Raw genomic sequence first — 57671 nt, 5'->3', positions numbered from 1 at the left:
ATGATCGAGGCGGTCGCCGCGCCGCGCATGCGGAATGCCGTTGGCTTCATACTCCTCGCGTTGCCATCCCACGCCAACCCCGAGATCCAGACGGCCTTCGGAAAGAACATCGAGTGTCGCGGCCGTCTTCGCCAGAGTAGCCGGAGTACGGAGTCCCGCGAGCAGGATGCCGGTCATGAGTCGAGTATGCGAGGTGATACCTGCCAGGACCGAGAGCAGAGTGAGCGGCTCGAGCCAATGGCCGTCCGGGCCGGTTGGTTGTTTCCCGCCCTGCATACCACCAGCTTTCGGGTCACCGTAGGCTTCCAGATTTTCGCCGAATACCACATGGTCAGCAAAGACCAGCCGATCCAGTCCCGCCGCATCGGCTCCACGAGCCAGGTCGAGCAACCAGCGCCAGCCGCCGGGGCCCGGGTCCTCGGGCGCAAAGTTGCGCGGCTGCATGGACAGGGACGGACGTGCGGTTGGTGGCGTATCAGCAGGGTTCATTGCCGAAGTTGTATCTCTTTTGGTCGAGGATTCCAGAAGAACCCCGAATCGACTATAGGGGTACCTTGTCTCTTTTGAATCCAACGAGTCTGGGCGCGCTATCCCTGCGCAATCGAATCGTGATGGCGCCCATGACCCGTTCGCGTGCTGATATTTCCGGCAACCCGAATGACCTCATGGTGACCTATTACCGTCAGCGTGCCTCGGCCGGGATGATCGTCAGTGAGGGCATCTACCCCAGTTTTGGCGGGCAGGGATACGCAAGGACGCCGGGCTTGGTGACGCCCGCGCATGTTGCCGGATGGCAGCAGGTCACCGATGCCGTTCATGGCGAGGGCGGGTTAATGGTCGCGCAGTTGATGCATTGCGGCCGGATCGGGCATGCCGCCAATAAGCACGGCAGAACCGTAGCGCCATCGGCGATACGCGCACAGGGAAAGATCTATACCGAGGCGCACGGCCTCCAGCCCTTTGATGAGCCACATCCATTATCCGAAAAAGAGGTTCTGGATGTGATTGCGGATTATGGTCGTGCGGCTGCTCTGGCGATGGATGCCGGCTTCGATGGTGTCGAATTGCACGGGACAAGTGGGTATCTGCCCGTACAATTTCTCTGCGCAGGCCCCAACAGCCGTGAGGACGCTTGGGGTGGTTCGCTTGAGAATCGGATCCGGTTCCCCCTCGAGGTCCTCCGAGCGATGTCCGAGGCCGCCGGTGCGGACCGAGTCGGACTGCGGATCTGCCCAGGGAATCCGTTCAATGACCTGCACGACGACGATCCCGAGACAACTTTTGCCGGTCTTCTTGAAGCGCTGGGGGGTATCGGCCTGGCGTATCTCCACATCATGCGAAGGCCGCAGGCCGAGTTGGATAATATCGCGCTTGCCCGGCGCTATTTCGATGGGCCGCTCGTCTTGAACGAGTCCTTCTCGCTGGCGGAAGCTGCCGAGGCGGTCGCTGCAGGCGCTGGCGAAGCGGTTTCCTTCGCTCGATTATTCGTCTCCAATCCCGATCTTGTTCGGCAGGCCGAGGAAGGAGGTCCGCTGGCAACTTTTGATCGCCGGACTTTGTATACGCCAGGGCCGGCAGGTTATATCGACTACTGAAAATCACGTATGCAGATGCGCTCAGAAAATCAGCTCAGGGGCGAAGTTGTTCTTGCTCTGGTGACGATCGGGCTTTTCGCGAGCACGACCATTGCCGAAAACATATTGGCGGAGGGCCAATTCGTAGCTGCTGGAGAAACCGCCGATGAACGCGGCACAGAGTCATTGATTCCGGTGCCACGCGTGACTCTGCCGGGCGCCGAGAAGGATGTGGCTGGCGCGCCCGCAGCGGATCCGGAGAACCTGGCGAGTTTCGATAGCGGAGTTGCGATTACGTATTATAGCGAAGGCTTCCCGAGCGGGCGATTTTTACGCGATGGGACCCCCTCGGCAATCCCGCAGGCCGCGGTCGGCCAAACTCCCACGCGCCAGATCCAGAGAGATTATGAGCTCGATTTCGCTCGACGGCTCATGCGAGGCGAGGCTGTCGAAGGAGTCTTTTTCGGAGATTCCCTGTTGGTGCAAATTGGACATTCGCGACGAAAGTGGAAGCCCAATCGTAAGGTGTGGTCGGAGCTGGCTGGCGACCACGCGTTTCTGAACGCAGGCGCACCTTCAAATCGAGTGCGCGATACTTTGTCGAAAGTCTGGTTGATTGCACCCACGGCCCGTCTGGTCGCCATACAGATCGGCACCAATGACCACCGAGTTGACCGTAACGAGAGTCATCCCGCAGAAACGGCGGAAGGAATAGCCCGACTCGTGGCTGCAGCTTTGTATCGGGCCCCGAACGCACAAATTCTGCTGGTCGCCATTCCGCCATCGACCCGCGATGAGGCCCAGATCCGGAAGAATCTCGAAACCAATGGATTGATCCGTAAGCTCGGGGATCACGCGAGGGTCTTTTTTGTGGATCCGGGTGAAGGGTTCGATCCGACCAAGGAAAAGTTGCTGTTTGACGGGATCCATTTCAATCAAGAAGGGCTCAAAAAATGGTATGCCACGCTGGCTCCCTGGGTGCGCACCGCCCTGGCAGGCAAGCCGCTTCCGCCCACCCCCTGAGCGGAATCTCGCGCAGGCCAGCGCGCCAAGGTGCGCGATTCTTTGCTCGATTGCGCGAGAAAACTGGAGGTTTTCAGGGCCAGGGACTGCTTTTGGACTATTTTCGCTTTGGCATGCTTCCTGCGTTTCTTCTGGCCTGCACGAGATCTGTCGTGTCCTGTCCGGAGGAAACCTATGTCAATTTCAGAAAGCCCTCGTCTTGCATCCATTCTTACGCTTTCGCTGGTCCTTATGTCTCCCAGCATCGTCGCTGCGGCCGATCGTTGTGCCGCTGACCTGCAAAAAGAATACGGCAAATACTATGCCTGTGCGCTCAAGGCTCAGTCCCGAGCGACGCAAAATGGTAGTGGTCCGGATCTACGCCGCTGCCGCGCTTCCCTGGAGAAGAAGATCTCTCGCCTGACCCAGAAGTATGGTCCGGATTGTGTGGTCGAAAACCCTCTGGCCATTGTCGATATTGCAGATGAATGTGTCCAGGAGATTACGGATATTACGACCGGAATCGAACCAGCACCCGGGCCGGATGATGTGTCCGTGTGCAGCAACGGCATGACGGCGTCCAACGTACTGGCACGGCCCAGACTGGCCGCAAAGACTCCTCCTGAGGTCGAGGCGATGAGCCTGACCCCTCTGGGTAACGGTCGCGCGCGCTTCGATGTGACCTTTGCCGAGACCCGCGCCGGACAATGTTTGCCGACGAAGATTCCGGTGCTCTCGGGGGATCGCCGCGAGATCGAACTGGTCTCGGAGAATGGTAGTCGCACCTTTTCCTCGGAGATCAGCATCGAGTCGAAAGAGTGGCAGAGATATTCCCGGGAATTGGCCAAGGCATCGACTGCCTCGGGTCCCGATTCGGTCCCTGTGTTTGATGGTCGCGTGCAGCGTGATCGCGGTGTCGATCCAACCGGTCCCCTCACGTTTCTATCTGACGAAGCAATTGCTCGTCCGGTCGCCTTGCCCCTCAAGCCGGCTATCGCTCCCGGGATCGTCGATCCCGAACGGACCCTGATGGTGAAAAATGTATTGGTGGTCGAGGACCCGGTCCGAACTTTTGATCCCTGCGGTCCGGGTGGCAATCCAATGGGCACTCCGATGGGCCCCTGGACCTTTGGGTACCTGATGGAGGAGATGGTCAACCAGCCGAGCAGCGGTATTCTCCCTGCGGATTTCGTTCTGGAGTGGATGGACCAATGGACGACGGTGCAGTCGGCCAATGGCCAGACGATTCCGGCCCGCGTTGCGATGCAGGACTTCATCGACAGGTGGTTGGACGAAAGCGCTGTGAATGGAGCGCCTCCCGGGCAACTCGATCTGTCGATCGCTCCGTTTCGCCTGATGGCGATCGTGAACCGAGTGGATTTGCGTGAGAACGCATCTTACGGGGGCGGCAATTGTGGCGAAGGTCGCTTCGTATTCGGTCTGCTGAATACCGACAGTTGTCAGCCTGTACCTTTCACGGTCATCTTCGAATATGGCGTCAATATGAATACCTGCAGTTCCTGCAAGGCTTATGCGAGCGATTGGTTGGACCTGCAGAACCACCCCATGGGATCACCGAATTACCTCGACGGCCTGGAGGCGCTGACGCATGTCTTTACCGACCGGAATACGAATCCGGGCAAGCCTAATGGCAGCTCCATCAATCAGATCCGGACCAACGAGAATGCGCTGAATCCGCTCTGGGAACTTCGTGAGTTCAATCTCGAAAATAGCGGCCTCCTGAGTCACGTGACCGCAAAGCAGAACCCGATTCAGGCGTTGAACAACACCACCGCTCTGGAGAGCTGGGTCAGTACCGAGTTGACCTCGATTTGCGCAGCGACGCATACGGTACCCGATACATTTGCGGGGAGTCCATTTCTTGCAGCACATGTGCCGTATAACGCCGGCGATTTCTTTGACTTCCCGGGCAGCACTGCCTCAATCCAGAACCTATGCGCTCGCTTTGAGCTCTCCCTGAACTCCTGCAGCGGATGTCATGCGCGCGAGACCAATACCTTCTTCACCCATGTCGGGGCGGCGGGGACTCGCCAGCTTGGACAGCCAGCCGCCTTGTCGGGCTTCCTGACCGGGGCAGCGGGGCCCAATCCGGTGGCCGACCCTGTGGGGGTGAGCGCCCCTCGAACCTTCAATGACCTCGCGCGGCGTCAGATCGACCTGTGGGCGGCCGCGAACGTCCCCTGTTTGCCGGCAATGGCCTTCCAGCCGCTGCGAGGGGTGCACTAGAGCCGACGATTCTTGCTGGTGCAAGAATCCTCATATGAGCTAATAGATCTGCACGCCCAATTCGGGCGTGCAGACTTATTTTGAGGAGAGAAAAATGATCGGATACGTCACCATCGGCACAACGGATATGGAGAAGTGCAAGGGATTCTGGCTGGAACTCCTGGAGCCCCTTGGCGCCAAGCTCCTGATGGATATTGGTCGCATTGCCTTTATCGGAGAAGCGATGGACAAGCCGATACTGGCCCCCTGTATTCCCTACAACGAGCAAGACCCGCAGCCGGGCAACGGCAATATGCTCGCTTTCGGCTGCCAGACGACCGAGCAGGTCAATGAGCTTCATGCGAAAGCCCTGTCACTCGGGGCCAGCGACGAAGGCGCTCCGGCTGAGCGGATGCCTGGCTTTTACGGCGGTTATTTTCGCGACCTCGACGGCAACAAGGCTGTCTTTTTCAAGATGGGCTGACGAGCCGCCCTTCACAGGATGGATTTCGAGCCGGTCGGTGGGAGGCATGCCCGCCGATCGGCTCGATTTGTTTTTGGGGATGGCCGGGCCGGGTTCATCAGAGTCACAGCAGACGCAGGTGCACGCCAGAGAACCCAGGCCGTCGTCTCGCGGGACTTCCCGTCAGGGCCGGATCGTTGCCGGGGAACGGTTGGTTTCCGTTGCGGGGGCACCGATCAGGATTCTCGGCTCGGCGAAGCCCGCCAGATCCTTTTGTCCGGCATTCCAGCCCAAGGCCGTCGCACGAAAGACGATCTCGACATTTTCCCCAGCCCACGCCGAGAGGTCGATGTCGATTTCCTGCCAGAGACGCTCCCGGGGGTTCCGGAACACGTCGAAGTCTTCGAGAAACAGCGTCTCGCTTCCGCGTTTTGAGCGAATTTCAATCGCGAGCCGCAGGGGAAAGGGCCCCAGACTTTGCCAGCGATCGGGATGAACGCCGGCGGCGGTTCGGAGCCGCGCGGCTGGTGGCACGTGTGTGGTGATGGCCAACTGATTCGGTCGCTCGGTGCCCGGTTCGAGGAACAGCACGTTCCTTGTAAGAGGCCAGTTCTCGACCCCGGCGATGTCGGTGGCGGGGACCTGAGCGTTCTGGTCGGTACGCGCACTGGCCTGGTTGAGCTTCCGGTAGAGCAGGATCGACGCGCCCGGGGCCTCGCTGTGTTTCCCGGTCGTTGTGTCGAGCGTGGTTGCCGGTGGGCGGCGTTCGGCAATCCCGCAGGAGAGCCTGTCGGGGGCTCCATGGACTTCTGCCATCCGATAGTTTTCGGCCAGATAGTCGTAAAGCTTCGGTACCGTGACTTGCGGGCGCGGGGCAAAGGGTGTGTGCATCAGGGTGTAAACGATGCTGGTATCGGGGCGAGCCTCGAGGTCGGCGATAATTTGTTGGTCCCGATCCGCATACGCGTCTCGCGGCCAGAGCCAGATGAAGCGCGAGAGTGGTGGGCGGTCGGAAAGAAAGCTCAGAACCGGCAGGCAGGGGACGACCAGAACAGGTTGGTCCTCTGGGGTTTCGCGTAGGTGGTTGATCAACTCCTGATACGCAATCGCGTCTTCTGGCCGCACCCAAACGGTCCCTCGCACGCCTTCGACGGGTGTATTGAAGGTTTCCAGAGCACGGACCTCGAGATGGGCGCTGCCTGCGAGGAAAAGCAGGAAGGCCGCGCCAGCGGGCAGATAGAAAACCGGCTGCCATAGGCCCGGCAAGCGTCGGAGGAAGGCATCGACCTGGCGCGCCAGAATCGGCAGGAAGGCGGTCAGGAGAATGGAGAAATGAATCCAGTCGCGCGGCTTGGAAAAGGCCATCCAAACTCCGGCGGTGAATGCCAATTGTGCGGCGCGGGCGGCAAGCATATCGATGGGTGCCTGGTGTTTTCCGCCACCGAGCCAGCGCCATGCGAGAAGAATAGCCTCGAGAAGAAGCACCAAAGTTGGCAGGCGATAGATCAGCTTCAGACTCAGGTCGAGCCACGAAGTTTCGCGATAGATCCAGCTGTCGAGAATATCTCTCCAATGCAGATCCCAAACGAGGCCCGGCATCCAGCTGAAAAGAAACCTGCGCACTTCAGGGTCCTGCTCTCCCAGCGGGAAGAGGCGCGGTATATCCAGATAGTCGGCCGCATCGGGGCCTGCTCCCGCGCCAAAAAGAGCATTCAGAAAAATGGGATCGTAGATCGTTTGCCAGAGATAAGGTCCGAGGCCTCCCCGGGCGAGAAAGTAGAGACAGGCGAGCAGGAATGGTGTTGCCGCGGCGGCGATAAAGACGAGAGCCTTGCCCGGAAGCGAACGGCCGGGAGGTTGACGATAGCGCTGGAGGGCGAAGCCGATCAGCAGGGCGAGGAAAGCACCGGCTCCGCCCAATGCGCCGGAATCCTGCTTGGTCAGGAAGGCCAACCCGCAGACAAGTCCAGCGGCGGCGATTCTCGGATTTGAGGGGTTGTCGTGGGCGCGGAGGGTCCAGAAGCCGATCGTGACGAGGATGAGAGCGGTCGTGGCGTAATGAAAGATCGCGAAATGAGGAAACGTCCATAGCCGAAGAGCGATCAGGACAAGTGCCGCCAGAATAGACGCGGTCGTCCCGGTCAGCCGTCGGCAGAGCAGGTAGGTGACGCTTACGAGTCCCGAGAAGAGTACAAGTATCGTGAGACGGGCGACCAGCAGACTCTCCCCAAAGATCGAAAAGAGCGCGGCCATCCCGTAGAAGCTGCCGGGACCGGCAATATGGTTGGTGTCTGTGTAGAGGAGATCTCCGTGCCGGAGGTTCACGCCGATTTGCAGCACATGCCACTCGTCGCATCCGCCGGCGACAGCCAGCAGGAGTGGCCAGTGGACGGCGGCTGCCAGGAGCGCCAGGCCGCATGCGATCCACGCGTCCGCGACTGTCCCGGGTGCAGCGGGGCCCTCGTGTGCTGCCCCGTGTGCTCTTTGCGCCCGGAAGCTTTCGCGCGACTCAACCATGCCAATCGCTTCTACCAGCGCGCAGGAAGCGGGTAAACGCTCGAAGGCATCGCCGGAACGAAACGTTCGAGAACAAGGGCGCAAGGATGCTAGAGTCAGGACCGGCCCATGGCGGATGAAACCAAAAATTTCCAGCAGTTTGACCGCACCGACATTTGGCTGATGCTCGGCATCGGATTGGTGACGCTTCTATATCCGCTCTTTTTCTTCGATCGATGGATCGGACTTTTGGATGAGGGCTATATCCATGCCATCGCGGCGGATATCAACCGCGGTGACTCGCTCTATGGCGATATTTACGTCGACAATCCCTTTCCGGGTGCGTTTCATATTCTTGCGTTCTGGTTTCGCCTCTTCGAGACCTCGGTCTTGAGCTCGCGTTACCTCGCGTTGATCGGATTTGCGGTCTACGTGGCGGCCTTCTTTCGGATCCTGAGGGCGGTGGTTTCGCGCCCGGTCGCCATGGTGTTCGTGGTGTTTCTCCTCGCCTACCGGATCTGGGCATTCCCGCATTGGCAGGTTTATAGCTACTCTCTGGCTTCCGCCTCCCTGATCACTCTGGCAGCGGCGCTGGCGATTCATTTCTGGGAGTCGGGTTCGCGGAGCGGACTCTTTGTAGCGGGGCTGGTCGCGGGTAGTGCGATCCTCTGCAAGCAGGACTACGGCCTCGGCGTAACCGGCGGACTGGGGTTGGCCATGTTGCTCCTGCCCTGGTTGCGTCGGGAGGGACTGCAGCCGTGGTATCTCTTTCTCCTGCGCCCGGCGATCTTCGGGATGGGCGCTCTGGTGGTGGTGCTCGCAGGCTTGCTGGCCCTCGGTATGGATGGCGTCCTGGTCGAATTTTACACGCAAGCCGTTCTGCAACCGCTTCGCGGGGCGACCAGCTTTAATCCCTATCCGCGGCTACCGGACCTGTGGCCGTTCTGGACACAAGATACCGAGTTTCGTGCACAGATCGGACATTACTTTCCGGCGATTCTGGTCACCCTTTTCTGGGGGCCGATTTCGACGGGCTGGATCTTGCGAGAAACGGCGCTCTGGGAAATCGGGCTCAAGCTCGCATTCTGGATCCCGGTCTTCTCTTTTTTCGCAGCCTTTCTTCTTTGGGTGCCGGGTTCTCTCCGGGCCGCGGCGAAAACCCGACCTCCTCTTCCTCCAGCGCGCTTTCTGCTGATCGGTTTTGCCGGAGGTTTTCTGCTCGCGTTCCCCCCGCCGCGGGATTGGACGCACCTGATGATGATCCTTCCGCCCCAAATGGCGCTTCTGGCTGTCTTGTGCGCGGACCTCCAAGGTCGCTTCCCGCCGATGGTCCGCTTGGCATGCTGGCGAGCCGCGGTCGGTGCGGTCGGGGTTTTGATGGTCGTGAGCGCCTATCTGGCTCTGGAGTTGCGGCTCCAGATGACGGCGGTGATCAATTCGCCCCGAGCAGGTGTTTACGCGGATGTGCAGAACGGGCCGATCCTGAATCAGGTTCTTGCCTGGGCGGGCGAAGATGCGGATTCGGAATTTCTGCCCGTCTATCCGCTGCAACCCATGCTGCCGTTTTTGGCCGATCGGCGCGTGGCCGGTGGGTTCCACGTGATCTGGCCCGTGCAGGAGGAGGGCCGCGATGAGCGCATTCTGGCCGACCTTGAAGACCATCAAGTGCCACGCGTGGTCTACAGCCTCTCACAATACGCTCACTTGGGTTCTTTTGAGGAAAATGCTCCCGAGCTTTATCAATATCTGGTCGATCATTTTACGATCGACCGCGTCTTTACCGAAGAGCCCATGGGGCCTCTGCTAGTCGGTCTTCAGCGAGAAAAGCCCGCCGCGGGTTGGGGGCTGCGCGAACTTGGTGCGCACGAATCGGACACCTTTTGGGAGGCGTGGCCCTTTGCCGAGGTTCTTGCGCCCGCCAGCGGAGCGCAAGGAAAAGAGAAACCGGCGAGCTTTGCACTTCGCCTCCCAGTGGATGCTTCCCGACTGACCTTTTCCTACGGCGTACGTCCGGATGAGTGGATGGAGACTCCCGGGGGTCCGCATGGCTTTATTGTCCGGGTGCGGGAGCCCGAAGGAGCGCTTCTTGAGGAGGCTATCTGGCCGGCGATCGATCCGCGGCAATCGATCGATGCAAGAAGATGGTTTTTGGGTGAGATGGATATCGGTGCGTTCCGTGGGCGTGATGTGATTCTGGAGTTTGCGGTAACCGACGGATCGTCCGAAAATTCAAAGGAACGGTTGGCCGGATTTCATACAATTCGTCTCGAACGCTGACCGGAATAGCAACAGGCCTCGCAGGCCTGTTCTAGCGAGCGTCGGTTTCGAGCTCCGGCACCGACCATCCCCACAGGGATTGCTGTTCGGGAGCGTTCGTCGAAATCCGGAAAATCAAATTCAGGGTTGTCCCGGACGCCTCGCGCAGATCCAGTGCGGCCGGCTGCCATTGGCGGTCGTCCAGGGTGCGGCGGGGCTCGATTGTCTGCTGGAAAAGAATCCGTTCGGTAGGGGGGCCGTTGCCGGAATCAATCCGTTGCAGGATTTCGAAGGTAGCCGGCGCGCTCGGTGGTCCGAACCATTGATCAGGGTTCATGCCTATAGCCGTCCGTAGCAAGGGATGACCTGTCGGGACGGTAATGGAAACCGGAATCTCGCTTCGACTCGCTCCCGAGGGATGGGTCCAAACCTCGCGAAATGGCCAGGATTGTTGGCGCGTTCCTGCAGGCGGAGCCAGCGGTTGCCGCGCACGATGGGCGGGGGTTTCGGTCTCTCGACTGAGGGCAAGGACGATCGGGCCCTTGGGGTCGGGGGAGAAGACCTTCTCGATTTCCCAATCTGCCACCAGAGTATCGAAGAGTACCGGCGCGTTCTCCGCGAACGGAGGCAGGTGCCCCCATTGGGAAAGACTGAAGATGATATGAGGTATGGTCTCATCGAGGTCGGCCAGCACCCGCGCGTCGCGTCCTTCGGCCTGTCCTGGCCAGATAATAAAAAAGCCTCCTGCAGGTGGGCGGCCAGCGAGAAATCCGATGGTGGGTTGGGTGGGGAAGACCGGCAGGATTGCTTCTTCGGGAACATGCTGCTCGATCCACGACAGGGTCTCTTCCAGAACCGGTCCGTTCTGTCGGTCGGCGTAGATCCCCCCTCGCTCCGATGGGAGGTAATGGTCCATGGTGCCTCTGAGGTCGACCATCAGCGCTCCGCTGAGCAGGAGGAGGCTGGCTGTTGCGAGGCCGAGGATTCCGATGAAAATCGATCGAGCCGACCGAGATAATCGCTGTGCGAGGCTGAAGCTCAGCGCCGCCCCCGGCAGCAGCACGGTGGCCGGATAGACCATCATCAGATGGACCCAGTCGCGTGGTGGGTTGAATGCCAGCAGAAAGCCGAAAGCGAATGATATGGTCAGCACCCGGGCAACTGTATGATTGCTCATTCGTCGTGCCCGCAGATCGGTATAAATGATGGGGGTCCACGCGAGCAGGAGCGCGACGGGAAGAACGATGGGGAGCCAGAAAAGAATCTTCAGCAAGGCATCCCAGAACCAGGTGTCCCGATAGAGAGGGCCGGTGCCCAGACCACTGATCAGGCAATCCGCGCATTCATTCCACCAAAGAGTGGCCAGAATGGAGGGAAAGTAGTTTCCGATGCCCGCGCGAATCGCAGCATCCTGACCGAGTAGCGGCCACGGCGCGGGCAGGGTGGTGTGGGGGATGTTGCCAAGAACCTGAAACGGGAAAACAACGGTCTGGTAATAGAGCTCGTCCAGGGCTCCGTGCATCCCGTACCAGGCAAGGGTGGGAAGAATCAGACCGAAAGCCCCGATGCTGAAAAGAGCCGCCGGTCGCAGGCGGGCGACAAGCCCTCTGGGAGCATCTGGATGGAGCCAGGGCAGCAGCAGCAGAGCAAGCCCGGTGGTCAGGCTGGTGGCACCGCCGTAATCCTGTTTGCAGAGAATGGCAGCCCCCGCGACGATTCCGGCCAGCAGCAGGCTGCCAGTTCGGTTGGCACCGCTGCGGACAACGAGCGCAAACGAGATCGTGGCCAGCGTGGCGGCCATCAATGCGTAGCCATAGAACTGCCAATGCGGGAAGGCCCAAATCCGGTAGCTCCAAAGGACGCCGACCAGAGCGATTGCCCAGCCCGTGGAGGTCAGCGAGCGGGCAATGCGGAAGAGGGCGCTGACGACCGCGGCAAATCCGAACATCGTCAGGATACGAGAGCTCAGCACCGAGGTGCCCACCCATTGGAACCACCACGCCAGTAGATGAAACGAGCCTGGTAGCGGCGCGTCGATCGTGACGTCACGGTAGAGAACGCGTCCCTGGTTGATCTGATCGGCAATGCCCAGCACATAGCCTTCGTCGAGGAGTGCGAGCCAGCGATCAAAAATCGGCCATTGCCAGATCAGCGTTGCCACAAAGACCAGCGCGGTCAGGGAGTCGAGCCAGCTGCCGGGGCCCTGGGAGGTCCGGTCCGATTTGGTCTCGCTGGTCACGGAGAGAGGTTCTATCCGAGACCGGCGCCGGGGAGAAGCGCCGGATCAGGATGACCCGGCTTTGGGGAAATCGCGGATGTGCTGGTCGGCAAGACCTGATAACGATGAAAACCGGAGGCGGCAGAGTGGGTGCAACAGAGAGTCACGATCAGGAATGGTGGAGACCACTTTCGTGGCTTTTTTTGCTTCTGGGTGCGGCAGTGGTGGTGCTGTGGGTCCATGATCGCACAAGCTGGTATCTGGCCATCGATCAGTTTGGCTACTTGAGTTTTGCCGAAAATTTGCGCGCGGGTCGCGTGTCCTACTCCTCTGACGTTGCCCATATGCTCACCTATGCGCACTACGGAAAGATCGTCGATGTTTTCGGTCAGACCTACCTCCTCACCGACGGTGCCCTCTACAGCCGTTACGCACCGGGTTTTCCGATCATTCTGGCCATTACGAGTATGATCTTTGGCGAACCGGCCGTGCATGACGTCAATGCGGTCGCCATGGGACTGGTTCTGCTCGCGATCGCCTGGGTGACGCGGCGCCTGTTCAACGCAAATTGGTTGGGACTGGCCGCGGCTCTGATGGCCACGATGCTGCCGATGGAGCTTCTTCTCTGGTCGATCTCTCCCCTGCGGGATGTTCCATGTCATGTACTCACCATGTCCGGGTTGGCCTTGTTGATTCCCTCTGCCGACGGCCTTCGGCCTGCGCGTGGGCGGTTGCTTCTGGCTGGCTTGCTGACCGGCTACGCGGTCGCCATGCGCGTCGACGCGATTCTTTACCTGGTGCCTTGCGTGCTGCTTCTCTGGTGGCAGGGGCCCTGGTCCCGAGCGAATCTTGCCGCCGCGGTGCTCACGTTCTTTATCGGGGTGAGTCCCCTCTTGATCTACAATCAGATCGCGACCGGCAATCCGCTGCTGCCCACTCAGGCTCTGGAGTTGAATCAGATTCTCTCGCAGGGGCCGCAGGAAGACAACGACAACTCGCTGCTTGCCGAGCTGTTTTTGCCTGCCGACGCGCAGGCGGCGGATCAGATCCGCGGACCCCGACAATACCGGAAGCTCAATCAGGGCGGCGGGTTTCGCCTCTCGCATCTGGAGACCACGCTTCCCGGGAACCTGCGTCAATTCAGTAAAGTTTTTGGCGGTCTGGGTCTGGCTCTCGGCATCTTCGGAGCATGCCTGTCGATCAGAAGGCCGATCCTTTTTCTGGCGACGGTCCCCTATATCGTTCTGGCGACTCTCTTCTACAGCTTCTGGACGCGTGCTGACCCACGCTATCTGGCGGGAGCCTTCTTGTTGTTCACGCCGCTGGTCCTGTTTGGTGCGCGTGAACTGGTCACTGTCATTGGACGATTTCAGGAAAAGGGTGCTTCGCGGCTGGCCTACGGGGCGTCTTTTGTGGTGGTCGCCGGAGTGATCATCCTTGCCTCCGGAATAAATCGAGATGTGCCCAGTGCCTTGCCTTACGTTCTTCTGGCGCTCCTCGCCGCGATCGCCTCCGGCGCGTTGGCCGCAGGCCTGCGCGACAGCATGCGGGCCCGCCAGATTTTCGGTCTCGTATTGGGGGTTCTCCTTGTCGGGACGTTTTGCTGGCGGACCCATCAAAGCTGGGGCGGCCAGGCCAGCTTCGGTGCCGAGCAGGTGGCCGTGGCGCAGGCCAATTTCGAGGAGCTGGTGGAAGATGAGGCTCTGGTTCTGACCAGCTATCGCTATGGGCGGCCGGCGGAGAATATCAACTATTATACGGGCGCGGATGCGATCTACCTCGAGGAGTTGCTCCGGTATTCGATGGGCCATTCGAGGACGGTCGGGATGGCTGAGCTTTTTGAAAAGCCGGTCTACCTGCTGGTCGATGCAGCCGAGGCTGGCCGTTGGGTCAACAATCCGTTCACGAAAGGCAAACTTGCGTTCGACTTGATCCGGCGGATTCCTGCGGATGAGTCCCGAGCGTTTTTCGTCGCTTCGCCGCGACACCGTGGGATCCCGCTGGTGCTGGTTCGCGTGCGGCGGATTTGATTTCCCCGGCCGTATCCAGTTCGGCTGCAGGGATAGGGAAGGGCAAGCGATATGGACGTGATCGAAGCAACCATGGAGAAATGGCATCAACACCTTCGTGGGCAACTGCCCGGGGGGCTCGATGAACTTTTGCATGAGGATTGTGTCTTTTACTCCCCGGTGGTGTTCACCCCGCAACGCGGCAAGGCCATCACGAAAATGTATCTCGAAGCCGCGGGGCAGGCTCTTCCCGGAGAACCCGAGGGCGAAGCAGCCGACGGTGCTTTGCTCGGGGGCAGCAAGTCTGCGGGCGGGAAAACCGAAGGTAGCTTCCGTTACACCAAGAAGATCCTCTCTGGACAACAAGCTGCGCTGGAGTTCGAGACCACGGTGGAAGGCAAGGTCGTCAATGGGATCGATATCATTACCTGTGATGCGGAAGGGAAAATTACCGAGTTCAAGGTGATGATCCGTCCGCTACAGGGGGTTCAGGCAGTCCACCGGCAGATGAAAGCCATGCTCGAGTCGATGCAGAGCTAGCCTTGGCTCTGAAGCGTCGAAGGTCTTTCTCGACAGGACGCGCTGCTATTCGATGTGGTAAACGCGGGCTGCGTTTTCCCAGGTGATCTTGCGGACCGCTTCTTCCCCTAACGAGGCCAACGGCGACTTGGCAATCGCCTTGCGTGACTCGGGCCAGGTGCTGTCGCCGTGGGGGTAGTCGGAGGCCCACATGACATTGTCGAAGCCGATCCGCGGGATGCACTCAACCCCGAACTCCTCGTCCTCGTATGTGACCAGAACCTGGCGATGGAAGATCTCGCTCGGCAACATCTCGAGCCGGTGGTCCTCGAGCTGTGGGCCGAATTTATGCAGCTCGTGATCCATTCGCTCGAGGATATAGGGAATCCAACCCAGACCAGCTTCCCCGAGAACGAAGTTCACCTCCGGCCGCTTCTCCAGAATCCCCGAGAAGATCATGCCTGCGAGAACCTCGTCGAGCTGCACGGGGGCGACCGCCACCATGGCAGCAAAGCGCCACGAGCGCAGAACCGGCTCGATGCTGTGCAGGCCACCGCCGAGGTGAATATGAATCGGCGTGCGGGCCTCCTGCGCGATGTCCCAAAAGCGATGCCAGCTTTCATCGAAGATCGGTTTCACGCCCCGTCGAATCGTATCGGCGACAGAGCTGATGATGACGCCGCGGTGGCCCATTTCGATACAACGCTGCAATTCGGCAGCGGCACTGGCGGGGTCGTCCGAAGGAATATCGGGCAGGGCGATCAGGCGATTGCGATCGTGCTCGTTGAACTCGGCTGCCCAGTCGTTGTAGGCCTTCAGGCATTCGACCTTCAGCCCGGGTTCTTCGATTTTCAGCGCAGTGGTCGTCGGCGAGTAAATCACGTGCGAGTAGACGCCGTCACGATCCATGTCCTTGATGCGCTCGGCCGGCTGGCTTGGGCGGAAACCGAAATCATCTGCCGAAAGAAAGCCCTTGGACTTTCTGCCGTAGGGACTGAAGGTGCGTCCCTCGCATTGCCAGTAGGGTCCGTCGTCGGTGTCGACCACACGGGGGCCCTTGTCGCGGTAGGCTTTGGGGAGTCGTGTTTGCCAGAGGTCCTCGGGCAGCACGTAAATATCCATATGGTCGTCGGCCGATATCAGACGCTGGTTCGGATCGAGGCTCATGACAAAGACTCCCTTTTGTGGGCAAGGTTTATCAGGTGCGTCCGCGATTACCTGGGACGACAATCATGAAATCCACACCCGAATAGAGTCCCTAAATGCCAAACGGCCAGAGGAAATCAAATCTTCCCCTGACCGTTCGGTCAATCCGGCTGACCTCCCGGAGCTGTCTTCCTCTAGAATCGGTAGGAAAGCTCGGCTCCAAAGGTGCGCTTGATCGTGTAGTATTTGCCGAGGACTCCGAAGCTGTTGACGATCGGCGACATCCACTGCGCCGTTCCGATATTCAAAAGGTTTTTCGCCCACAAGCCGACTTCAGCGTCGTCATTCATGAAGGAGTACGAGAGACGTGCGTTGATGGCGTTCCATCCCGACTGACGAGCCTGCGGGACTTCGGGGCCGACAAAGTTGATCGCGCTCGTATAGGCCCACTCAATACGTGGTGTCACCCAGCCCTGCAGCCATTGAGGGCCGTTGACATCCAAAGGCATCGAGTACTGTGCGGCGAGGAAGCTGTTGAAGCGCGGCACCCCTTTGAACCGCTGGCCGCTGCGGTTAATGTTGGAGGCGTCGAATCCGCTCTCGGTATCCTGGAAGTTGTTGTAAACGGCATCGAGGAAGCCGAGGTTGCTCATGAGTATCAAACCCTCGATAGGCCGGGCCACCAGCTCGAATTCGATGCCGCGCGTGGTTGCGGATGCCGCGTTGTTGACAATGGTAACGATGGAGACTTCTTCCGTATCGACGCCTTCCGCTTTGTTACTGACCACTTGAATATCCTGGTAGAGGCCGACGAAGATCGAGATGTTGGCTGTGAGTAGTTGGTCAAAGGCGACGGTTTTAAGGCCAATCTCGAAGTTGTCGAGGTATTCGGGTTTGAATGCGCGGACATCGTCTGCTGCCTGAGCACCGCCAGTCAGGACACCGAACCCGCCACCTTTGAATCCTTGGGAGTAGGTGAAGTAACCCATCAAATGATCGAGCGGTGTATCGTCGAAGTATTCTTCCGGCATCGTAGCGGCGATCGTCGCCATCGGTGTCCACGATTTGAAGAGTTTCCGTTTGGATAGGCCCTGAGGATTATTACCAGTGTCGGGGATGGGCGTGTTGGCATTGATGTCGTAAGGTGCAAGGGCACCCCAGCTCCACTCTTTATAGCTCAGACCTTTTTTATCTTCGGTGTATCGAATGCCACCGGTGATCGCGAGCCAGTCGGTGGGGTCCCAAGTACCCTGCGCGAACATGGCCCAGGTCCAGTTGTCGATGTTGGTGTTTTTGCGAGTGGCACGACCTGGCAGGCATGATGCTCCGGGGAGGCTGCAGTAGGGCGGGGATGGATTGACACCCTGGTCGTAGGGGTATGGCGGCCCGTTGGGTCCGAGCTGCGCCTGGACCTGTGTGGAGAGTCGCTCAGTTGCTTGCTCGAGAAACACAAAGTAGCCAGCGATATAGTTGAACTTGTCTGTAATTCCGCCACTCCATTGGACCTCGGTGGAGATTTGCTGCGCCAGACCAGGCGCACCATTCATCGCAAAGGAGGGCATCGCTTGGGGGTTACCCGCAGCACCCAGGCTTTGCAGGTTGATAACCGGGACCCGGGTATTGTCGACGTCTGAACGCCTGCGAGGCCTCTGTTTGCGCCACGAGGTGAGGATTTTCAGTTGGTTGTCCTCAAGGAATCCGAAGTCGGGCGCATCCCAGGCAGCTGTCACCCATGTTCCGAAACTTTCGATGGCCTGCATTTGATTGGTGTCGGCATAGGTCACGTAGGGATCTTTAGATTCGTTGCAGGCATTGAAAAGCTGCGGGCTTCCCAGGGCGGCGCCCTCGTTGGCCACGACGCAATATCCTCCTGCAGCGCGGGTATGCTCGCTTGAGTAGGTGCCGCTGAGATCGATGGTGATATCATCCCACGGCAGGAAGCGAAGGGACCCCAGAAACGTGATGGAGTTCGCGTCCGACCAGTGCTCGTCACGAAGCGCGTTGTACACATAGCCCTTGCGGTTATTCGATCCGACGGTGAATCGAGAGAAAAGTTTGTCTTCGAACCACCCGATGTCGATCGGGATATTGATACTGGCCCGGGCCACCACGGAGTTGTAGTTGCCAGCTTTCACCATGGCGAAGCCTTCCAACTCTGGTCCGGGCTTCACAGTGGTTATGTTGATCGCACCACCGATAGTGTTTTTCCCGAAAAGAGTCCCCTGCGGTCCTCGGAGAACCTCGATCTGTTCCACGTCGAGCACGTCGAGAAAGTTCCCTTGAGCGCGGGGCAGGAAGACGCCGTCGACATAGACCCCGACGCCGGGGTCGAAGGCGAGATCGGCACGGTCGGTGCCCACGCCGCGAATGTAGATCTGAACATCCTGGCCGCCGAGCCCGCTCTGGAATTGCAGGTTGGGGACGAGCTCCTGAATCTGGTCGAGTCGAGTGATCCCGGCTTCCCGCAGAGTGTTCTCGCCCAGGGCTGTGACCGAGACGGGCGTGTCCTCCAGCAGTTCGGCGCGTTTACGCGCCTGCACGACAATTTCCTCGATCTGTTGCTGCTTGAACCGCGTAACTCCGGGGACGTCTTCGCCCGCCAGAGCTTCGTCGGCCTGGACTTCCTGAGAATCGACCTGTTGGGCATCGGTGCCGCCGACCTCGTTCTCGCCCTCAACGGCCTCGGTCAGATACTCCGAGGGGGCAGCAGGCGCGGTATTCGGCGCCTCGTCCTGCGCGAGAACCGGTGGTGCGAGCAGCATGGATACGAAAAGAACGGCAAGCAGACGGTAGCCCTGCGATAGAACAAAAATAGATTGTTTCATTATCCCCCCATTAAGTCGCGGTATCGATTGTTTCCGAATGGAATGGCAAGCAGATCGCCGGACCGAGCGCGATCCGCATGATCTACGAATCCAGGCTGAAAGCAACCCGGTGCGACTAGACGCGTAGCGTCAAATTCTTGGATAAATTCCCGTGCCACTGACGGACCTCCGGGCTGAATCCCGAAAACTCGATTCGATAGTCACGCGGGCAGGCCCTCCACTTCGTGTTACATCTCTTTCATGAGCCGACCTGCGAAGTTGACCGAGATTGAGGTGGAGCAAAAGTTGGGAGAGCTGCCCGCATGGGAACTGCGCTCGGGACGCTTGCATCGCGAGTTCACGTTTACGAACTTCGTGATGGCGTTCGGCTTCATGGCACAGGTGGCCCTGATTGCGGAAAAAATGGATCACCACCCGGAGTGGAGCAATGTGTACAATCGGGTGGTCATCGAACTGCAGACACACGACGCTGGTGGCTTGACGGAGCTCGATTTCGAATTGGCCGCCGCGGCGTCCGGACTTGCTCAAAGCAGCCTGATGCGAGATTGATGCTGGATGCAACAGATCTCTTGAAGTTGTTGACGGGGTAGTTTTTGCCCGGGCGCCCGATGATCGGTCGCGGGTTCGGGAGCCAAAAGGAGAACGGATTATGGCAAAGCCGGCCCAGGAAATCGTAGCGGACAAGGACCCGAGCGCGGTTCTTCCGGCTACCAGAGTCCGCATGTCGGACGATGGCCGCTGGATCGGCCCATGCAGTCATCTGGCGGCCGAGCGCGAACGCCTGGCGGCCCTCAGGTTCAGGGGTTTTGATACGAAAGCTCTCGGGGTCACTTTGGGAGCGGAAATTCACGGCATCTCCATCGGACCCGATCTGGCGCCGGATCAGGTATCGGAGATCCGCGATGCGCTCTGTGCCTTCAAGGTCATCGTTTTTCGCGAACAGACCCTCACATCAGCCGAGCATGCAGGTTTTGCAAGACTTTTTGGAGATCTGGAAATCCACCCCTTCATTCCGCCCAACCCGGAGGAGCCGGAGCTGGTCCGTTTCGAGAAGGGCCCCGATGTCAGTGGCTACGAAAACCAATGGCATCATGACGTGACCTGGCGAGAGTGCCCTTCCCTGGGTGCGGTTCTGCGAGCGGTTGAAGTTCCGGACGTCGGGGGTGACACCCTCTTTTGCGATATGAATGCGGTATACGAAGGTTTGGACCCGGAGCTACGGTCGCGCATCGATGGCCTGACCGCCAGGCATGACTATATGAAGGCCTTCGGCCACAACGTTCCCGAGGACAAGGCGGCCGAGATGCGTGCTCTCTATCCCGTGGTCGAGCATCCTGTGGTGCGAACACACCCCGAAACCGGCAAGCGGTGCCTTTTTGTGAACTCGATTTTCACCCGGGAAATCATCGGGCTTTCCTCTCGGGAGAGTGAGGATATCCTCAAGGAGCTCTGTGCTCACGCAGACTATCCGGAGTATCAGGTCCGGATTCGATGGGAGCCTGGCACCGTTGTTTTCTGGGACAACCGCTCGTTGCAGCACTACGCGAGCAGCGATTATTGGCCGCAGGCCCGGGTGATGGAACGCGCCAGCGTTTGCGGCGACAAGCCGGTCTGACGCGAAGAACGCGCCACCTCGAAGGATGCAGGGATGTTCAAGGTGTCCTGCCGTCTCGATGGGCGCCGAAAGATGAACTCTCGAGCGGGGGGGGGTCAGCAACTTTTGCGGAAGATCAGTTTGACCTTGGCACTTGCCAGTCCTGTCGCACTGCCGCCACGGTTGTTGACCTGATAGCCGTGAAAATCCAGGATCTTGAACTCGACATTGTCGCGGCATGCAGCAATCTGAAAGCGATCCTTCAATTCTTCCTTGATCGTGATCCCGTCGGGATGCCCATGATTCGAATCCAGAGCCTGAGCCGCGATGATCGCGACTTCGGCAAAGATCGATGCAAGGTCCCCCTGAAATGCATCCGCTGTTGATGGATCCCCATCACAACCAGCTTCCAGAAGCAGCCATCCCGCACCGGCGGTGACGGCGCCGACAAATACGCCCCCGATCTTCGTTCCGCGGGAGGCTCTCAGCAACAATTTGATATTGCCGTTGGCCCTCGGGTCGGTAGAGTTTTGCGGATTGAGGGTGCAGGTATGGGTTCGACCGCAAAGCGTTTTGTCTGTCTGGCAGATCTTGAAGGTGGTGTCGCCGATGCGCACTCTCTGAGGGAGGTCGAAAGTCACTTCGCCCGAGATTTGGCCACCGGTTGGATCTGGAATCAGGGTGGCGTCCGCCTTCAGGGCGAGGGCAGATGCTTGCTGGGCGGGAACCGCGAGGAGCAAGCCCAGCAGAACCAACCCGATGCCATAGGTCGTCCTTCCCCGCTTCGCTGCGGATGGGTCCCGATGCGGTATGCCAAATTTCATTCGTTTCGTCCTGAGGTGGTTGTGTTTAAACGAGTTGTGGGGGCAGGAGCCTTGCGACGCCTCATTACGATGCCACAAGCTTACGACCGAAGCCGTCCGGTGCGCAACCCCTCAAATCCGAATTGAGTCAAACTTTCATCCCGTCGTTCGTTCGATCCATAAAGCGAACTCCTTGCGGAGTGCGTTATATTGCCGGATTTGAGGGTTTTTCCGGGTTTCCGCAGAAATCCTCGGGCGAAACCCCCAGTCGATCGAGTCCGTTCATCCTGCCCCACCCTTGGCCACCTCGGGGCTTGTTTGGCGCTGGCGCCGGCTGGTGAATTGGCGGATTCGGGGATTCCGGGAGCTGAATTGAACCACGCTTCTTATTTGGTACCTTTGGTTCCGTATGCAGACTCAAATTTCTTCAGAGACTGAAACTCCTTCGGGAACCGGCAGCTTTTTCTCCGATTTGGCGGACCGTGTGCTCGCCGGGGGAATTCCCACCCGCGAGGAGGCACATCGAATTTTGAGCACCCCCTTGGAAGAAATGGAAGATCTGCTGGCGGCCGCACTCCGGATTCGGGAGAAGCGCTGGGGGCGCGGGGTCAAGATCTGCATGCTTCAAAATGCGCGGTCGGGTCTTTGCCCCGAGGATTGCAATTATTGTTCGCAGTCCAAGGTCTCGACCGCCGAGATCGAAACATACACGCTGATGCAGCGAGGTCAGTTGATTCAGGGAGCTTCGCGCGCCGTCGAACGCGGCGCCCGCCGCTATTGCATGGCAACCAGCGGCAGAGGGCCAAGCGACCGCGACATCAACGAGTTTTGTGCAACAACCCGTGCCATCAAGCGAGAGCATCCGGACCTGGAGATTTGCGTATCGCTGGGTTTGATGGACGACGAGAAGGCGGTGAAGCTGAAGGATGCCGGAGTAGGATGGGTGAATCACAACCTGAACACCAGCGAGCGTCACCATGATAATATCTGCTCGACCCATACCTATGCCGACCGTGTCGCAACGGTTCAGGCCGCGAAGCGGGCCGGGATGAACACCTGTTGTGGCGGAATTATCGGGATGGGCGAGGATAACGAGGATGTCGTCCAGTTGGGATTTGCACTCCGCGAGTTGGGGGTAGATTCTCTGCCGGTCAACTTTCTGCATCCGATCGAAGGAACGCCACTGGGCAACGAAGACAAGGTCGACAAGGAGCGTGCGTTGCGCGCCCTCTGTTTGATGCGTTTCCTGAACCCCGAGGCAGATATCCGCGCCGCCGGAGGCAGCGAGACGACGCTGGGCGAAGATGAGCATTTGGCGCTGTACCCCGCCAACTCGATCTTCGTCGCTGGCTATCTGACAACGCCCGGGCGGAGTGCTGACGAAGCGCGGCAAATGATCGAGGACCGTGGTTTCTTCGTCGACGGGACCGAGATCGAAGCCTGAGGCACGGGAGCTGAGAAACTTCCTCAGGCCTGCCGCCATGGCAGGATGGGGTGGCTGACAGCGAAAGCAAGGAGCCTCTTCGAATCTGGAGGGCGCCGCGTCCAGTATGCTTCTACCGTCTGAAATCGCTAGGTTGGTGGCATGGACTCGCGATCGAACAGACGATGCTTGCCGGCTCTGATCGCCAGCTTTCTGTTGATCATTTTGCAGCCGACAGTGAGTGCCAGCAGTGAAACTGAGGTTTTACGACTCGCTACGACCACAAGTACCGCGGATTCGGGATTATTGGACGCGATTCTCGGAGATTTCGAGACACGCTTCCATGCCCGAGTTGACGTGATTGCGGTCGGAACCGGACATGCCCTGGCGTTGGGGCGGGCTGGTGATGCGGATGTACTCCTTGTGCATGCTCGCGAACGCGAGGAGGGTTTTCTGGCGGCGGGCCATGCCACGCATCGTTCGGATGTGATGTATAACGATTTTGTTCTCGTCGGCCCCCGTGACGATCCGGCCAACACAAAAGGATCAAGCGGAATTCTCGACGCACTGGCTCGAATCGCGAAGGCCAAGGCAGTTTTTGCTTCCCGGGGTGATGATTCCGGGACTCATTCAAGGGAAATAAAGCTTTGGGCTCTCGGTGGCATGGAGCTCGACAAGGGAAGCAGTTGGTACCACGCTCTCGGTCAGGGTATGGGCGCGACTCTGACCTACGCAAACGAGCGGGGCGCCTATACGTTGACGGATCGCGGCACATTCCTGTCGCAAATCAGACATCTGTCGGATCTGGAGATTCAGGTTGGCGGGCAGTCAATTCTCGAGAATCAAGATGTTCGCCTGCGAAACTCCTACGGTGTTCTTGTCGTCTCCGATGCCAAAACCGGTGTGAACAGCAGTATGGCCAAATCCTTTGTGCAGTGGATCATTTCTCCCGATGTGCAGCGCAAAATTGCAGCCTTTCGTAGCATCAACGGGACCCAGCCACTGTTCTATCCAGTGCATAATCAGAAGGAGCCACGCGATGAGCTTGCCGCTCCTCCCGACGATGCAGATGGCCTGTCCTAGGAGGTCTCGATGAAAGGTTCCTGGGAAACGATCCAGACAGCCTTCGCCGAAGCTTTACGTCTCGTCGCGGGGCTGGATCCGAGGCTCCTCGAGATCCTTGAGATGACTCTGCAGGTGTCTCTGGGCGCGCTTTTTCTGGCCACCTTGCTCGGTCTGCCGATCGGAGCATTGTGCGGACTGGAAGCTGGTCCGCGTTTCCGTGGATTGATCCGCGGGTTGATGTACACCGGGATGGGTCTGCCGCCGGTTGTGGTGGGCCTCGCGGTCTACCTTTTCTTGTCCCGGAGCGGGCCCCTGGCGGATCTGGGTTGGCTTTTCACTCCCGCTGCGATGATTACTGCGCAGACATTCCTGGCCCTGCCGCTGGTGATGGGGTTGACCATGACGGCGGTCGAGGCTGTCGATCCCGCTTTGAAACCTCAACTTGTCTCGCTCGGCGCCACGAAGGGACAGGTGGCTCGCTGGACGCTTTTCGAGGCCCGCGGGGGGGTCCTCACCGCGATCGCGGCGGCGTTTGGTGCGGCGATCTCCGAGGTCGGGGCGGTCATGTTGGTGGGGGGGAATATCGAGGGTCAGACCCGAGTGTTGACGACGGCAATCGTTCTGGAAACGAGACGGGGTGAATTCGCGCTTGCGATGGCATTGGGCCTGATCCTGGTGTCTCTGACGTTTGCCATCAACTTTCTGCTGGTTGCGTTCGGTGAAGGGAAGACGCTTCGTGGCCGCGGCTGAGGTGCTTTTGGGCCTGTCGGGCGTCCGGCAATCGTATGCGGGGCGTTGCGTGGTGGACGTTCCGGAACTGCAGATTCATCAAGGCGAGTTTTTGGCGATTCTGGGACCAAGCGGCGCGGGAAAGACCACGCTGCTTCGACTTCTGAATCTCCTCGAAGCCCCACACGAGGGTGCGTTGTTTCTGTCTGGCGATCGACTTCCCGGAAGGCCTTTGATCGAGCATCGTCGCCGGGTAACTACGGTCTTCCAACGGCCCAAGCTTTTATCGCGATCCGTGGAACAGAATGTCGCGCTTGGTCTCGAGATGCGAGGAATTTCCGATCCGGCGAGAGTGGCTATGCTGCTGGATCGGGTGGGATTGAAGGACCTGGCAAAGGTCTCGGCGCTGCAGCTCTCGGGGGGCGAACAGCAACGCGTCGCTTTGGCGCGGGCACTGGCGATCCAGCCGGAAATTCTATTGCTCGATGAGGCGACGGCAAACCTCGACCCTCTGAATACATCTATCATCGAGAATCTGCTCCGCGAGGAGCATGCCACTCAGAAAACAACGATCATCTTCGTCACCCATAATCAGTTTCAGGCTCGCCGCCTTGCGGAGAGTTGTCTGCTGATGCTGGAGGGGAAAGTGGTGGCGCGGAGTGCGGCTGATCATTTCTTTTCTCCGGCCGCTGATCTTCAGGTGCGATCTTTTCTCGCTGGTGAGTTGGTCATTCCCTCGGCTTCGTCGTAGACAACGGGTGTCTACGAGTTTCGGTAGAGAGACGTCTGATGCCAATCGAAAATTACAGTTTTCTGCACGCAGCTGATTTGCATATTGATAGTCCGCTGCGCGGGCTGGAGCGCTATGAAGAGGCGCCGGTCGAGGCGATCCGAGGTGCAACTCGCCGAGCTTTCGAGAATCTCGTAGCCAAGGCGATCGAACTCGAAGTCGCGTTTGTCGTTCTGGCCGGAGATATCTTTGATGGAGACTGGAAAGACCATGGAACGGGGCTTTGGTTTGCCCAGCGATTGCGTGAACTCTCGCAAGCGGGGATTTCGGTTTATCTCGCGGCCGGCAACCACGATGCACAAGGCAAGACGGCCGCTGCCCTTGTGTACCCCGAGGGCGTGTATCGATTTTCGAAAACGAAACCGCAGACCTTTCGTGATCCTGCCACCGGAACTGCCTTGCACGGTCAGAGTTTCGCCACCGCGGCGATCAGGGAGAATCTTGCGGCCAGCTACCCCAAGGCGATCGCCGGAGCTCTGAATATCGGTGTTTTGCACACGGCCCTCAACGGCCGGGAGGGACATGATCCCTACGCGCCCTGCTCGCCGGATGAATTGAGATCCCACGGCTATGACTATTGGGCTTTGGGGCATGTCCACCAACGCGAGATCGTCGCTGAAGATCCGTGGATTGTCTTCCCCGGAAATCTGCAGGCGCGCCATATTCGCGAGACAGGGGCCAAGGGTGCCACGCTGGTCGGGGTGGCGGATGGCCGAATTCGATCCGTCGAACATTTGAGCTTTGATGTCCTTCGCTTCGTTCGGCTGAAAGTGGATGTCGAGGGGTGCGGTTCACGGGCCGCGTGTCTGGATCAGGTCGCTGCTGCGCTCTCGTTGGCGCGAGAAGAGGCGGAGGACCGATTGCTCGCCGCTCGCGTGACCTTGGTCGGGCGGACGGAAGCTAGTGACGAGCTATACCGGGAGCACGATGATTTTCTGCTCTCTTGCCGCGACTGGGCAAATGGTGTCGGTGATATCTGGATTGAAAAGCTCGAGCAGCGCACCCATGCGCCCTCCTCGGCTAATGAAGCGGATATGATCGAAGTTCTCGATCTGAATTCGCCGGATCTTCGGGCCGAGGTTTTGGCCAGCCTGCAAAAGGATCTGGAGAACCTGCGCACCAAAATGCCGCCGGGGCTGGGTGTTTCTGCAGGACTGGCTGACCTTGCTGATCCCGAAGTTCTCGAGAGGATCCTCGACGAGGCGCGGGACGAAGTGATTCGGCGACTTCTCGATGCTGATCGGAAGCCATCACTATGAGGATTCGCTATCTCGACTTGCGGGCGTTCGGACCTTTTACGAATCACCGGCTGACGTTTGCGGCTGAACCTGGCGATTTACATTTGATCTACGGACCGAACGAGGCGGGCAAGAGTTCCGCGCTGCGCGCGATCAGCGCCGGCTTATTTGGAATCGAAAGTCAGACCTCCGATGATTTCGTTCACGCCTACCCGGATCTGCGGCTGGGGATGTCTCTGGAAAGTCCGGGCGAGAAGCTTCTGGAGTTCGTCCGACGCAAGGGGAAGAAGCAGAAGTTGTGGGCCGGAGATGACAGTCATCCCCTCGATAATGACAGTCTGGCCGGATTTTTGGGCGGTCTGGACCGCGCGGAGTTTACGCGGGTCTTCGGGTTGGATCATATTCGTTTGCGGGAGGGTACGGAACGCCTGCTCGATGCGGCCGAGGGTACTGAGGCTGCGGTTGTCGGGGCTGCGCTGGGCGTACGAGATCTAAGCGACGTGCGGGTGCAACTGGACAAGGAAGCTTCCGAGTTGTTTTCGGCGCAGGCTCGAAAGCCCCGAATCAACAAGGCCTTCCATGACTGGCGCGAGAAAAAAAAGGAATTGGGGAAGGCCTCGCTTTCAACGGAGGCCTGGAAGCAGGCGCGCCGTAAGGTCGATCATGCGCTCATTGCGCGGGATGAGATCCTGCTATTGGAACGCGAGCTGAAGGAGCGTTTGGCGGAATTCGAATTTGTTCGGCGCAACAGGTCTCGAGTCAAGGATTGGCGTCATCTTGAAACCGAGCTTCATGCGCTGGAGGATGTTGCATCGCTCGGTTCGGATTTCGCAAAGAGATACGGGTTGGCCGACGAAGCGCGCCGAGAAGCTCTTCGCCGTCGCGATCAATTTGCGGATGACGCAAAGGACTTGGTCGTTCGCCTTGCAGCGCTTCCCGAGATGTTCCCCCTTTGCGAGCAAGCGACGCGGTTGGATGAATTACGCGAAGAAGCCAGCAAGGTGCGGGCCGGCGTGCAGGACGGTGAACGCCTCGGTGCTCGTGCGGAACTCTGTGAGGCTGCGGCCGACAAGGTAGCGAGCACTCTGGGGTTTAAGATACCGCTGACGAAGCGAAAAGTCGGAGAGTTGAAGTTGCTCATGGGCGCGCCCGCAGATTTCTGTCGTCAACTTCTCGCCGAGCATGCGGGTCTTCAGGCCACCTTCGCCGAAGGTGCCGAACGAATATTTAACGGACAGGCGGATCTGGCCGCGGCGGAGCAGGCAATCCTGAATGCGGGCGAGGCTGTGGACGCAAGCGGTCTTCTGGCGGCTCGGCGAGCCACTCTCAAGTTGGGAGATCCCGAAGCCGAGCTGGCGGGATTGCGAGAGCGGGAGGAGCAACTCGCGCGGGCTATCGAACGTGACCTCGCTCGATTGCCGGGGTTCTCGGAATCGGCGGAGGCTTTGGTGAAGCGGACGCTGCCGGGTGATGAGGTTCTCAAAGATTTCCGCCAACGCTTTCAGTCTCTCGAGACCGAGTCGCGCGAAGCGCGGGCTGAAGTTCGCAATCTGGGATTGAGGCGAGCTGCCGTCGAGTCGCAACTCGAATCGGTGGCCGCAGGAGAGACCCTTCCGACCATGGCGGCATTGACGGATGCACGCTCGAATCGAGACCAGTTATGGACGCTCGTAAAGGAAGCCTGGCTCGCGGGAGTCGATAATGCCGCGGCCGGGCATCGTCTTGATGCGGAGCGATCTCTGCCCGATGCCCTGACTTTCGCGATTGTTCACGGCGATCAGGTTTCTGACCGCTTGCGGATTGAGTCCGAGCGGGTGGCCGAAACTTCACAACTCCGCCGCCAGATCTCTGAATTGGATCGAATCCGGCAATCGTTGTCCGAGGACGAAGTTTCGCGGAAGAATCGTGCGGACGGCCTTCAGGAGCAGTGGTCGGATATCTGGAAAAGCTCGGGGTTGCTTGTAGGGGACTGGGCAGCGATGCAGGACGCAATCCCTGCGAGGGACGCGATCCTTGCCAAGTTGGAGGAACGCGAGAGCTGCTCGTTCCGGATCGATCAGTTGCAGGGGCGGCTGGAGGCCGCGCGAGCCGAGATTTGTACGGCGATCGCATCGTGCGGAGGGCATCCACCGGAGAAGTCGAGGAGTCTGGCTGAGTGTCTGGCGATCGCGGACGCGCTCGGCGAGGAATTGGAGGCTCGGTCACAGGTCATCCGCGAGGCTCAAATCAAGCACGCAGATCTACTGACATCCGCTACCAAGGACCAGCAGGCGCAGGATCGGCGACGCGACCAGCTGGCGAATTGGGATGCCAAGTTTTCATCGGCGACGAAAGACTTCCCTCTAAGGCCGGAAGATCCTCCGGAAGCTGTGGAAAGGGTTTTGCGGCAGATCGAGGCACTTTTGAAGGATTTCGAAAGTGCGAGCGGGTTCCGCGAGCGTATCGAAAAAATCCATGCTCTCAGAGAGGGATTGGATACCGACCTCGCCGATTTTTGTCGCACCTACGCCACCGATCTTCCGAAGCTGGACAGGGCAGGCACCTTGACGCACCTTTTCCAGCTCCTGGAGGAGCAGAAAGTGCAACGGCAGGACCACCGTCGCCTGTCCTCGAATCTCCTGGCGAAGCAGGATGCAGCTCAAACGGCAGAGCGCACTCTCAAGGCCGCTGAATCCGATCTGGCTGGTTTGACTGCCGAAGCTGCGGTCGAGACCCTGGAAGATTTACCGGAGCGCATTCGTATGGCGGATGTGAAGCGACAGCTTTTGGAGAAACGCGATACCCTCGTGCAGCACTTCGCGGGGGAAGAAGTGGAGGTCGAAGAACTGGTGCTGCGGGTCGAAGGGGAGTCCGCGGTTGATCTGGAGGCAGAGATGCTCCCCTTGCAAGCCGAACTGGATTCTATTTCGGCGAAGCGAGCAGTTCTGGTTGAAGAGGCGACGCTGGCGAACGCCGTGTTTCAGGCGTTGGAAGATGGAACCGGGGCCGATGATCTGGCGATCGAGATGGCCGATGTCGCAGCGGGCCTCCGGGATCCAGTTACGCGCTACGCCAGACTTCTTTTCTCCTCCCGGTTACTCTCGGCAGCTGTCGAGAGATACCGGGAGCGCAATGAGGCACCCTTGCTCGCTTACGCGTCAGCCTATTTCGCCCGCCTGACCCGAGGCCGCTACGATCGTATTGAAACCGATATGGAGGGCAGCGACGAAGGCGGGTTTCGGGTTCGCTCGACCGCCAACTCACGGAGCAAGCCGTTGGATTCATTGTCGGAAGGTACCGTGGACCAGCTCCATCTGGCACTGGTCCTCGGATCTTTGGAGCATCGGTTTTCTGCGGGCGCCGAACCCATGCCGCTTCTGCTTGATGATATCCTCGTTCATTTCGATGATGAGCGATCGATGGCTGCGCTGGAGACCTTGGTCGAATTTGCGAAGACGACGCAGGTCCTGCTCTTCACCCACCACGAGCGAGTCAGGGATCAGGCGATGCAAGCTGGTGGTTCCATTCATGACCTTCAAGGATCCATGGCCGAATTTTGATGGCTTCTGGTGAACCGGTCCGCCATGCCGTAGCGTCAGGGTATGAGTCGCACGTCTTCGGTTGAGCAGCCCTCTCCCTTGCTCGAGTATCTTTTCGCCGCCTGGCCCGAGGTGAAGAAGACTCAGGTGCGCCACTGGCTCAAGTTTCAATCCGTCCTTGTGAATGGCCGAGTTGTGACACAATTCGACCACGCGCTTCGCAAGGGCGATGAGGTAGCGATTCGCACGGATCGCTACGCGGTCCCGAAGACAGTTCTGAGCTTCGGGATGAAGGTGCATTTCGAGGATGCCGATATCATCGTGATCGACAAGCCTTCAGGTTTGTTGAGTATTGCCAGCGACTCGGAAAAGGAAAAGACCGCCTACTATCAACTCACCGATTATGTCCGCGGTGGAAGTAACCGCTCCAAGGAACGTGTATGGATCGTTCATCGCCTCGATCGGGACACTTCCGGGCTGATGGTCTATGCCAAAAATTTCGAGAGCAAGGAGACGCTGCAGGGAAACTGGGATCGATTCGAGAAGTACTACGAGGCCGTGGTCGAGGGCCGGATGCCCGAGACGGAGGGTACTTTCGCCTCTCATCTCGACGAGTCACATCGGCATCGAGTATTCAGCACACGCGAGACTGAACTTACGCGCTACGCGGTCACCCATTTTCGAGTTTTGGGAATGGGCCGGACACGCTCTCTGGTTGGATTGCGTTTGGAAACAGGTCGTCGTCATCAAATTCGGGTGCACCTTTCCGAAGCTGGTTTTCCGATTGTGGGTGACCTGAAGTACGAGGCCGCCACCAATCCCCTGCGCCGGTTGGTGCTGCATTCCTCCGAGCTGAAATTGCAACATCCGCGCACCGGCCGTTGGCTGCGCTTTCGGTCGCCTTTACCCCGCGATTTATCTCGTTTGGTGCGCTGAGCGTCGATCCCTGTGGCGTGGCTCGGCCCCGTCCCCCCGAAATCTTCTGGCGGGGCAGGGCTGGCACCTCCAAATTCGGTATTGCCGGACAGGACCGCAGGGCTCTATAATCGGGGCTCCGAGATCCGTAACGGATACTCCGACGAACCCTCTTCATGATCCCAGCCCTGAAAATGATCCCCCACTTGCTGTGCATAGCACTGCTTGTTCTGGTCGCGGGAACACCGAGTCTGAGTTTTGCGAAGGTTTATCTCGACAGCCAGGCCCCATGGCCCCGGAAACACTCGGACCATCGGAACACAGGCCAAACCAGCTACCCGGGGCCCATCGTCCCTGATCTCTCGGGTGGCAATCTTCCTGTGGGACAGGGGGGTCTCGTCTTTTACAAGTTTAACTACGATCTCCGAACGTCCCCTGCCGTCGGTCCTGATGGGACGGTGTATGCTGCCAATGGAACGACACCGATTTTTGCGATTCGTCCTGATGGAACCCTGAAGTGGGACACCGACGGGATTCGTGCCGGCGATTCCCTGCATTCATCGCCTGCTCTGGGACGCGAAACCCCCGGCGACCGCACCGTGATTTATATGGGTGAGCGCAACAATAAGCTCATTGCCATATCGGACGACGGCGAAGCTGGTTTTTCGACGGATTGGATGGTCAAATTCAGGGTCGACGGGGACATTACAGGCTCTCCGAATCTCGGTCTCGATGGAGATCAGCTCTATGCCAGTTGCGGCTGTGTCAACGGGGGTTACCTGGTTGCGTATCGAACCGAACCAGATCCCGATCTGATCCAGCAACCCCAACTCCCGGGGGTACCCGCCGGCGAAATTCCCTGGACAGCTGCTAATCGGGGAATGTCGGCCGTCGCGCCGGCGGTCAACGATAATCCCGGTGATCCCAATTACGGGGACGTCTATGTTCTCGACAGCGTGGGGAGCGTCGAAGTTTATTCCTCGGAAGGTGTCGAGCGTTGGAAGTCGGAGGGGCTTGGCCAGCAAAGCCAGAAGAGCGCTCCGGTGATCGCGCCTGATGGTGACGTCTTTCTTGCCACCGACCGCGGGGTTCATCGGGTGGTTCCCCCGGCGAGTGGCGTTCAAACCTTGGCTGTTGCATCGGATTGGTTTTTCCCGACAGTGGGTCGCGTCCGAGCGATTCCTGCCTATGCAGATTGTGTGAAAGCCGCTAACCCCGAAATCTGCGAGTTCAACGATACGCTCTACTTTGGGGATTCCGACGGATGGTTTTATGCCGTCGACGCGAACACCGGTTCTCTTGTCTGGTACCTGCAGTTGGGTCGCGCGATTACCGGATCAGCTATTATCGATCGCCACGGGATCGTCTATGTTGGCACGGAAGGCGATGCGACGGTTTTCGCATTGCGACCGAATCGCGGCGATTTGTCGAGGCGGCAAAGAATTCTGTGGCAGCATACGCTTGGAGGTCGGCTTCGTTTCCAAACCCCGGTGATCGGTGTTCTTCCGGAATATGATGCCAGCGGTGCGGTCATGCGCGATACCGAGACGGGTAGACTCGTGGGCCAGCCACGCTTGTACGTGGGCAGTCGTCATACTCTTTTCGCCATCACGGGTGAGCCGGGTCCGCCATCCGACCTGCCGGTTGACGAGGAATTACCAGTGGTCGGCGACGGTTGGGATCTTTTCGAAGCCGAGCGCATGCGCTTCCCCCGGCGAGTCCGGCTTGGCGTCAAGCGGCCGATGGTGCGGCAGAAGGTGAAGTTCCGGTTGCGCAATCAGAGCGCTCAGGCAGTGCGGGTCACATCCGATATGCTTTCGAGTCGAGTTCGTCTGGTGGCGGTGCCTCTCGATCCGGGTACAACCTGCACGAAGCCGATGATTGCTCTGGACCAAAGAAGTCTCTCCGTTGGCGGCAGCGGTTCCCGTGAACTGGGGCCCGGAGATGGACTGACTCTGCGCTACGAGATGGTTTTTTCCTGCGCGCCCGACCCCGAAATGACGAATCGTCGCGAGTCTCATGACGATTATTCGATCCGCGTGGAGTTGGTGGACTCTGACGGGCAGGTCCGTGATTTTCCCGCAGATCGTCTGGTGGATGTGATCGGGGATCCCCGAAGAATTTCGAGGCGCGAGGCTGCCATCGAGATCGCCGGCCGCTGATCCCGATGACAGTGCGGCGGTTCAGCTACCCTTGTGCATTTGCTGGGCGAGGTAGATCGACTCGCCCAGTTCGCCGATGAGGGACAACTGCGTTTCGAGAAAGTCGAGATGCTCTTCTTCGCTGACCAGGATATGCTCGAACAATTCGCGAGAACCCGTGTCGGCAGCTTCGAAAGCTGTCTTGACAGAATTCTGGAGCCGCGCGATTGCATCGACCTCAAGAGCGAGGTCGCTTTCCAGTTGCTCCTTGACGGTTTCGCCAACCCCTACTTTGTTCAGGCGCTGCAGGTTGGGAATGCCGTCGAGGTAGAGGATGCGCTCGATCAGATTGTCCGCGTGTTTCATCTCTCCGATTGACTCTTCCCGGCTGTGTGCGGCGAGTCTCTCGTAGCCCCAGTTTTGCTGCATGCGGTAGTGAACGAAGTATTGGTTCACCGCGGTCAGCTCCGAGGTCAGTACGTCGTTAAGCGCTTCGATTACTTTCTTGTTGCCCTTCATCTTGCAGTCTCCTTGGCGGGTAAAAAAAATTACAAATCAACGTTAGCAGGCGGGCCCGACCGGGAGAAGTTTCATCAGTCAGAATTATACAAAAAATAAGATTGACACTGAAAATCAATTTCAAAAAACGACCACGCGACCGTCTTTCTGTCGGACGGATTGCTTCCTGGTCAATCGCCCACTGACTGTGAAAATCAATTTCATAAATCGGCGCATGACGGCCGATCGGAATCGAACAAAAAAAAGAGGCGTGGAGCTTTTGCTCCACGCCTCTTTTGCTTCGCGATGAACAGCGAAGTCGAACTTACATCATGCCGGGCATACCGCCCATGCCGCCACCAGGCATGCCGCCAGGCATACCACCCATGGCTCCGCCGCCGCCCTCTTCAGGCTTCTCGGCGATCATGGCTTCCGTGGTCAACAGCAAGCCGGCTACCGATGCTGCATTCTGCAGCGCGGTGCGCACGACCTTGGTCGGATCGATGATGCCGGCCTTGAGGAGATCCTCGTACTTTCCGGCAGCAGCATTGAATCCATTGGATCCCTTGGAGCTACTGACGCGATCGAGAACGATCGAAGGCTCTTCCCCGGCGTTGCTGGAGATCCAGCGCAGCGGAGCCTCGCAGGCACGCTTGACGATTTGCACGCCGACCGCCTCTTCCTCTGTTGCGACTTCGAGCTTGTCGAGGCCACGCGAGGAGCGGAGCAGAGCAACACCGCCTCCAGGGACGATGCCTTCTTCCACGGCCGCACGGGTTGCGTGGAGTGCGTCTTCGACGCGAGCCTTCTTCTCCTTCATCTCGACTTCTGTCGCCGCACCAACCTGCACGACAGCCACGCCGCCGACCAACTTGGCGAGACGCTCCTGGAGCTTCTCGCGGTCGTAGTCGGAAGTGGTCTCTTCGATCTGATTCCGGATCTGGCTGACGCGACCTTGAATGTCGCCACGCTTGCCTGCGCCGTCAATGATCGTGGAGTTGTCCTTGTCGATCACGACCCGCTTCGCGGTGCCGAGGTCGTTCAAGGTGACATTGTCGAGCTTGAGGCCGAGTTCTTCGGCGATGACTTTGCCGCCCGTGAGGATGGCGATGTCTTCGAGCATGGCCTTGCGGCGATCGCCAAAGCCAGGTGCCTTGACTGCGGCGCACTGCAGGGTGCCGCGAATCTTGTTCACCACCAAAGTGGCGAGAGCTTCGCCATCAATGTCTTCGGCAACGATCACGAAGGGCTTGCCGGTTTTGGCAATCTGCTCGAGAATCGGGAGCAGGTCCTTCATATTGGAGATTTTCTTCTCATGGATGAGGAGGAAAGCGTCCTCAAAAACGGTCTCCATGCGATCGGGGTCGGTCACGAAGTAGGGCGAGAGGTAGCCGCGGTCAAACTGCATGCCTTCGACGACTTCGAGGGTCGTCTCAAGTCCCTTGGCTTCTTCGACCGTGATGACGCCATCCTTGCCGACCTTGTCCATGGCCTCGGCGATGATGCCGCCGATTGTCGGATCACTGTTGGCCGAGATTGTACCAACCTGAGCGATTTCCTTCTGGTCCTTGGTGGGCTTGGACAGCTTGTGCAGGCTCTTGCTGACCTGCTCTACGGCCACGTCGATGCCGCGCTTGAGCGACATGGGATCGTGTCCGGCGGCGACCATCTTGGCACCTTCGGTGAAAATAGCTCGCGCGAGCACCGTAGCGGTGGTCGTGCCGTCGCCCGCGACGTCAGAGGTCTTGGATGCAACCTCTTTCACCATCTGGGCTCCCATATTTTCGAATTTGTCTTCGAGTTCGATCTCCTTGGCCACCGTGACACCATCTTTGGTGATATTGGGGGCCCCGAAGGACTTCTCAATGACGACATTGCGGCCCTTTGGGCCGAGGGTCACCGTGACCGCGTCGGCGAGGACGTTAACGCCCTCCAAAACCTTTTCGCGGGCATCGCTGCCGAATTTGACGATTTTAGCACTCATCGTTGTCTGCTTTCTCCAAAAGTAAAAGGGCTATTCGAGGACGCCGAGGATGTCATCCTCGCGCAAGATGAGATGATCATCACCTTCGAGCTTGATTTCGGTACCCGCATATTTACCAAAAAGGATGCGATCACCCTTTTTGACGTCGAGCGGGTGAACTTTCCCATCTTCGCCGACTTTGCCCTTGCCCACGGCCACGATCTTGCCCTCCTGGGGCTTCTCTTTGGCTGTATCGGGGATGATGATGCCCCCCTTGGTTGTAGCTTCCTCGTCGACCCGCAGTACGATGACGCGGTCCTGCAACGGACGGATTTTCATGTGGCTCCCTCTCCTTTCAAACGATCCTGATTCAGGATGAAAATCAGTAAAATCTTGGTTTTTCAGATAAACGCCGCTCCAACGTGCGAACGGATTTACCGCGACGCGGGGGTTTTAATCACGAACCCCCGCCTGTCAAGGTGAATCTTTGCAAAGAAATCATCAGCGACGAGTTCTTTGCATCTCCTCCTCGTAATATTGACGATACAAAACTTCATATTCGGCGCTGCCTTCGGGAACATTTCGCCCCAAAGAACTGATCTTTTGGGCGACTTTCACGTGCAGACCTGCCTCTGTGTCGAGATGTTTCGTCAAAGTTTTTTTGATTTCATTGCGGGCCAATCGATCGTTGGCCACCTTGATTCCCGCGCCCTGAATCGCCTCCAGAGTCTTGTGGGCGAGATGCGATGCCTGATCTTCCGTGAATCGCATCGTTTCAGAGCGGAAAACCGCGTTCCTTGGCGAGACGTTGTTTGATCATCAGAGTCACTTTGCGGGTGTCCAGGCCAACCGCGTCTCGGCCGGCCGCCTTGAGGTGCTGGGCGGCCATTTGGGCTGCGTCCTTCTCCAGAGCCGCTTCTTCGCCAAAATAAGCCTTCAAGGCCTTGGAAACAGCGGTAATCGCCGGGTCGAGCCCGTCTCCCGGGGGAATTTGGGGAATTTGGTCGGCGCGCACCAGATCGTAGACGATCGTGCGGGAGACACCCATGATTTCCTGCGATGAAAGAGGCAAAGTTTGCTCCGAGCGGCCCACGAACGGGCCCCCCTTCGAGCTAACACCGGGGGGCGGGTTTGCAACTGGAGAGAGCGCACGCGAGAGTTCTCCGAGGCTAATCTGAAGGCATCCGATGAAGACCAAAGGAAACAGAGCCCGTGCATTGGTTGCCGGGGACAGGATTGCGGTTGTCGCACCCTCGGGGCCGGTGGATCGGATCGCTCTGGCCGCCGGCATCGCGGTGCTGGAGGACGCCGGTTTTGTCGTGGAGATGCCGCGGGAACGGCCTCCCTGGCGGATTTTTTCCGGAACGGATGAAGAACGTCTGGACGAACTTCAGGCGGCTCTCGATGCCCCGGAGATTCAGGCGGTTTGGCTGGCCCGCGGTGGCTACGGGTTGAATCGCATTTTGCCCATGCTGCGACTGTCCGATCCTCTTCTGGCTCGAAAATGGGTCATCGGCTTCAGCGATGCCACGGCTCTATTGACGGCCGTCGAAGCCGCCGGGGGGCACGCGATCCACGGGCCGATGGTCGCCCACGATCTCGTCCGTGAAGCCGAGGGCGCAGGTTTCAGGCATTTACTGGACCTGACGGCCGGCCGCGGGTGGTCCGTCCCGATTCCGACCATTTTCCATCCCGGGCAGGCCACCGGTCCGATGCGCGGGGGGTGTCTTACCGTGCTTGCCTCGCTGCTGGGAACGCCGGCGGCCCCGGTGTTCGACGGCAGCATCGCCCTTCTGGAAGACCACCATGAGGCGCCGCAGCGCCGAGTGGACCGGTTGCTGATTCAGCTGCGCCAATCCGGGGCCCTCGACGGTGTTCGCGGTCTCGTTTTCGGGGCAATGGATGGCTGCGGTTCGCCAGCAGAACTTCGAGAGACGATTCTCGATTGCCTCGGGGACCTCGAGGTGCCGATCGGCTTTGGCGCTGCGGTAGGCCACGGGTCCTCGAACCTGGCAGTCCCTCTGGGAGCGACGGCCCAACTATCCCTGTCCGCCGACACGGGAGGCCGATTGATCGGCCGGGAAGACGGCTCCGTCGGATGAATTTCTCTCGGGTGGACGAAGCCTTGCAGGAGGCCGTGCGCAGCCGTGTCTTTCCCGGGGCCGTTTTGCGTGTGAGCCATCGCGGGGACCTGGTTTACGAAAAGGCCGTCGGATCCCGCAATCTGGAACTGCCGGAGGCGCCGGTTGCTGTGGAGACAGTGTTCGATCTGGCTTCGCTCACCAAGCCGCTTGCGACCACGATCGCGATTTTGATGTTGGTGCGTGATCGTCGTCTGGATCTGGATGAGCGGGTGGCCCGCTATCTCCCCCATTTCGGAGTTTTCGGCAAAAGCGGCGTCACGATCCGGCATCTGCTCAACCATTCCTCCGGACTGGCCGCTCATCGGCCATATTTTCGCGAGGCCAGCGGCCTGGGGCGACTGAATTTCATCGGGAGTCGAGAGGCCCGCGCCTGGGTCTATGAGCAGGTCCAGCGGGAAAGACCGGAGGCAGCGCCCGGCAAGCAGGTGATCTACAGCGACTTGGGCTTTCTTGCACTCGGGCAGCTGGTGGAGAACGCCAGTGCGATGTCTCTGGATCAGTTCTGCCATCGGCGGATCTTTGGTCCTGCGAGACTCGAGGCGCTGGGATATATCGATCTGACGATGGTTCGAGCAGGCCGAGTCGAGCCGGTATCGGACCGGATTGCCGCGACATCGGCCTGTGCGTGGCGCGGGCAGACGCTTTGCGGCGAGGTCGAGGACGAGAATGCCTGGCTGATGGCCGGAGTCGCCGGGCATGCCGGCCTCTTCGGCACAGCGGAGGATGTGGACCGGCTGGCGAGCGTGATTGAAGCGGCTGGCCGGGGGCAGGGGGACCTGCTTCCACGGGAACTCGTGCGAGAAATGTGGACGATCGACGATACAGTTCCGGGTTCGACGCGGACTTTGGGCTGGGATACGCCGGCCGCGAGAAATTCGGCTGCGGGAGGCAGGATGTCTCCGCATACGGTCGGTCATCTCGGGTTTACCGGGACTTCGCTTTGGCTGGATCTCGAGCAGCGGGTGCATATCGTGCTGTTGAGCAACCGAGTTCATCCCTCGCGTGACAATAATCGAATCCGGGAATGGCGCCCGAGGATTCACGACCTCGTGATGGAGGCTCTGGGTTGAGTTCGGTCCGGGATATTCATCTCACAGCGATCGGCGGGGTCGGTATGACCGCCCTGGCGGGTTTGCTTTGCTCGCTCGGGCATCGCGTGCGCGGCTCGGATCTCGAGGTTTATCCGCCGGCAAGCGAGGAATTAGCGAGACTCGGAGTAAATGTGGCGCGCGGCTATCGGGGCGAGAACCTGAACCCGCGACCGGATTTGGTCGTCATGGGCAACGCGATTTCCCGTGATAATCCCGAAGCGATTGCGGCGCGTGAGGCGGATATCGAAACACTGTCGATGCCGCAGGCGCTGGCGCGGTTTTGCCTGCCGGAGCGAGTGCCGCTGGTGTTGGCGGGCACTCATGGGAAAACCACATCCTCAACCTTTCTTGCGTGGGTCCTGCAGCAAGCGGGCCGGGATCCCGGCTGGTTTATCGGGGGCGCTCCTCTGGACCTTCCAGGGCCCTGTGCCATCGGCACCGGAAGTCCCTTTGTCCTGGAAGGTGACGAGTACGACTCGGCATATTTCGACAAGGGGCCCAAGTTTCTTCATTACCAACCACAAGGCGTCGTGCTCACATCCGTCGAGTTCGATCACGCGGACATCTACAGAGATCTCGCTCATGTCCAGTCGAGCTTTGCCGACCTCCTCGCGTTGCTGTCGGACGAGGCGCCTCTGGTTGTCAGCGCGGATTACCCGGCGGGGATCGAAGTCGCGCAGGCGAGTGGGCATGATTTTGTCAGTTTCGCGGAAGGGGCGCCCGCAGATTGGCAGATTTCGGGGCTTGCGGATGGCCCTGAGGGACTCCGCTTTCGTGCCGAAGGCCCGGGTGAATCGATCGATTTCGTGACCCCCATGCTCGGCGCGATGAATGCGCGCAACCTGCTCGGTGTGGCCCTTCTGGCGCGTGCCTTCGACGTCTCGACAGATGTGATTTGCGAAGCTGCGGCGAGTTTTCACGGGGTGCGGCGACGCCAGGAAGTGGTGGTCGATGGCTCGATCACGCTCGTGGACGATTTCGCTCATCATCCCACCTCGATCGCACTGGCACTGGCGGCGGTGCGCAGCCGTTTCCCCGAGAGGCGTCATTGGGCCTTGTTCGATCCGCGCTCCAATACGACGCGTCGAAGCATCTTCCAGAACGAGATCACTCAGTCTCTCGCCGGTGCGGATTGTGTCTGTATCGGCCCCGTCAACCGCCCGGAATTGCTTGCGGACGACGAGAGGTTTTCGCCCGAGACCGCCATCGAACAACTCGAGGCACGGGGAGCAAAAGGTTTCGTCTGCAAGGATCCCGATGAAATCTACGATCACCTTCGACAGGAGGTTCGCGAAGGCGACGTGGTCACGATTCTTTCCAATGGAGCCTTCGGTGGTCTGCGCCAGCGATTGGCGGAGTGGCTGGGGGAAACCGATGGCGCGTGAGCGCAAGCAGCGCCTCCTGCAGGGCCTGCGTCAATGGTGGCGTGAGCAAAGCAGAGATCGGGCCTCGGGAGCCTCGGGGTTCTCGCAGGATGCGCCCCCGTCGCCGGCCGTGCAGTTGACGCGGGACAGAGCCGCGGCAGCCGATTGCCGCGAGGATGCCGTGCTGATTCTTTCCCATACGGACCCTCAGGTCAGTGTCTCCGGCGTCGACCGTTTTGTGCGCGCGGAGATCGAGGCCCTCGAGAAGGAGGGTTTTTTGGTCTGGGTGCTCTCGCCGCGCGCGGGACTGACGCCGCGGACTTATACCTGGCGCCGCGGCAAGGATCTGATTGCTGACCATTGCTCGAGAGAGTTTGTGCAATCGGAGGTGGAAGCGCTGCTGGCTACGGGCCGGGTCCGTGCCACGGCCATCCATCACCTTCTTGGGTTCGAACCTGAGTTGCTCGAGGCGCTGGGCACTTTTTCCGGGACCGATAAAATTCTCGTCTACCTACACGACGAACATGTTGTGCAGTTCCGGAACCTCGCTGGTGAGTTCTCGTTTCTGGCGCGAAATTTTGGCTGGGACGAGACGACCTTTGCCGAACTGCTGCCCCGGATCCAGACCGCGGCTGATCGTTTATTGGGGGCGGCCGACGAGGTGCTGCTGCCTTCGGCGGCCCTGCACGATCACCTTGCTGCAGCGTTGCAACGTCTCGACGGGGTAGCGGGCAGATGCCGCGTGGTGCCGGAAGTGATCTTCACCCCCTATCGGGAGAAGGATCCGCTCCCTCATACCAAGCCGAGACTCGCCTATCTGGGGCATGCATTGCCCAATAAGGGTTGGTTGGTCTGGCAAGGTCTGCTCGCGGACCCCGAGGTGCGGGCCAGGTTCGAAATTTTCCATATCGGCGACGCGCAAGGCGCCACCACCGCGGGCGTGGAAACTGTCCCGTACTCGACTTGTGATGGAAACCCGTATGCTTCCGTCGCACTCCTGCAGGACCATGAGATCGATCTGGTGCTGCTCTGGTCCACGGTGGTCGAGTCTGCCAGCTACACGATGGCCGAGGCACACGCGGCCGGGGTCCCTGTTTTGACCGGGCGTGCCAGCGGAAACATCGCGGCCTCGGTTGCATCTGGCGATGTCCTTGGCCGGGTTTTCGAGAATGAAGCCGCCTTGCGAGGGTTTCTGCTCGATCCTGGCGATGTCGATTCTCTGGTGACGGCAGGCGCCGCGCAACCGCTCCGAGTGATGCACCACCAGTCGTTCCTGTCGCGAATGCTGGCCGAGGCGCGCGTATGATTGTCACCACCAGTTGCTGCAGCAACTATCTGGCGAAAGCTGCGACGTTGGCCGCGACGGTCAAGAGCGTGATGCCGGACGTGACATTTGTGGTCTGTCTGGTCGAGCGTGAAGTTCCCTCCGAGGCGGCGACCATCGAGGCATTCGATCGAGTCATGCTGGCGCGGGATCTGGGTTTCGATAATTTCGAAAACTTTCTGTTCCCGCACGATATTGTCGAGGCCTCCACCGCGGTGAAGGGACGCCTTCTGCAGGTTTTGCTTGAAGAGGAAGCGACACGACGAGGCCCCGGCGGGCGCGGGGTCCTCTATCTGGACCCCGATGTGCAGGTGTTCTCGCGGTTGGCTGAGGTGGAACAATTGCTCGGTGGCGGTGCCGAGATCATTCTGACCCCGCACCTCACCTCGCCAGAAGAGAAAGAAACTCGAGAGGCCACCCTCGACGCGATCGTGCAGAACGAACTCTGCGCGTTGCGCCATGGCGTATTCAACCTGGGCTTTCTGGCGCTCGGTCCGGGGCGCGAAAGTCGGCAATTTCTCTCCTGGTGGGCTTCTCGGCTGCATGATTTTTGCCTGGATGCGATCGAAGACGGTCTCTTCACGGACCAAAAATGGATTGATCTTGCCCCCGGGTTCTTCAACACGACGATCCTGCGCCATCCCGGCTACAACGTCGCTCCATGGAACTTCTCGACCCGACCGATCACCCGACGCCAGGGCCTTTTCGAGGCGAGTGGCGAGCCGTTGCGCTTTCTTCATTTCTCGGGCATCGACGCCGGCAGTTTCGAGGCGATGCGCGCACATTTTCTCGGAGAAGCCGACGAGGTCGTGGCGGGACTCCTCGCGGATTATCAGGCCTTGCTGATGTCTCATGGCCAGCAGGACTGGGGCGGCCGGGGTTGGAGTTATGGCCACTATCTATCGGGCGAGAGGATTGCACCGGATGCGCGTCGTCGTTTCCGCGCCAGCGATTCTCTGCGGCAGCGCATTCGAGATCCATTCCTGCATTCGAATCGGGCGCTCGGCCAGGAGCCTCCGGCTTGATCTGGAGCACTCGGGACCTGATCTCACGCCTTGGAGCGACGTTGTTGCCGCCCCGCGCAGGTTATCGGTTCGCCGGCCAGCGACGCCCGGATGACGCTGGCGCGATCGAGATCCGGGTAGCGGCCGAAGTGGCGCGGGTTCTGGGGGACGAGGAGCTGGGGGCTCGGGCCGGGGAGGGGTTCCTCGGCTCGTTGGCCTGTGATGATCTCGACGCCCTGACCTCTGTGAGTTGGCCACAAATCATGCGGCTGCGCAGTTTCCGCGTCGAAGGAAGCGCGAACCTGCCGGCCGCAGGGCCGGTCATTATGGCCAGCTTTCATCTCGGTGGCGGCTTTCGCGTGTTCGATGCCCTCATCGCCCACGGCCTGCGTCCGGCATTTCTGCGCCAGCCATTCGGAGGCAGTCCGTCGGCTTACGAACGGACGATCGAGGCGGCGCGTGCTCGTTATTTCGAGACGCATCTGGGAGAGCGCCTGATCGCGGTCGGCCCTGAAGCTCGAACCCGTCTGGAGTCTCATCTGGAGTCCGGCGGCGCGGCCGTCGCACTTCTGGATGTGGCGCCGGCGTCTCTGGGCCTGCGCGATCGGGCGCGCGTGTCCTTTCTCGGCCGCGAGATCGAGTTGGCCGCAGGCTTGATGCGGCTCGCCAGCCGCTTGCAGATCCCGGTCCTGCCCTACGATGGTCGCATCGAAGATGGGCGACGCGTGTTGACCTTCCACCCCGCCCATCGCGCCGAGGACCCTCAGGAGTTGCTGCAGGCGACGATCGCGAGCCTCGAGGGGGTCGTGCGGGAGAGGCCGTGGGATTGGCAGGGCTGGTTGGACGTCGAGCGGTTTTTTGCCGCTGCAGACGCTCAATAGAGTCGCGGCGGTGGGGCGTTGCTCCCGTAGAGCTGTCGATAGATGCGATAGTTTTCCAGCACGGCCTTTACGTATTTTCGCGTCTCCCGGTACGAGATCAATTCCACATATTCATCGCCGGACCGGTCGCCGCTGCGCGTCTCCCAACGCGCGACGGCCTTCGGTCCGCCATTATAAGCAGCGAGAGCCGGGATGAGGCGACCGTCATATTTTCTCAGCAATTGCGCGAGGTAGCGCGAGCCCAGATCGACGTTGGTCCGTGCGACGGCAAGTTCCTCGGTCGTCACCGGACGACCGGCGAGTTCTTTTGCGGTCGCGGGCATCAACTGCATGAGCCCGAAGGCGCCCACGGGTGAACGAGCTCGTTCTTCAAAGAGGCTTTCGCGGCGCGATAGAGAAGCCAGAAGAAGCGGGTCGAGACCGTAGCGTTTGCCGGCACGGGTGAATTCTTCCGCGTGGGCTTGCGGGTGGATCGCGGTGGCCAGCCCCTTCTCGCCGCGCGCCTCGCGGGCGCGCGCGATGCGGATCGATCGCCCCCACGCCCCGATTTGGGCATAGGCCTCCATCAGAAATGCAGTGTTGCCGGTCTCGGCCCGAACCGCATCGAGTTCCCGCTCCGCAGATGCCGGGAGCCCGAGCTCTGCCAGCAAACGCGCTTTGGCAAGGTGCGTCTGCGCGGTGGTGCTGTTCGGCGGACTCGGAGTGCCGGCCGGTTTTATGCCCGAAGTCGTCGTCGAGATTTGTGCGCCTGCGGTATCCAGCCACCAGCTGTAGTAGCCGGTGGGGTCGCTTCGGAGGAGTTGCTGGTCGATTTTTCGCGCGATCCGATCCTTTTTCATGGCCTCCAGCGCGCGTGCTCGCCAATAGACACCAGCGGCATTGGCGCCGAGTTGTCGCCAGGCCTCTGCTGCTCCCGGATAATCGCCGTCGAGATAGAGAACGAACCCCTGGCGCCAGGCCGCGGTTTCGGCAACGCGGCTCGAGGGGTGGTTCGCCAGAATTTCGCGATAGCGCTTTGCTGCCAGCGGCATATCGCCCGCTGACTCCGCGATGCGGGCCAGGGCGTGAGTGGCATCGGACCGTTTTCGGTGGTTCGGGAACTTTGCCAGATAGGATCGGTAATCGTCGCGAGCGGCGCGGTCCTCGTCCCGGTTCCAGGCACGCCGTGCTCGCCCATAGAGGGCATCGCCCGCAAGGTCGGCAGGCTTTCCCCGGGCAATCAGGGCGTCGGTGAGCTTTGTGGCGGCAGCGGTATTGCCGGTCGCCCGGTGGGAGGCGGCGGCCAGCGTTTCGGTTTCTGCGCGGAGCCGATCCGGTGTTGATCTCGCGAGGAGCGGCTGCAACGATCGAAGCGCTGCCCGGGGATCCCCGCTCTTGAGTCTCGCCCGGGCCAAAGCGAGCTGGAAGGAGGATTCGTCCGTGCCGAGTTTTTGCGGACCCAGAACGGCCAGTTCCTCGCGCAGTTCACTGGCGCGCTTGCCTTCTTTTCCCCGGAGACCCGCCAGCTCCAGCGTCAGGTCCCACGCCGCCGACAGCTGGTTGTTTGCCGCCAGAGCCCGGGCGCGCCCGAGGCGAGCCACGCTCCGTGTGCCGGCTGACCCTGTGCGGATGGCCTGATCGAAATCGCGCAGCGCCTTTGCCGGTTTTCGGTCGTCCAACACGAGGTTGCCGCGAAGCACCAGAGCATCGCTGACCCAGATACTGTCGGGGTGGTCCTGCAAAAGTCTGGCCAGATGCTTTTGCGCCAGCCCCGGTTCGTCCTGCTCGATTTCCATGCGGGCCGAGTAGAAAAGAGCATGATCCTGAAGCAGCGGAAGGCTGTCGATACTCGCCTCGAAGGCCTGCCGTGCCTGGATGCGATCGCCGTTGCGTGCGCTCTGATGTGCCTGAGCGAATCTCTGGCTGGCGGAGGCCTGCGGATCGGTGGGTGCGGCCTCGAGGAGTCTTGGTGCAAGCACCAGCAGAATGGTCAGGGAAATAGCGAGTCTGCCGGGGTTACCAATGGACGTCATATATTTGTGCTCGCGGCCTCGGCCTCGGCCTCGGTGCGTTGTTCGCGGTGACGGGCCAGCCGGCGATCCCGGAGAGCGGTGGCGAGGCTGCGCATATCGGCTACCCGATCGCTTTCATCGATAATCTCGACTCCGAGGATCGTCTCCATCAAGTCCTCCAGAGTGACGACCCCGCTGACCCCGCCAAATTCATCGACGGCCATGGCCAGGTGCTCTTGTTGGGTCAGGAAATGGCGGAGGGCAGCCGAGAGGGAAGCGGTTTCGGGCAGAAAGTGGATCTCGCGGAGAAAGTCGATCAGCGGGGCTTCCCGGCGGGCGCCGCGTGCCGCGGCGAGAAGGACCTCGCGTTGGAGGAGGTAGCCGATGACACGGTCGCGATTTTCCGCAAACAAGGGAATGCGGGAGATCGCACTGGTTTCGGGATGATCCAGGAGGTCGCCGAGTGTGGCGGTGGATGGCAGCATGACCGTCACCGTTCGGGGAGTCATGACATCGCCGACCTGGACTGAATCGAATTGCAGCACATTGTGGAAGACGGCGCTTTGCTCGGTTTCCAGAGCGCCTTCACGCGTGGCCATGCCGACGAGTGCGGCGAGCTCTCCTCGCGAGATCGGGTTCTTCCGTGCGGGCGCGATCCACCGGGTGATGATTCGCGTGACGGCCAGTATCGGGGCGAGCAACTTCGTCAGGATGCGGAGACTGGATGCGACAAAAGGTACAAACCGGGAGGCGTAGACCGTTCCGAGGGTCTTGGGGATGATTTCCGTAAACAGCAGGACCAGCAATGTCAGAATTGCCGAGAATGCGCCGACCCAGGCGCTGCCGAAAACAACGGCCGCCTGTGCGCCTGCCAGAGCCGCACCAATGGTATGCGCGATCGTGTTGAGAATCAGGATTGCCGAGATCGCGTCATCGAGGCGGTCCTGTTTCAGGCTGAGCAGCAAGGCGGCGCCTTTTTGTCCCGCATTCCGACGCTCCTCGAGTTCGGTGACCCGGACGGAGAGAATCGTTGCTTCGAGAATGGAGCATACGAAGGAAACGGAGAGGGCGGAACCTACGTAGGCCGCCAATAAAGTCGCGTCTAGATTCAAAATAACCGGTTGCCCGACCGGAACGGGGTCGGAGTCGCTGTTCTTACCTGAGCCGCTTGGATGGGGCTACCGGGCGGCCGTCTTTTCCGCGGGTTTTACCGAAACAGCCAAAACGGTTGCATTGACGGGATGGTGCGTTTAATTACGCCCACCACGTCGGTTTTCTCATATGGGGCGGAACTCTCCGTCATCTCGTTGTTTTGCAGCGAGGATGAGGCACTGATTGGATCAAGGAAAATTTTGTTAAGTTTTGGCGAAACGACTCGGTCGCGGATGGATTTTTGGCATTTTGGTTTAAAAGTCGAAGAAAACTGCGTTAGCCGTCTCACTGGGGGGAACTTCGGGCCCTTTCAGCGCATAATTCGCTTGAACGACTCGTGAAAACCGGGCAAATCGGAGGATAACGCGGCATCAAGGCGTGCGGGCTTTCAACGCCCCGATCTTTGGCGAGTCGCTTCGGAAACATGGAGGAACGGATGGAATTAACGAAGGCACGCCGAGCAGGGCGCAATTTCCTGCGGCTAGCCCTGGTCATGGGCTGGATTACCGCTGGCATTTCGCCGGCTTTGGCCGCGACGGTCGATCAGGTCGTCAAGGCTGAAGTCAAAACGGATGTTGCCGCGTCCGGATCGCAGGCCCGCATCGACAAGATAGTCGAAGAAACCGACGATCTCGCCGCCAAATATCGGCAGACACTGGACGAGGTGAAAGCGCTCCGCGTTTATAACGCGCAGGTCGAGACGCTCATTCAGGCCCAAGTCGATGAAATGGCATCTCTGGGCGAGCAGATCAGTGGCGTTACCGGCGTTGGCCGTCAGATCATGCCGCTGATGGGCCGTATGATCGAGAGTCTCGATCAGTTCGTGGCCCTCGATATGCCCTTTCTTCCCGAAGAACGTCGCGAGCGTGTCGAGAACCTTCGCGAGTTGATGTCGCGTGCGGACGTGACCGTCTCCGAGAAATTTCGTCTTCTGATGGAAGCCTATCAGATCGAGAACGCCTATGGCCGCTCGATCGAAGCCTACACCGGTGACCTCGAGCTGGACGGCACCAAGCGCACCGTGGACTTCCTGCAAGTTGGTCGCGTGGCGCTGCTCTATCAGACCTCGGATCGCAGCGAGACGGGATTCTGGGATCGCGACGCCAATACCTGGCAGCAACTCGATGATTCCTACCGCACGCCAGTTGCCAATGCGATCAAGGTCGCGCGCAAGCAGACGGCCCCTGACCTTCTCCAGATTCCGGTACCTGCTGCCGTGGAGGCCCGATAGTGAATACTTCCAAGACATTGATCGCCGCAGCGATGGCTGCGTTCATGGCCCTCGCCGGCACGCCTGACTTTGCGGCAGCGCAAACTGCTGCTGCGGCTCCGCCCAAGGCCGATAATATGCAGCAGTTGCTGGACCTCGTCCGGCGCGGTGGCCGAGCCGAAAATTCCCAGAACAACAAGCGGGAAGCGGCTTTCCGGGCGGACAAGGCCAACCAGAAAAAGCTTCTGACGATCGCGCTTCAGGAAAAGGACCAGGAAGAAATTCGCTCCGAAGAACTCGAGGCTGTTTTCGAGGACAATGAGCTGGAAATTCCGCGTTTGCAGGAGCAATTGCGCAATCGCCTCGGCACCCTCGGAGAACTCTTCGGTGTCGTCCGTCAAGTCGCCGGTGACACCCGCGGTTTCGTTGAAACGTCTCTGGTTTCAGCACAGATTCCGGGTCGAGCTGAATTCCTCGGAGAGTTCGCGCAGTCCAAGGATCTCCCCGAAGTCGAGGAGCTCGAAAAGCTCTGGTTCGCCTTGCAGCAGGAGATCATCGAAGGTGGCAAGGTCGTCCGCTTCGAGGCCAAGGTGCAGACACCTGACGGCGAAGAGATCGATACGGAAGTTGTTCGGGTCGGACCGTTTACGGCGATCGCCGACGGCCAATTCCTGCGCTACGTGCCGGAAACCGGCAAGCTTGCCGTCCTGCCGCGTCAGCCGGGTTCGGCGCATCCGGGCAATGCCGCTGATCTGAGCGCGGCCACAGACGGGATCGTTCGGTTCTCGATTGATCCGACGCGCGGTTCGTTACTGGCCTCCTTGGTGCAGACGCCCGACATGGCCGAACGACTCGGTCAGGGTGGCGTCGTGGGTTACGCGATCGTCGTCCTCGGCATCTTCGGTGTTGGAATCTCGATCTGGCGCTTTATCTATCTGTTCGGCGTCGGCTCCAAAATGCGAGCCCAGCAATCCAGCGAGACCCCGGATCCCAGCAACCCGCTGGGGCGTGTCCTGCAGATTTATTCCGAGCATAAGGACGCCGATGTCGAGACACTCGAACTCAAACTCGATGAGGCTATTCTTCGCGAGGTTCCCAAGCTGGAGTCCGGCAACACGCTGATCAAGACTCTCGGTGCGGTAGCGCCCTTGATGGGACTGCTCGGAACGGTGACCGGTATGATCAACACCTTCCAGGCGATCACCCTGTTCGGAACCGGCGATCCCAAGTTGATGGCTGGCGGCATTTCGACCGCATTGGTCACAACCGTATTGGGACTTTGCGCAGCGATTCCTCTGCTCCTCCTCCACAGTCTTGTGGCGGGTCGCAGCAAGGCGATGGTGCAGGTTCTCGAGGAACAGAGCGCCGGGCTGGTCGCGGAACGGGCCGAGCAAGAGTCCAAGAAGGTCTGACCTGTGCAGGCGTTTTTCGATATACTTGCGGCCGATCGAGATTTTCTCCAGACCGGCGGCACGGTGCTCGTCACTATTGTTGTGGTGACCTTCCTGATGTGGGTGCTGCTATTTGAGCGGTTCTGGTACGTCTGGCAGGGTCATCCGATTCTGGTGAATCGGGTGATCAAGCAATGGGATGACCGGGAGGAAACGACCTCCTGGTATGCCCATCAGGTTCGCCGTTCGCTTGTTTCGCAGGTTTCTGCGGAACTGAACCGTGGCTTGCCGATGATAGCCAGTCTCGTCGCCCTGTGCCCGCTTTTGGGTCTTTTGGGGACGGTGACGGGGATGATCGAGGTCTTTGATGTGATGGCTCTGACCGGCAGCGGTAATCCGCGCGCGATGGCCTCGGGCGTGGCGAAGGCAACGATCCCGACCATGGCAGGCATGGTCGCTGCCCTCTCCGGTCTCATTTTCAGCACGCAATTACAGAACAAAGCAAAGACGGAGACGGAAGCGGTCGCAGATCGCCTGTCTCCCGGTAAGGAGTAGCCCATGCGTCGTAGACATGGCTCTGGAGAAGAAGAAGCCGAGGTCAATATGACCCCGATGCTCGACGTTGTTTTCATCATGCTGATTTTCTTCATCGTCACGGCATCGTTCGTGAAGGAATCCGGCGTGGATGTGAACCGCCAGTATGCATCGACGGCACAGCCGAAAGAATCAGCGAATATCTTTATCGCCATCACCGCTGACAACCAGATCTGGATTGACAAGCGCCGGGTAGATCCGCGTGCGGTCCGTGCCAACATTGAGCGACTCTATGCCGAGAACCCGCAGGGCTCGGTTGTGATTCAGGCTGACAAGGATTCGAAAAATGCCCTGCTGATTCAGGTTCTGGATTCTGCGAAGCTCGCGGGCGTCGATAGCATTTCAGTCGCAGCCGATCCGAGTATGGAATGACACAGCGACTTCTCGGCTCGGCTATTGGCGCCGTTCTGGTGACCCTCGCACTCGTCACCATGATGCAATCACTCGTGGCGATGGGTGGTGGTGGGCTCAACAAGAACAAGGGCGTTCGGATTCAGGACTTCCTGCGGACTATGGACGATAGTGACACGCAATCCAAAAAGCGTGAACTGCCCGACAAGGAAGAAGTCGAAGAAGCTCCCGAAATGGAAGCCATGGAGTTGGAAGCCGCGCCGTCAGAATTGAAGATGGAAGGCATGGGCATCAGTGCTCAGCCCGACCTCGCTCTGGCTGGTGGGGTGGGTGTGGGATCGGCCGATATGGATACCGTTCCCCTGGTCCGAGTGAACCCTCGCTATCCGCCGCGCGCCCAGTCGCGCGGGATCGAGGGCTGGGTCCAGCTCGAATTCACGATCACGCCACAAGGAACGGTGACGGACGTTCAGATTATTGACGCCGACCCGAAGGGTTATTTTGAACGTTCCGCGAAGCGCGCCGTCCAAAAGTACAAATACAAGCCCAAGGTCGTGGACGGCAAAGCCGTAGCGCGCCCGGGGATTCAATTGGTACTTTCGTTCGACATCGAAGATTAATCGGAGCCTGATATGGCAATGTTTTCCCGCAGCAAGATCAAGACTTTCCTCTGTATTTTCCTGAGCGGCCTGTTCGTCTTTTCGATGGCGGCGGGTGTTGCGGCTCAGGATGACGACAAGAAGCCTCGGCCCAAGCCGCAATTGCGGCGGGTCCAGTCTCCGGGCAAATGGGCTGCCAAGCGAATTATGGGAGCTCAGGAAGCACTCGCGGCCGAGCAGTGGAGCGAGGCCCTGACGATCCTTCAGGAAATGAAGGACCGCAAGAAGCTCAACGGCATCGAAACAGCCACCATGTGGCAGTTTTACGGCTTCATCTACTCCTCTCAGGATCCGCCGAATTACAAAAAGGCATTGGTTGCTTTCGAGAAGGCGCTTGAGCCGAATGCATTACCGGAGGCGACCCAGACCGCCACCTATATGAACGTGGCTCAACTCTACGTCATGCAGGAGCAGTACTCGAAGGCGCTGGCGACCTTCGATAAATACTTTGCCCAAGTGGAGACGCCATCCCCCGATGCCTACTATATGTATGCGATCGCGCTGACCCAGAAGCGTCAGGCCCGCAAGGCCATCCCCTGGATTCTGAAAGCGATTGATGGATCGGCGGCCCCCAAAGAAGCCTGGCTGCAGTTGGCCTCATCTCTTTATTTCGAGACCAAACAGTACAAGAAGGCCGCCGGGGTACTCGAAATTCTGGTCGCGCGCTTCCCCAAGAAAAACTACTTCATCCAGCTCGCTGCTCTGAGCAACGAACTCGGGAATGAAGCTCGGGCACTGGCCGTCCTCGAGCTGGCCTATCACCAGAAGATGCTCAACCAGGATAGCGAATATCGAAACCTGGCTCAGCTCTACATGACACGCGAGATCCCCTACCAGGCAGGCCGCGTGATGCAGAAGGGCATGAAGGCCGGCATCGTCAAGAAGGACCGCAAGGCCTACGATTTGTTGGCCCAAGCCTGGTTGTTGGCGCGCGAACGCGAACTGGCGTTGCCTGCCCTCAAGGAGTCCGCCGCCCGCGGCAAGGATGGAAACGCCTATATTCGGCTTGCGCAATTATATCTTGATCAAGCCGAGTGGGCCGATGCACAGGAAGCATTGGCGAGCGCTGTCAAGAAGGGCGAACTGCGCAACGAAGCCATGGCCCATCTTCTGCAGGGAATCACCTTCTTCAACCTGGAGCAGTATGAAGAGGCTCGTGATGCCTTCTTTGAAGCAAGGGAGTTCGACAAGACCAAGGCTTCGGCCGAGCAATGGTTGAGTCAGGTCGGGCGCCATATTCCAGTCGAGATCGAGGAAGAAAAAGAGGAAGAAGTCGTCGAGATGGTCGATGGAATTCCGGCCGATTGGTACGATTTGCCCGAGGGTGATCGAGCCGTTCTTATCGGTGGCCTCGAGGCGGGAATGATCACGATCGAACAGCCCGAGCCCGAAGTTGAGGCGGTGATCGAGCCCGCGAATGAAGTCGTCGTGGAGGCGGTTCAGCCTTCCTGAGTCAGACGATCGCCAAATGGTGTTGTGAATTAAGGGGTGGTTCCTTCGGGACCACCCCTTTTCTGTATCGGCTTCGATTGCTACCCAAAGCAATGGTCGCATAGCTCAGCTGGTTAGAGCATCGTCTTCACATGGCGGGGGTCCCCGGTTCGAGTCCGGGTGCGACCACTAAACTCCGCCGCAAACGTACCTTTGCGGCGACCCCTCCTCGCAACTGCTCAGGACATCTGGCACGGTTGAGCAGGTAAATGCGAGGAATCTGGGACTATAGACGATTCATTCTTGGCCTCGCCGGGAAGGACTTTCGTCAGCGCTATATGGGGTCTCTGCTTGGAGCCCTATGGATGGTCCTGAATCCGTTGGCTCTGATCCTGATCTATACGATTGTTTTCGGCAAGATCATGGGTCATCGCCTCCCCGGCATGGAGAGCGGTTCGACCTACGGCATCTTTCTCTGCGCCGGAGTCTTGCCCTGGGGCCTGTTTGCCGACACCCTCCAGCGCTGCACGAGTATTTTCGTGGAGGAAGGAAATCTGATCAAGAAGATGGCCTTCCCTCGGCTTGCCTTGCCCGCGATGGTCTTTGTTTCCGCCGCGATGAGTTTCGCCGTTACTTTTGGGGTACTGACGGTGATTCTTCTGGTGACAGGGCATTTCCCGGGTTGGGATCTTCTTCGATTCATACCGCTGCTCCTGCTCCAGCAACTTCTTGCATTGGCGCTAGGTATCACGCTTGGCGTTCTGAACGTCTTTTTCCGGGATGCTGGCCACGCAACCGGTATTCTCACTCAGTACTGGTTCTGGTTTACGCCGGTTGTGTACCCCAGCAGTGTTTTACCTGATTGGGCAAGATCGGCTCTGGCCCTCAATCCGATGACGGGCGTCGTCGAGGGCTACCAGGCGATCGTTCTGGGTGCCGAAGCTCCGGGCCTCGGTAGCTTGTTACCCATCGTCATTGCGATCGGGGTTCTATCACTTCTGGCACGCGCCACGCATCGCCGCTTTGCCGCAGAGATGCCGGACTTCCTCTGATGAGTCGCATTATCGCCACCGGTCTGGGTAAGGCCTACCGCCGCTATCAGCGCTCGCGACACCGCCTCTGGGAACTGCTGCCGGGCTCTCGCCGCGACCTGCACACGCTCGATTGGGCCCTCCGGGATATCAGCTTCAACGTGGAGGCTGGAGAGGCTTTGGGTATTATCGGGATGAACGGCGCGGGAAAAAGCACCCTGTTACGTTTGCTCACCGGGACGACATCCCCCACGGAAGGAAGTTTCTCGGTTACAGGCAAGGTTGCAGCCCTTCTGGAACTGGGGATCGGTGTCCATCCCGATTTCACGGGTTGGCAGAATGCTCGCCTCTCCTGCCAACTTCTGGGTATGAGCGAACCTGAAATCAGGGATGTTCTGCCCTGGATTCAGGAGTTTTCGGAATTGGGCGATCATATGGATCAGCCCGTGCGAACGTATTCGACCGGTATGCAGGTCCGTTTGGCGTTCAGCGCGGCCACAGCCGTTCGGCCTGATGTGCTGATTGTGGATGAGGCACTCTCGGTTGGTGATATGTTTTTCCAGCACCGATCGATGGGGCGCATTCACGAAATGCGTGCCGCAGGGACAACGGTGCTTTTCGTGACGCACGACCCGGGCGCTGTGAAAGCCCTCTGTGACCGAGTTCTTCTGCTGGATCGGGGTACCGTCGTTTGTGAGGGGAAACCATCCACGGTTTATGACTTCTATAACGCCCGGATTGCCGCCAAGGAGGGGGCAGCCACGCCAATCGAGCAGAATGAGATGGGTGACGGTGAGGTTTCGACGCGCACCGGGGTGGGCGGCGCATGCATCCGGCAGGTCGAACTTCTGGACAAGGACGGGGCCCCGTCGCAGGTCTTCCCGGTCGGCACCCCGGTTCGGCTCTCCGTGGAATTTTCGCGCGATGAAGACTGCGCGATCCCAAGCGTCGGCTTCCTGATTCGCGACCGTTTGGGCAATGAAATTTTCGGGACCAATACCCACCATCTCCAACTGGAGTCACCGGAGGGCGCGGCGACGACCTTGCAGGTTTCGTTCGCGACTGAGTTGCGGCTGGGGCCGGGCAGCTATTCGGTATCGATCGCCTTGCACCGTGGCGCGACACATCTTGAGGAAAACTACGATTGGTGGGATCGGGCGCTGGTGTTTCAAGTGGTCGATCATGATGAATCGACTTTCACCGGGGTTGCTCAGTTGCCGGTAGCGGCCGACTGGGTGAAGCCATGAGTCATGCCAGCACAATCAGCGTGACGATCGTGAGCTGGAACAGCGCTGCCTATTTGCCTGCATGCCTCGATGCCCTGGCCGGACAGACCCGGATGCCTTTCGAGGTAGTGGTGGTGGATAATGGTTCCACCGATGAAAGTATTCGGATTGCCGAGAATCATCCGGTCGTCACTTTTGTCGATCAGGCGCGAGAAAACCTGGGGTTTTCTAGGGGCCAGAACCGTGCGATCGCACGGACCACTTCGGATTGGGTTCTCGCGCTGAACCCGGATGCTCGTCTCGAGCATGATTTTCTCGCAGAGTTGTCGGCAGCCCTCTCTCGAAATCCGAGCGAACGGATGGGAACTCTCTGTGGGAAGCTTCGACGCATGGATGCGAACCTGAATCCGCTCAGCCCCGCGAAAATTGATTCGGCAGGAATGGAAATGTTTCGCAGTTTTCGACATCTGGATCGTGGGTCGGGGGCGTTGGACGACGGTTCCTGGGATTGCGAAGAGTTGGTTTTCGGAGCCTCCGGAGCTGCCGCGATGTACCGACGCTCGATGATCGAGGATATTTCGATAGAGGGTGCATTTTTCGATCCGGACTTTTTCTCCTATCGAGAAGATGCGGACGTCGCGTGGCGTGCGCAAAGCCTTGGCTGGGACTGCCTTTACGTGCCGGCAGCGATCGGGTATCACGTGCGCTCCGTGTTGCCCGAACGAAGGTCAGAGGTCTCTGCTGTTTTGAATCGCCATTCGGTGCGCAATCGTTTTCTGATGCGCTGGAAGAATGCGGATGCCACGACCTGGCGTCATTGCGGATGGCCGGGAGTCTTCCGTGATCTGATTGTGGTGGGTGGGTGTCTATTTCGTGAATGGTCGTCACTTCCCGGACTCGGCGAAGCTTTGCGTGGGTGGCGACATGGAAGGGATCAGCATCGCTGGATTGAGTCGCGGCGCCGGCGCCCATCATCCGAGGTCATGGCATGGTTCCAGTGAAAGGTTCGCCCGGCGAGATATTGGTAGCTCCCCGCAAGCAGGAGGCTTTCCAGCAGACATTATCGATTGCCTGGCAGTTGGCGCGCCTGGATCTGGTGCGACGCTACACCTCTACCGGCCTTGGAATGCTCTGGGCGATCCTGTCGCCGCTCGGGATGTCTTTGGTCATCGGTGCGGTGTTCGCCAAGGTTTTTGATCAGGGACTCGCGGAGTTCTTGCCCTATTTGTTCGTGAATCTGACCTTATGGGCCTTTTTCGTTGCCTGCCTTGAAGGCGGCGCGATCGCCTTCATCGCGGCCGAGGGCTACATCAAGCAGGTCCCGAACGTCTCTTTGGCGGCTTATCCTCTCCGTATGGCGTTCGGTGCCTTCGCGGCGCTCTGCTTTGGCCTCTTTGCGGCCACGCTGGTGACGGTCGTTCTGGGCGGCACCATCAATGCTTCCTGGCTAAGTATCCTGCCGGCTCTTGGGGCCTGGCTGATTTTCGGGATCGCTCTGGCCAGTCTCTCGGCGGTCCTCAATACGATGGTGCGCGATTTCACATACGTACAGACGGTTGGCGTGCAGGCTCTATTCTACGCGACCCCGATTATGTATCCGCCTCAGATGCTTGTGGAGCATGGGCTATCCTGGCTGCTCACCTTTAACCCGGTTTACCATTTGCTGATGCTTGTTCGGACCCCTCTTGTTTTCGGCGACCTCCCGCCACTCTCTCACTATATCGCCTCGGCGATTGTCCTGCTGCTTCTGGTGCCGCTCGCGATCGTTGCTCTCCGACGCTCGCGTTCTTCGGTGGTATTCTGGCTATGATCGATCTCGAGAAGGTATCGTTACATTTTCCGGGCAAGAACGGTTTCCGTCTGCGAGATCGATTGGCCGGTTTTTTCAGCGGAGCCACAGCGCAAATGGACGATGATGGCGTGCGCGCTCTGCATGAGATTTCTCTCACGATCCGCACCGGCGAGAGGGTCGGCGTCATCGGTTGGAACGGAGCAGGCAAAACCACTCTGCTCAAGACGATGTGCGGGATTTATACCCCGACGGAAGGTCGCGTTCAGGTGGAGGGCGACGTCGCCAGTCTTTTCGAGTTGGCGACCGGGTTCGAAATGGAGGCCAGCGGGTTCGACAATATGTTGACCCGGGCTCTCCTGCTCGGGATGTCGCGCAGCGAAGCGCAAGCGGCACTCCCCGCGATCGCCGAGTTCACCGAGTTGGGCACGGCGCTTGAGCGTCCTGTCAAAACCTATTCTTTCGGGATGTTTCTCAGGCTGGCCTTTGCGGTATCGACAGCCATTCAGCCCGATGTCTTGTTGCTCGACGAGATTGTCGCGGCGGGTGACGCACGATTTCAGGCAAAGGCGCAGGAGCGCCTCGACAGCATGGTCGAGAATGCTTCCCTGGTTGTTTTGATCAGCCACGATATGGAAACGATCCGGGCGATGTCGGACAGGTGTATCTGGGTTGAATCAGGCGAGGTGCGGGAAGATGGCCCGACAGAGGCCGTTATCCGCGCCTACGCTGGAGCCGTCGCCTGAGCATCGCGATGGTTCGGCGCGCCCCATAAAGCGCGTAGCGATCCCTCCAATGCTGCCAGGGCCCCTGCGCGATCCGGATCGCGCTCGTCTCGGTTGCTGGAGCCCTGTGTGCGAGTAATGGCTGAACTGCGTCGCGCCATTGTGACGCGAGTGCTTTCTCCGAGAAGCGTGATTCGACATCTTGTGCTGCGGCACGTCCGAGATCTGCCCGGAATCCCTCATCGCGAATCAGCCTTTCGATGGCGTTTCCCCACGCTTCGGGTTCGTTGGGAACAATCAACCCGGTTTGCTCGGAGCGGACTACCGTCGCGTTCGGTGAATCTTCGGAATAGATTCCAGGAATCCCCAGTGATCCGTACTCCAGGTATTTGTTCCAGTACTTGGCTCGATGAAAGTCGGCGCTCGGCAAGGGAGCCAGCCCGATATCGATACCGAGGCCCGCCGCACGCTGCCGCCAGGCGTGGAAATCCATTTCATAGGGAATGACTTCGGCCCCGATCGCCGCAGCGAAAGCAGGCGCGCTTCCACAGAAGACAAACCGGACCTGCTGTCCGAATTTTTCTTGAACTTTCCTCACCGGTTCCTCGAGAAGCTCTTCCAGAAATGCGTGGTGATCGAAGCTGCCGAGAAATCCGATGCGAATCGTGTTTCCGTATTCGGAGGCTGCCTGCGGCGGCGTTATGGGCGGAGCAGGTCGAGGCTGCCGCAGCACGGTTGCTTGCACTCCGTGGCGCTTCTCGAGGGAGTGTCCGAGGAACTCGTTGGTCACCAGAGTGAGATCGGCACCCTTGAGGATGGAGAGCAGGCCCTTCTGTGCCGTCGCCGTATGGAAGAATAGCGCACTGCTGGCCGTCGAGGGTACGTTTTCGAGGTCGTCATCG

At 59.4% G+C, this 57671-nt stretch carries 48 protein-coding genes and 1 tRNA gene (2 of these 49 cut by a window edge); 35 read left to right on the top strand and 14 right to left on the bottom strand.

All coding sequences use genetic code 11. The features are described 5' to 3' along the window. Nucleotides 1–489, bottom strand: partial view of a TIGR03619 family F420-dependent LLM class oxidoreductase gene (locus P8K07_12475; GenBank protein ID MDG1959331.1) — the 5' portion only. It extends 486 nt beyond the left edge of the window; 489 of the gene's 975 nt are visible here — the first part of the coding sequence; it begins with the start codon at nt 487–489; its stop codon lies beyond the left edge, outside the window. A gap of 65 nt (nt 490–554) precedes the next feature. Between P8K07_12475 and P8K07_12470 the strand changes: the two genes are divergently transcribed. The 4 genes from P8K07_12470 to P8K07_12455 all read left to right on the top strand — a co-directional run bounded on the left by P8K07_12470 (nt 555) and on the right by P8K07_12455 (nt 5286). After that, nucleotides 555–1595 carry an alkene reductase gene (locus tag P8K07_12470; GenBank protein MDG1959330.1) on the top strand — a complete coding sequence of 347 codons (1041 nt, stop codon included), beginning with the start codon at nt 555–557 and terminating at the stop codon, nt 1593–1595. A gap of 15 nt (nt 1596–1610) precedes the next feature. Beyond that, nucleotides 1611–2597 carry an SGNH/GDSL hydrolase family protein gene (locus tag P8K07_12465; protein ID MDG1959329.1) on the top strand — a complete coding sequence of 329 codons (987 nt, stop codon included), beginning with the start codon at nt 1611–1613 and terminating at the stop codon, nt 2595–2597. Nucleotides 2598–2771: 174 nt separating this feature from the next. Further along, nucleotides 2772–4823: a hypothetical protein gene (locus tag P8K07_12460; GenBank protein MDG1959328.1), complete on the top strand. Its 2052-nt coding sequence runs from the start codon at nt 2772–2774 to the stop codon at nt 4821–4823. Between the two features lie 94 nt (nt 4824–4917). Further along, nucleotides 4918–5286: a VOC family protein gene (locus P8K07_12455; protein ID MDG1959327.1), complete on the top strand. Its 369-nt coding sequence runs from the start codon at nt 4918–4920 to the stop codon at nt 5284–5286. A 162-nt stretch (nt 5287–5448) separates the two neighbouring features. On the opposite strand, the gene P8K07_12450 is transcribed toward P8K07_12455, so the two are convergent. After that, nucleotides 5449–7782, bottom strand: a complete 2334-nt coding sequence (locus P8K07_12450; protein ID MDG1959326.1) for a glycosyltransferase family 39 protein — start codon at nt 7780–7782, stop codon at nt 5449–5451. 108 nt (nt 7783–7890) lie between these two features. Here P8K07_12450 and P8K07_12445 point away from each other — a divergent pair, with 108 nt between their 5' ends. Next, complete coding sequence (locus tag P8K07_12445; protein MDG1959325.1) at nt 7891–10038, top strand: hypothetical protein; 2148 nt, start codon at nt 7891–7893, stop codon at nt 10036–10038. Nucleotides 10039–10069: 31 nt separating this feature from the next. Here P8K07_12445 and P8K07_12440 read toward each other — a convergent pair whose 3' ends face one another. Next, entirely contained in the window at nt 10070–12256 is a 2187-nt protein-coding gene (locus tag P8K07_12440) for a hypothetical protein (GenBank protein MDG1959324.1), read from the bottom strand. A 125-nt stretch (nt 12257–12381) separates the two neighbouring features. Between P8K07_12440 and P8K07_12435 the strand changes: the two genes are divergently transcribed. Further along, nucleotides 12382–14265, top strand: a complete 1884-nt coding sequence (locus P8K07_12435; protein MDG1959323.1) for a hypothetical protein — start codon at nt 12382–12384, stop codon at nt 14263–14265. Nucleotides 14266–14337: 72 nt separating this feature from the next. After that, nucleotides 14338–14784: a nuclear transport factor 2 family protein gene (locus tag P8K07_12430; protein ID MDG1959322.1), complete on the top strand. Its 447-nt coding sequence runs from the start codon at nt 14338–14340 to the stop codon at nt 14782–14784. Between the two features lie 45 nt (nt 14785–14829). Here P8K07_12430 and P8K07_12425 read toward each other — a convergent pair whose 3' ends face one another. Continuing rightward, on the bottom strand, nt 14830–15930 hold the full coding sequence (locus P8K07_12425) for an amidohydrolase family protein (protein MDG1959321.1): 1101 nt from the start codon (nt 15928–15930) through the stop codon (nt 14830–14832). Between the two features lie 173 nt (nt 15931–16103). Further along, nucleotides 16104–18734: a TonB-dependent receptor gene (locus tag P8K07_12420; GenBank protein MDG1959320.1), complete on the bottom strand. Its 2631-nt coding sequence runs from the start codon at nt 18732–18734 to the stop codon at nt 16104–16106. Nucleotides 18735–18974: 240 nt separating this feature from the next. Between P8K07_12420 and P8K07_12415 the strand changes: the two genes are divergently transcribed. Both P8K07_12415 and P8K07_12410 read left to right on the top strand, forming a co-directional pair. After that, nucleotides 18975–19283 carry a 4a-hydroxytetrahydrobiopterin dehydratase gene (locus P8K07_12415; GenBank protein MDG1959319.1) on the top strand — a complete coding sequence of 103 codons (309 nt, stop codon included), beginning with the start codon at nt 18975–18977 and terminating at the stop codon, nt 19281–19283. A gap of 100 nt (nt 19284–19383) precedes the next feature. Further along, on the top strand, nt 19384–20349 hold the full coding sequence (locus P8K07_12410) for a TauD/TfdA family dioxygenase (protein ID MDG1959318.1): 966 nt from the start codon (nt 19384–19386) through the stop codon (nt 20347–20349). Between the two features lie 95 nt (nt 20350–20444). On the opposite strand, the gene P8K07_12405 is transcribed toward P8K07_12410, so the two are convergent. Beyond that, complete coding sequence (locus P8K07_12405) at nt 20445–21152, bottom strand: hypothetical protein (GenBank protein ID MDG1959317.1); 708 nt, start codon at nt 21150–21152, stop codon at nt 20445–20447. Between the two features lie 388 nt (nt 21153–21540). Here P8K07_12405 and bioB point away from each other — a divergent pair, with 388 nt between their 5' ends. The 8 genes from bioB (at nt 21541) to P8K07_12365 (ending at nt 32971) form a co-directional block, all read left to right on the top strand. Next, nucleotides 21541–22575: a biotin synthase BioB gene (gene bioB / locus P8K07_12400; GenBank protein ID MDG1959316.1), complete on the top strand. Its 1035-nt coding sequence runs from the start codon at nt 21541–21543 to the stop codon at nt 22573–22575. A gap of 141 nt (nt 22576–22716) precedes the next feature. After that, nucleotides 22717–23637 carry a substrate-binding domain-containing protein gene (locus tag P8K07_12395; protein ID MDG1959315.1) on the top strand — a complete coding sequence of 307 codons (921 nt, stop codon included), beginning with the start codon at nt 22717–22719 and terminating at the stop codon, nt 23635–23637. Nucleotides 23638–23646: 9 nt separating this feature from the next. Continuing rightward, complete coding sequence (locus P8K07_12390; protein ID MDG1959314.1) at nt 23647–24369, top strand: ABC transporter permease; 723 nt, start codon at nt 23647–23649, stop codon at nt 24367–24369. After that, on the top strand, nt 24356–25099 hold the full coding sequence (locus P8K07_12385) for an ATP-binding cassette domain-containing protein (GenBank protein ID MDG1959313.1): 744 nt from the start codon (nt 24356–24358) through the stop codon (nt 25097–25099). Before P8K07_12390 ends, P8K07_12385 begins: the two co-directional genes overlap by 14 nt. 38 nt (nt 25100–25137) lie before the next feature. Then, complete coding sequence (locus P8K07_12380; protein ID MDG1959312.1) at nt 25138–26397, top strand: DNA repair exonuclease; 1260 nt, start codon at nt 25138–25140, stop codon at nt 26395–26397. Further along, nucleotides 26394–29915 carry an AAA family ATPase gene (locus P8K07_12375; GenBank protein ID MDG1959311.1) on the top strand — a complete coding sequence of 1174 codons (3522 nt, stop codon included), beginning with the start codon at nt 26394–26396 and terminating at the stop codon, nt 29913–29915. The genes P8K07_12380 and P8K07_12375 overlap by 4 nt, the downstream gene beginning before the upstream one ends. A gap of 42 nt (nt 29916–29957) precedes the next feature. After that, entirely contained in the window at nt 29958–30830 is an 873-nt protein-coding gene (locus P8K07_12370; GenBank protein ID MDG1959310.1) for an RluA family pseudouridine synthase, read from the top strand. A gap of 173 nt (nt 30831–31003) precedes the next feature. Then, nucleotides 31004–32971, top strand: coding sequence for a PQQ-binding-like beta-propeller repeat protein (locus tag P8K07_12365; GenBank protein MDG1959309.1), 1968 nt, complete (start codon nt 31004–31006; stop codon nt 32969–32971). A 21-nt stretch (nt 32972–32992) separates the two neighbouring features. Here the strand turns inward: P8K07_12365 and bfr are convergent, their stop codons facing one another. The 5 genes from bfr to P8K07_12340 all read right to left on the bottom strand — a co-directional run bounded on the left by bfr (nt 32993) and on the right by P8K07_12340 (nt 36459). After that, entirely contained in the window at nt 32993–33469 is a 477-nt protein-coding gene (gene bfr, locus P8K07_12360; GenBank protein ID MDG1959308.1) for a bacterioferritin, read from the bottom strand. Between the two features lie 304 nt (nt 33470–33773). Next, nucleotides 33774–35432: a chaperonin GroEL gene (gene groL / locus P8K07_12355; GenBank protein ID MDG1959307.1), complete on the bottom strand. Its 1659-nt coding sequence runs from the start codon at nt 35430–35432 to the stop codon at nt 33774–33776. Nucleotides 35433–35462: 30 nt separating this feature from the next. Next, nucleotides 35463–35750, bottom strand: coding sequence for a co-chaperone GroES (gene groES, locus P8K07_12350; GenBank protein MDG1959306.1), 288 nt, complete (start codon nt 35748–35750; stop codon nt 35463–35465). A gap of 162 nt (nt 35751–35912) precedes the next feature. Then, on the bottom strand, nt 35913–36182 hold the full coding sequence (locus tag P8K07_12345) for a DUF507 family protein (GenBank protein MDG1959305.1): 270 nt from the start codon (nt 36180–36182) through the stop codon (nt 35913–35915). Between the two features lie 4 nt (nt 36183–36186). Beyond that, nucleotides 36187–36459: a hypothetical protein gene (locus P8K07_12340; protein MDG1959304.1), complete on the bottom strand. Its 273-nt coding sequence runs from the start codon at nt 36457–36459 to the stop codon at nt 36187–36189. 139 nt (nt 36460–36598) lie between these two features. Here P8K07_12340 and P8K07_12335 point away from each other — a divergent pair, with 139 nt between their 5' ends. From P8K07_12335 to P8K07_12310, 6 genes are read left to right on the top strand one after another with little or no spacing between them, the layout of a single operon-like run. Continuing rightward, nucleotides 36599–37513 carry an LD-carboxypeptidase gene (locus P8K07_12335; GenBank protein MDG1959303.1) on the top strand — a complete coding sequence of 305 codons (915 nt, stop codon included), beginning with the start codon at nt 36599–36601 and terminating at the stop codon, nt 37511–37513. After that, complete coding sequence (locus tag P8K07_12330; protein ID MDG1959302.1) at nt 37510–38625, top strand: serine hydrolase; 1116 nt, start codon at nt 37510–37512, stop codon at nt 38623–38625. Before P8K07_12335 ends, P8K07_12330 begins: the two co-directional genes overlap by 4 nt. Continuing rightward, a complete protein-coding gene (locus tag P8K07_12325; protein ID MDG1959301.1) occupies nt 38622–40031 on the top strand; it encodes a Mur ligase domain-containing protein in 1410 nt (469 codons plus the stop codon). The genes P8K07_12330 and P8K07_12325 overlap by 4 nt, the downstream gene beginning before the upstream one ends. Then, nucleotides 40021–41316: a hypothetical protein gene (locus P8K07_12320; GenBank protein MDG1959300.1), complete on the top strand. Its 1296-nt coding sequence runs from the start codon at nt 40021–40023 to the stop codon at nt 41314–41316. The genes P8K07_12325 and P8K07_12320 overlap by 11 nt, the downstream gene beginning before the upstream one ends. Beyond that, complete coding sequence (locus P8K07_12315; GenBank protein ID MDG1959299.1) at nt 41313–42359, top strand: hypothetical protein; 1047 nt, start codon at nt 41313–41315, stop codon at nt 42357–42359. Before P8K07_12320 ends, P8K07_12315 begins: the two co-directional genes overlap by 4 nt. Further along, the gene (locus P8K07_12310; GenBank protein MDG1959298.1) at nt 42356–43219 is read left to right on the top strand and encodes a hypothetical protein; all 864 of its coding nucleotides are present in this window, start codon (nt 42356–42358) and stop codon (nt 43217–43219) included. Before P8K07_12315 ends, P8K07_12310 begins: the two co-directional genes overlap by 4 nt. On the opposite strand, the gene P8K07_12305 is transcribed toward P8K07_12310, so the two are convergent. Together P8K07_12305 and P8K07_12300 are read right to left on the bottom strand one after the other, a co-directional pair. Beyond that, on the bottom strand, nt 43213–45231 hold the full coding sequence (locus tag P8K07_12305) for a transglycosylase SLT domain-containing protein (GenBank protein ID MDG1959297.1): 2019 nt from the start codon (nt 45229–45231) through the stop codon (nt 43213–43215). The genes P8K07_12310 and P8K07_12305 overlap by 7 nt on opposite strands. Continuing rightward, nucleotides 45228–46322: a CNNM domain-containing protein gene (locus P8K07_12300; GenBank protein MDG1959296.1), complete on the bottom strand. Its 1095-nt coding sequence runs from the start codon at nt 46320–46322 to the stop codon at nt 45228–45230. The genes P8K07_12305 and P8K07_12300 overlap by 4 nt, the downstream gene beginning before the upstream one ends. A 476-nt stretch (nt 46323–46798) precedes the next feature. On the opposite strand from P8K07_12300, the gene P8K07_12295 reads away from it, so the two are divergent. From P8K07_12295 to P8K07_12240, 12 genes are all read left to right on the top strand, one after another. Beyond that, nucleotides 46799–47593 (top strand): DUF3450 domain-containing protein, encoded by a 795-nt coding sequence (locus P8K07_12295; GenBank protein MDG1959295.1) that lies wholly within the window; start codon nt 46799–46801, stop codon nt 47591–47593. Then, nucleotides 47593–48984 carry a MotA/TolQ/ExbB proton channel family protein gene (locus P8K07_12290; protein ID MDG1959294.1) on the top strand — a complete coding sequence of 464 codons (1392 nt, stop codon included), beginning with the start codon at nt 47593–47595 and terminating at the stop codon, nt 48982–48984. Before P8K07_12295 ends, P8K07_12290 begins: the two co-directional genes overlap by 1 nt. A 3-nt stretch (nt 48985–48987) precedes the next feature. Continuing rightward, nucleotides 48988–49518 (top strand): MotA/TolQ/ExbB proton channel family protein, encoded by a 531-nt coding sequence (locus P8K07_12285; GenBank protein ID MDG1959293.1) that lies wholly within the window; start codon nt 48988–48990, stop codon nt 49516–49518. 3 nt (nt 49519–49521) lie between these two features. Next, complete coding sequence (locus tag P8K07_12280) at nt 49522–49929, top strand: biopolymer transporter ExbD (GenBank protein ID MDG1959292.1); 408 nt, start codon at nt 49522–49524, stop codon at nt 49927–49929. Further along, nucleotides 49926–50528: an energy transducer TonB gene (locus P8K07_12275; protein ID MDG1959291.1), complete on the top strand. Its 603-nt coding sequence runs from the start codon at nt 49926–49928 to the stop codon at nt 50526–50528. The genes P8K07_12280 and P8K07_12275 overlap by 4 nt, the downstream gene beginning before the upstream one ends. A 12-nt stretch (nt 50529–50540) precedes the next feature. Then, complete coding sequence (locus P8K07_12270; protein ID MDG1959290.1) at nt 50541–52019, top strand: CDC27 family protein; 1479 nt, start codon at nt 50541–50543, stop codon at nt 52017–52019. A gap of 94 nt (nt 52020–52113) precedes the next feature. After that, nucleotides 52114–52187, top strand: a tRNA-Val gene (locus P8K07_12265). Between the two features lie 80 nt (nt 52188–52267). Then, entirely contained in the window at nt 52268–53050 is a 783-nt protein-coding gene (locus P8K07_12260; GenBank protein ID MDG1959289.1) for an ABC transporter permease, read from the top strand. Continuing rightward, complete coding sequence (locus P8K07_12255) at nt 53050–54276, top strand: ABC transporter ATP-binding protein (GenBank protein ID MDG1959288.1); 1227 nt, start codon at nt 53050–53052, stop codon at nt 54274–54276. Before P8K07_12260 ends, P8K07_12255 begins: the two co-directional genes overlap by 1 nt. Further along, a complete protein-coding gene (locus P8K07_12250) occupies nt 54273–55256 on the top strand; it encodes a glycosyltransferase family 2 protein (protein ID MDG1959287.1) in 984 nt (327 codons plus the stop codon). Before P8K07_12255 ends, P8K07_12250 begins: the two co-directional genes overlap by 4 nt. After that, the gene (locus P8K07_12245) at nt 55244–56065 is read left to right on the top strand and encodes an ABC transporter permease (protein MDG1959286.1); all 822 of its coding nucleotides are present in this window, start codon (nt 55244–55246) and stop codon (nt 56063–56065) included. The genes P8K07_12250 and P8K07_12245 overlap by 13 nt, the downstream gene beginning before the upstream one ends. Further along, a complete protein-coding gene (locus tag P8K07_12240) occupies nt 56062–56790 on the top strand; it encodes an ABC transporter ATP-binding protein (GenBank protein MDG1959285.1) in 729 nt (242 codons plus the stop codon). The genes P8K07_12245 and P8K07_12240 overlap by 4 nt, the downstream gene beginning before the upstream one ends. Here the strand turns inward: P8K07_12240 and P8K07_12235 are convergent. After that, nucleotides 56759–57671: the 3' portion of a glycosyltransferase gene (locus P8K07_12235; protein MDG1959284.1), read on the bottom strand. Its footprint extends 263 nt past the window's final position; 913 of the gene's 1176 nt are visible here — the last part of the coding sequence; its start codon lies beyond the right edge, outside the window — the gene reads right to left on this strand; the stop codon is at nt 56759–56761. The genes P8K07_12240 and P8K07_12235 overlap by 32 nt on opposite strands.

The organism is Candidatus Binatia bacterium, assembly GCA_029248525.1.
Taxonomy (GTDB): domain Bacteria; phylum Desulfobacterota; class Binatia; order UBA12015; family UBA12015; genus UBA12015.
The sequence above is the reverse complement of the archived record's forward strand: the minus strand, read 5'-3'. Positions and strand labels throughout refer to the sequence as shown.

What these genes read in the sequence shown, in the direction of transcription:
- P8K07_12455 (MDG1959327.1), top strand. Translation starts at nt 4,918, where the DNA reads ATGATCGGATACGTCACCATCGGCACAACGGATATGGAGAAGTGCAAG.
- P8K07_12280 (MDG1959292.1), top strand. Translation starts at nt 49,522, where the DNA reads ATGCGTCGTAGACATGGCTCTGGAGAAGAAGAAGCCGAGGTCAATATG.
- P8K07_12335 (MDG1959303.1), top strand. Translation starts at nt 36,599, where the DNA reads ATGAAGACCAAAGGAAACAGAGCCCGTGCATTGGTTGCCGGGGACAGG.
- P8K07_12415 (MDG1959319.1), top strand. Translation starts at nt 18,975, where the DNA reads ATGAGCCGACCTGCGAAGTTGACCGAGATTGAGGTGGAGCAAAAGTTG.
- P8K07_12340 (MDG1959304.1), bottom strand. Translation starts at nt 36,459, where the DNA reads ATGGGTGTCTCCCGCACGATCGTCTACGATCTGGTGCGCGCCGACCAA.
- P8K07_12405 (MDG1959317.1), bottom strand. Translation starts at nt 21,152, where the DNA reads ATGAAATTTGGCATACCGCATCGGGACCCATCCGCAGCGAAGCGGGGA.
- P8K07_12295 (MDG1959295.1), top strand. Translation starts at nt 46,799, where the DNA reads ATGGAATTAACGAAGGCACGCCGAGCAGGGCGCAATTTCCTGCGGCTA.
- P8K07_12275 (MDG1959291.1), top strand. Translation starts at nt 49,926, where the DNA reads ATGACACAGCGACTTCTCGGCTCGGCTATTGGCGCCGTTCTGGTGACC.
- P8K07_12460 (MDG1959328.1), top strand. Translation starts at nt 2,772, where the DNA reads ATGTCAATTTCAGAAAGCCCTCGTCTTGCATCCATTCTTACGCTTTCG.
- P8K07_12305 (MDG1959297.1), bottom strand. Translation starts at nt 45,231, where the DNA reads ATGACGTCCATTGGTAACCCCGGCAGACTCGCTATTTCCCTGACCATT.
- P8K07_12465 (MDG1959329.1), top strand. Translation starts at nt 1,611, where the DNA reads ATGCGCTCAGAAAATCAGCTCAGGGGCGAAGTTGTTCTTGCTCTGGTG.
- P8K07_12315 (MDG1959299.1), top strand. Translation starts at nt 41,313, where the DNA reads ATGATTGTCACCACCAGTTGCTGCAGCAACTATCTGGCGAAAGCTGCG.
- P8K07_12430 (MDG1959322.1), top strand. Translation starts at nt 14,338, where the DNA reads ATGGAGAAATGGCATCAACACCTTCGTGGGCAACTGCCCGGGGGGCTC.
- P8K07_12260 (MDG1959289.1), top strand. Translation starts at nt 52,268, where the DNA reads ATGCGAGGAATCTGGGACTATAGACGATTCATTCTTGGCCTCGCCGGG.
- P8K07_12365 (MDG1959309.1), top strand. Translation starts at nt 31,004, where the DNA reads ATGATCCCCCACTTGCTGTGCATAGCACTGCTTGTTCTGGTCGCGGGA.
- bioB (MDG1959316.1), top strand. Translation starts at nt 21,541, where the DNA reads ATGCAGACTCAAATTTCTTCAGAGACTGAAACTCCTTCGGGAACCGGC.
- P8K07_12380 (MDG1959312.1), top strand. Translation starts at nt 25,138, where the DNA reads ATGCCAATCGAAAATTACAGTTTTCTGCACGCAGCTGATTTGCATATT.
- P8K07_12370 (MDG1959310.1), top strand. Translation starts at nt 29,958, where the DNA reads ATGAGTCGCACGTCTTCGGTTGAGCAGCCCTCTCCCTTGCTCGAGTAT.
- P8K07_12445 (MDG1959325.1), top strand. Translation starts at nt 7,891, where the DNA reads ATGGCGGATGAAACCAAAAATTTCCAGCAGTTTGACCGCACCGACATT.
- P8K07_12245 (MDG1959286.1), top strand. Translation starts at nt 55,244, where the DNA reads ATGGTTCCAGTGAAAGGTTCGCCCGGCGAGATATTGGTAGCTCCCCGC.
- P8K07_12420 (MDG1959320.1), bottom strand. Translation starts at nt 18,734, where the DNA reads ATGAAACAATCTATTTTTGTTCTATCGCAGGGCTACCGTCTGCTTGCC.
- groES (MDG1959306.1), bottom strand. Translation starts at nt 35,750, where the DNA reads ATGAAAATCCGTCCGTTGCAGGACCGCGTCATCGTACTGCGGGTCGAC.
- P8K07_12395 (MDG1959315.1), top strand. Translation starts at nt 22,717, where the DNA reads ATGGACTCGCGATCGAACAGACGATGCTTGCCGGCTCTGATCGCCAGC.
- P8K07_12255 (MDG1959288.1), top strand. Translation starts at nt 53,050, where the DNA reads ATGAGTCGCATTATCGCCACCGGTCTGGGTAAGGCCTACCGCCGCTAT.
- P8K07_12390 (MDG1959314.1), top strand. Translation starts at nt 23,647, where the DNA reads ATGAAAGGTTCCTGGGAAACGATCCAGACAGCCTTCGCCGAAGCTTTA.
- P8K07_12320 (MDG1959300.1), top strand. Translation starts at nt 40,021, where the DNA reads ATGGCGCGTGAGCGCAAGCAGCGCCTCCTGCAGGGCCTGCGTCAATGG.
- P8K07_12450 (MDG1959326.1), bottom strand. Translation starts at nt 7,782, where the DNA reads ATGGTTGAGTCGCGCGAAAGCTTCCGGGCGCAAAGAGCACACGGGGCA.
- P8K07_12425 (MDG1959321.1), bottom strand. Translation starts at nt 15,930, where the DNA reads ATGAGCCTCGATCCGAACCAGCGTCTGATATCGGCCGACGACCATATG.
- P8K07_12330 (MDG1959302.1), top strand. Translation starts at nt 37,510, where the DNA reads ATGAATTTCTCTCGGGTGGACGAAGCCTTGCAGGAGGCCGTGCGCAGC.
- P8K07_12240 (MDG1959285.1), top strand. Translation starts at nt 56,062, where the DNA reads ATGATCGATCTCGAGAAGGTATCGTTACATTTTCCGGGCAAGAACGGT.
- P8K07_12345 (MDG1959305.1), bottom strand. Translation starts at nt 36,182, where the DNA reads ATGCGATTCACGGAAGATCAGGCATCGCATCTCGCCCACAAGACTCTG.
- P8K07_12250 (MDG1959287.1), top strand. Translation starts at nt 54,273, where the DNA reads ATGAGTCATGCCAGCACAATCAGCGTGACGATCGTGAGCTGGAACAGC.
- P8K07_12270 (MDG1959290.1), top strand. Translation starts at nt 50,541, where the DNA reads ATGGCAATGTTTTCCCGCAGCAAGATCAAGACTTTCCTCTGTATTTTC.
- bfr (MDG1959308.1), bottom strand. Translation starts at nt 33,469, where the DNA reads ATGAAGGGCAACAAGAAAGTAATCGAAGCGCTTAACGACGTACTGACC.
- P8K07_12410 (MDG1959318.1), top strand. Translation starts at nt 19,384, where the DNA reads ATGGCAAAGCCGGCCCAGGAAATCGTAGCGGACAAGGACCCGAGCGCG.
- groL (MDG1959307.1), bottom strand. Translation starts at nt 35,432, where the DNA reads ATGAGTGCTAAAATCGTCAAATTCGGCAGCGATGCCCGCGAAAAGGTT.
- P8K07_12375 (MDG1959311.1), top strand. Translation starts at nt 26,394, where the DNA reads ATGAGGATTCGCTATCTCGACTTGCGGGCGTTCGGACCTTTTACGAAT.